General features: G+C 38.1%; 43 protein-coding genes and 2 pseudogenes (1 of these 45 only partly in view). 37 read left to right on the top strand and 8 right to left on the bottom strand.

The window, feature by feature from the left end:
• The first annotated feature begins 228 nt into the window (after nucleotides 1-228).
• The 6 genes from M3600_RS18120 to M3600_RS18095 all read left to right on the top strand — a co-directional run bounded on the left by M3600_RS18120 (nucleotide 229) and on the right by M3600_RS18095 (nucleotide 8,486).
• Nucleotides 229-1,311, top strand: a complete 1,083-nt coding sequence (locus M3600_RS18120; protein WP_251646966.1) for a transposase — start codon at nucleotides 229-231, stop codon at nucleotides 1,309-1,311.
• A 162-nt stretch (nucleotides 1,312-1,473) separates the two neighbouring features.
• Nucleotides 1,474-2,148 (top strand): NAD(P)H-dependent oxidoreductase, encoded by a 675-nt coding sequence (locus M3600_RS18115; RefSeq protein WP_237944212.1) that lies wholly within the window; start codon nucleotides 1,474-1,476, stop codon nucleotides 2,146-2,148.
• Nucleotides 2,149-2,460: 312 nt separating this feature from the next.
• The gene (locus M3600_RS18110; protein ID WP_237943994.1) at nucleotides 2,461-2,964 is read left to right on the top strand and encodes a MarR family winged helix-turn-helix transcriptional regulator; all 504 of its coding nucleotides are present in this window, start codon (nucleotides 2,461-2,463) and stop codon (nucleotides 2,962-2,964) included.
• Between the two features lie 196 nt (nucleotides 2,965-3,160).
• Nucleotides 3,161-4,612, top strand: coding sequence for a cardiolipin synthase (gene cls, locus M3600_RS18105; RefSeq protein WP_237943996.1), 1,452 nt, complete (start codon nucleotides 3,161-3,163; stop codon nucleotides 4,610-4,612).
• Between the two features lie 288 nt (nucleotides 4,613-4,900).
• Nucleotides 4,901-6,658 (top strand): ABC transporter ATP-binding protein, encoded by a 1,758-nt coding sequence (locus tag M3600_RS18100; RefSeq protein ID WP_237943998.1) that lies wholly within the window; start codon nucleotides 4,901-4,903, stop codon nucleotides 6,656-6,658.
• 85 nt (nucleotides 6,659-6,743) lie between these two features.
• Entirely contained in the window at nucleotides 6,744-8,486 is a 1,743-nt protein-coding gene (locus M3600_RS18095; protein WP_396953826.1) for an ABC transporter ATP-binding protein, read from the top strand.
• Between the two features lie 75 nt (nucleotides 8,487-8,561).
• Here the strand turns inward: M3600_RS18095 and M3600_RS18090 are convergent, their stop codons facing one another.
• Complete coding sequence (locus tag M3600_RS18090) at nucleotides 8,562-9,446, bottom strand: hypothetical protein (RefSeq protein ID WP_237944000.1); 885 nt, start codon at nucleotides 9,444-9,446, stop codon at nucleotides 8,562-8,564.
• Nucleotides 9,436-9,903: a flavodoxin domain-containing protein gene (locus M3600_RS18085; protein WP_233315585.1), complete on the bottom strand. Its 468-nt coding sequence runs from the start codon at nucleotides 9,901-9,903 to the stop codon at nucleotides 9,436-9,438. The genes M3600_RS18090 and M3600_RS18085 overlap by 11 nt, the downstream gene beginning before the upstream one ends.
• A gap of 271 nt (nucleotides 9,904-10,174) precedes the next feature.
• On the opposite strand from M3600_RS18085, the gene M3600_RS18080 reads away from it, so the two are divergent.
• From M3600_RS18080 to M3600_RS18055, 6 genes are all read left to right on the top strand, one after another.
• Nucleotides 10,175-10,495 (top strand): PadR family transcriptional regulator, encoded by a 321-nt coding sequence (locus tag M3600_RS18080; RefSeq protein WP_233315584.1) that lies wholly within the window; start codon nucleotides 10,175-10,177, stop codon nucleotides 10,493-10,495.
• Nucleotides 10,488-11,087: a DUF1700 domain-containing protein gene (locus M3600_RS18075; protein ID WP_237944002.1), complete on the top strand. Its 600-nt coding sequence runs from the start codon at nucleotides 10,488-10,490 to the stop codon at nucleotides 11,085-11,087. The genes M3600_RS18080 and M3600_RS18075 overlap by 8 nt, the downstream gene beginning before the upstream one ends.
• Nucleotides 11,088-12,053: a DUF4097 family beta strand repeat-containing protein gene (locus M3600_RS18070; RefSeq protein WP_237944004.1), complete on the top strand. Its 966-nt coding sequence runs from the start codon at nucleotides 11,088-11,090 to the stop codon at nucleotides 12,051-12,053.
• 155 nt (nucleotides 12,054-12,208) lie between these two features.
• Complete coding sequence (locus tag M3600_RS18065) at nucleotides 12,209-12,586, top strand: VOC family protein (protein WP_233315581.1); 378 nt, start codon at nucleotides 12,209-12,211, stop codon at nucleotides 12,584-12,586.
• Nucleotides 12,587-12,661: 75 nt separating this feature from the next.
• Complete coding sequence (locus tag M3600_RS18060; RefSeq protein ID WP_251646965.1) at nucleotides 12,662-13,108, top strand: GNAT family N-acetyltransferase; 447 nt, start codon at nucleotides 12,662-12,664, stop codon at nucleotides 13,106-13,108.
• A gap of 364 nt (nucleotides 13,109-13,472) precedes the next feature.
• Nucleotides 13,473-14,468 carry a glycosyl hydrolase family 18 protein gene (locus tag M3600_RS18055; RefSeq protein ID WP_396953825.1) on the top strand — a complete coding sequence of 332 codons (996 nt, stop codon included), beginning with the start codon at nucleotides 13,473-13,475 and terminating at the stop codon, nucleotides 14,466-14,468.
• Between the two features lie 59 nt (nucleotides 14,469-14,527).
• Here the strand turns inward: M3600_RS18055 and M3600_RS18050 are convergent, their stop codons facing one another.
• Nucleotides 14,528-15,409: a LysR family transcriptional regulator gene (locus tag M3600_RS18050; RefSeq protein ID WP_237944010.1), complete on the bottom strand. Its 882-nt coding sequence runs from the start codon at nucleotides 15,407-15,409 to the stop codon at nucleotides 14,528-14,530.
• Nucleotides 15,410-15,533: 124 nt separating this feature from the next.
• Between M3600_RS18050 and M3600_RS18045 the strand changes: the two genes are divergently transcribed.
• From M3600_RS18045 to M3600_RS17970, 16 genes and pseudogenes are all read left to right on the top strand, one after another.
• Nucleotides 15,534-16,442, top strand: a complete 909-nt coding sequence (locus M3600_RS18045) for a DMT family transporter (RefSeq protein WP_251646963.1) — start codon at nucleotides 15,534-15,536, stop codon at nucleotides 16,440-16,442.
• Nucleotides 16,443-16,541: 99 nt separating this feature from the next.
• Nucleotides 16,542-17,448: pseudogene (locus tag M3600_RS18040) on the top strand (DMT family transporter).
• Between the two features lie 241 nt (nucleotides 17,449-17,689).
• Entirely contained in the window at nucleotides 17,690-17,938 is a 249-nt protein-coding gene (locus tag M3600_RS18035; RefSeq protein WP_233315575.1) for a hypothetical protein, read from the top strand.
• Between the two features lie 14 nt (nucleotides 17,939-17,952).
• The gene (locus M3600_RS18030; protein ID WP_233315574.1) at nucleotides 17,953-18,327 is read left to right on the top strand and encodes a nuclear transport factor 2 family protein; all 375 of its coding nucleotides are present in this window, start codon (nucleotides 17,953-17,955) and stop codon (nucleotides 18,325-18,327) included.
• A gap of 12 nt (nucleotides 18,328-18,339) precedes the next feature.
• Nucleotides 18,340-18,957, top strand: coding sequence for an NUDIX hydrolase (locus M3600_RS18025; RefSeq protein ID WP_237944016.1), 618 nt, complete (start codon nucleotides 18,340-18,342; stop codon nucleotides 18,955-18,957).
• Between the two features lie 231 nt (nucleotides 18,958-19,188).
• Nucleotides 19,189-20,127 carry a ring-cleaving dioxygenase gene (locus tag M3600_RS18020; protein ID WP_233315572.1) on the top strand — a complete coding sequence of 313 codons (939 nt, stop codon included), beginning with the start codon at nucleotides 19,189-19,191 and terminating at the stop codon, nucleotides 20,125-20,127.
• A gap of 90 nt (nucleotides 20,128-20,217) precedes the next feature.
• Nucleotides 20,218-20,607, top strand: coding sequence for a DoxX family protein (locus tag M3600_RS18015; RefSeq protein WP_233315571.1), 390 nt, complete (start codon nucleotides 20,218-20,220; stop codon nucleotides 20,605-20,607).
• Between the two features lie 144 nt (nucleotides 20,608-20,751).
• Complete coding sequence (locus tag M3600_RS18010; protein WP_233315570.1) at nucleotides 20,752-21,735, top strand: ring-cleaving dioxygenase; 984 nt, start codon at nucleotides 20,752-20,754, stop codon at nucleotides 21,733-21,735.
• Between the two features lie 16 nt (nucleotides 21,736-21,751).
• Nucleotides 21,752-22,348, top strand: coding sequence for an NADPH-dependent FMN reductase (locus tag M3600_RS18005; RefSeq protein WP_251646961.1), 597 nt, complete (start codon nucleotides 21,752-21,754; stop codon nucleotides 22,346-22,348).
• Nucleotides 22,349-22,822: 474 nt separating this feature from the next.
• Nucleotides 22,823-23,557 (top strand): polysaccharide deacetylase family protein, encoded by a 735-nt coding sequence (locus tag M3600_RS18000; RefSeq protein WP_233315664.1) that lies wholly within the window; start codon nucleotides 22,823-22,825, stop codon nucleotides 23,555-23,557.
• A 140-nt stretch (nucleotides 23,558-23,697) separates the two neighbouring features.
• Nucleotides 23,698-24,588, top strand: coding sequence for an anti sigma factor C-terminal domain-containing protein (locus tag M3600_RS17995; RefSeq protein WP_251646959.1), 891 nt, complete (start codon nucleotides 23,698-23,700; stop codon nucleotides 24,586-24,588).
• On the top strand, nucleotides 24,585-25,220 hold the full coding sequence (locus M3600_RS17990; protein WP_251646957.1) for a GyrI-like domain-containing protein: 636 nt from the start codon (nucleotides 24,585-24,587) through the stop codon (nucleotides 25,218-25,220). The genes M3600_RS17995 and M3600_RS17990 overlap by 4 nt, the downstream gene beginning before the upstream one ends.
• A gap of 109 nt (nucleotides 25,221-25,329) precedes the next feature.
• Nucleotides 25,330-25,527 carry an acetyltransferase gene (locus M3600_RS17985; protein ID WP_233315566.1) on the top strand — a complete coding sequence of 66 codons (198 nt, stop codon included), beginning with the start codon at nucleotides 25,330-25,332 and terminating at the stop codon, nucleotides 25,525-25,527.
• Between the two features lie 54 nt (nucleotides 25,528-25,581).
• Entirely contained in the window at nucleotides 25,582-26,190 is a 609-nt protein-coding gene (locus M3600_RS17980) for a transglutaminase-like domain-containing protein (protein WP_237944035.1), read from the top strand.
• A 27-nt stretch (nucleotides 26,191-26,217) separates the two neighbouring features.
• On the top strand, nucleotides 26,218-26,763 hold the full coding sequence (locus M3600_RS17975; RefSeq protein WP_233315564.1) for a nucleoside/nucleotide kinase family protein: 546 nt from the start codon (nucleotides 26,218-26,220) through the stop codon (nucleotides 26,761-26,763).
• Nucleotides 26,764-26,765: 2 nt separating this feature from the next.
• Nucleotides 26,766-27,230, top strand: coding sequence for an NUDIX domain-containing protein (locus tag M3600_RS17970; protein ID WP_237944038.1), 465 nt, complete (start codon nucleotides 26,766-26,768; stop codon nucleotides 27,228-27,230).
• A 46-nt stretch (nucleotides 27,231-27,276) separates the two neighbouring features.
• Here the strand turns inward: M3600_RS17970 and M3600_RS17965 are convergent, their stop codons facing one another.
• From M3600_RS17965 to M3600_RS17955, 3 genes and pseudogenes are all read right to left on the bottom strand, one after another.
• Complete coding sequence (locus tag M3600_RS17965; protein WP_233315663.1) at nucleotides 27,277-27,693, bottom strand: DUF1284 domain-containing protein; 417 nt, start codon at nucleotides 27,691-27,693, stop codon at nucleotides 27,277-27,279.
• Between the two features lie 175 nt (nucleotides 27,694-27,868).
• A pseudogene (locus M3600_RS17960) lies at nucleotides 27,869-29,602 on the bottom strand (ABC transporter ATP-binding protein).
• Nucleotides 29,603-29,882: 280 nt separating this feature from the next.
• Nucleotides 29,883-30,170, bottom strand: coding sequence for an HPr family phosphocarrier protein (locus M3600_RS17955; protein ID WP_233315561.1), 288 nt, complete (start codon nucleotides 30,168-30,170; stop codon nucleotides 29,883-29,885).
• A 187-nt stretch (nucleotides 30,171-30,357) separates the two neighbouring features.
• Between M3600_RS17955 and M3600_RS17950 the strand changes: the two genes are divergently transcribed.
• Nucleotides 30,358-31,272, top strand: coding sequence for an AraC family transcriptional regulator (locus tag M3600_RS17950; protein ID WP_251646955.1), 915 nt, complete (start codon nucleotides 30,358-30,360; stop codon nucleotides 31,270-31,272).
• 43 nt (nucleotides 31,273-31,315) lie between these two features.
• Here M3600_RS17950 and M3600_RS17945 read toward each other — a convergent pair whose 3' ends face one another.
• Nucleotides 31,316-31,711 (bottom strand): cupin domain-containing protein, encoded by a 396-nt coding sequence (locus M3600_RS17945; protein WP_233315559.1) that lies wholly within the window; start codon nucleotides 31,709-31,711, stop codon nucleotides 31,316-31,318.
• Between the two features lie 4 nt (nucleotides 31,712-31,715).
• Nucleotides 31,716-32,048 (bottom strand): carboxymuconolactone decarboxylase family protein, encoded by a 333-nt coding sequence (locus M3600_RS17940; protein ID WP_251646954.1) that lies wholly within the window; start codon nucleotides 32,046-32,048, stop codon nucleotides 31,716-31,718.
• 168 nt (nucleotides 32,049-32,216) lie between these two features.
• Here M3600_RS17940 and M3600_RS17935 point away from each other — a divergent pair, with 168 nt between their 5' ends.
• The 8 genes from M3600_RS17935 to M3600_RS17900 all read left to right on the top strand — a co-directional run.
• Nucleotides 32,217-32,618 carry a MerR family transcriptional regulator gene (locus tag M3600_RS17935; RefSeq protein ID WP_237944046.1) on the top strand — a complete coding sequence of 134 codons (402 nt, stop codon included), beginning with the start codon at nucleotides 32,217-32,219 and terminating at the stop codon, nucleotides 32,616-32,618.
• Between the two features lie 197 nt (nucleotides 32,619-32,815).
• Nucleotides 32,816-34,015 (top strand): MFS transporter, encoded by a 1,200-nt coding sequence (locus M3600_RS17930; protein ID WP_233315556.1) that lies wholly within the window; start codon nucleotides 32,816-32,818, stop codon nucleotides 34,013-34,015.
• A gap of 306 nt (nucleotides 34,016-34,321) precedes the next feature.
• Nucleotides 34,322-35,077 (top strand): SDR family oxidoreductase, encoded by a 756-nt coding sequence (locus tag M3600_RS17925; RefSeq protein ID WP_233315555.1) that lies wholly within the window; start codon nucleotides 34,322-34,324, stop codon nucleotides 35,075-35,077.
• 259 nt (nucleotides 35,078-35,336) lie between these two features.
• Complete coding sequence (locus tag M3600_RS17920) at nucleotides 35,337-38,039, top strand: alpha-mannosidase (protein WP_251646951.1); 2,703 nt, start codon at nucleotides 35,337-35,339, stop codon at nucleotides 38,037-38,039.
• Nucleotides 38,036-39,361: a glycoside hydrolase family 125 protein gene (locus M3600_RS17915; protein ID WP_233315553.1), complete on the top strand. Its 1,326-nt coding sequence runs from the start codon at nucleotides 38,036-38,038 to the stop codon at nucleotides 39,359-39,361. The genes M3600_RS17920 and M3600_RS17915 overlap by 4 nt, the downstream gene beginning before the upstream one ends.
• A gap of 15 nt (nucleotides 39,362-39,376) precedes the next feature.
• Nucleotides 39,377-40,000, top strand: a complete 624-nt coding sequence (locus tag M3600_RS17910) for a YesL family protein (RefSeq protein ID WP_233315552.1) — start codon at nucleotides 39,377-39,379, stop codon at nucleotides 39,998-40,000.
• Nucleotides 40,001-40,019: 19 nt separating this feature from the next.
• Nucleotides 40,020-41,900, top strand: coding sequence for a beta-N-acetylhexosaminidase (locus M3600_RS17905; RefSeq protein ID WP_251646948.1), 1,881 nt, complete (start codon nucleotides 40,020-40,022; stop codon nucleotides 41,898-41,900).
• A 17-nt stretch (nucleotides 41,901-41,917) separates the two neighbouring features.
• A protein-coding gene (locus M3600_RS17900; protein WP_251646946.1) for an alpha-mannosidase crosses the window boundary here: on the top strand, nucleotides 41,918-44,063 show its 5' portion. It continues 965 nt past the right edge of the window; only the first 2,146 of its 3,111 coding nucleotides appear in the window; it begins with the start codon at nucleotides 41,918-41,920; its stop codon lies beyond the right edge, outside the window.

Here is a 44,063-nt window from a genome sequence, read left to right as displayed (position 1 = left end):
CTGTGAAAATCTTTTTACTCATTATTTTCTCCGTCTCCATGTTTCTCTAGTTGTGTTACATAATTATACAAAAAAATACCCTATAGGTAGACTTTTTTTAAGTGTCTACTCTATAGGGTACATTTTAGAAAGTGAATGGTTTTTTATTTCTTAGAGTAATCCACTAGGCATTTGAATCTCTTGTTGTTATAATATACGAAACGTACGTTCGATGGGTGGTGAACAAACTTGGAAACAATTTCTTTGAAACTAGAATTATTAAATCCTACTAAAGCTAAAAAAGAGATGTACAAAGAAATGACAAATATCAATACATCTTTTGCGAACTGGTTATTGGAATATCAAGGTCTAAAGGATGCAACATCGAAAGTTTATAAGTTGTTTTCTGATGGGAAATTCCCCTCGGCTATTGTGAACCAAACCATTCGAGAGGTTAAATCTAAGAAAAATAATCAAAAAGCGAAGGTTTTTCGCCGTTTTTGGTGTGGCTTCAACAACCAAAATTTGAAAGTAGAGAAAGAAAACAACCTCTATAAAGTTTCATTTCCTACTCTTGAGAAACGTGTTGGTGTACCAGTTGTAATAGAAACATACCAAACACATTGGTTAGATAAAGTTTTGGAAGGGAAAGCAAAACAAGGAGCAGCGGAGTTGTATGAGAAAAAGGGGCGTTGGTATGTTTCCATTTCTATCTCTTTTGAACCAAAAATACCGAAATTTGAATCTATTAAACCTCCAATAATGGGCATTGATGTAGGGTTAAACTATCTTGCTGTTGCTATGGTTGGAACAACTTCGTTGTTTTTTAAAGGAAATGAGGCAGCATTTATTCGCAGGAAATATGCTTCGAAAAGACGAGTCCTTGGACAGAACAAAAAGTTGGATGCGATTCGCAAATCTAAAAACAAAGAATCGCAATGGATGAAGGAATTAAATCATGTCATAAGCCGAAAAATCGTAAACTTCGCATTAGAGAACGGTGTTCGTCTAATACGAATGGAAGATTTAACAGGCATTAGAAAAACAGCAAAATCAAAGAAAGAAGCAGGTCGAAATCTACATTCTTGGGCACAATATCAACTTCAAACTTTCATTGAATACAAAGCAAAGATGGAAGGCATGGAAGTTCAATATGTAAATCCTTATAACACATCGCAGATGTGTAAATGTGGTTATGTTGATAAAAATAATAGAAACCGTCATCTATTTCAGTGCGGAAAATGTGGATATAAAAGCCATGCAGATGTGAATGCTGGACTTAATATATCAAAATGTGTAAGTGGTATTTCTAAAAAGAAAAAAGCATCCTAACTAGTGTTGTGGTAAAAGCAACACCGCCTGTTTAGGTACATATACACCAAAGGTGTATAGAACGTAACAGGATGGGGTAATGACATACCCCTTAACTAAAGGCTAGTTCAAAGCAGAAATGAATTGCGAACGCAATAGCACTTTAGAATCCCATTGCTTTAGCTGTGGGAGTGTCAAGAAACAAAAAAGCAGGAAATCTTAGATGCATTTAACTTTCGTCATGCTACAAAGGTATTTGACCCTACGAAGAAAATTTCTAAAGAGGACTTTTCATTTATCCTAGAAACTGGTCGTTTATCTCCAAGCTCTGTTGGTTATGAACCATGGAAATTTCTTATCGTGCAAAATAAGGAGTTTCATGAGCGATTGAAGGAGGTTGCATGGGGAGCACAAGGTCAGCTTCCGACTGCTAGTCATTTCGTTATCATTCTTGCACGGACAGATGCAAGATACGATTCTGAGTATGTATGGCAACTGCAAAAAAACGTGAAGCACATACCGGAAGATAAAATTGAAAAGATGAAGTCTGCGTACAAAAGTTTTCAAGAGGGTATGAAGCTGTTGGAAAGCGATAGAGCATTGTTTGACTGGGCTAGCAAGCAAACATATATCGCCCTTGGCAATATGATGACAGCAGCGGCACAAATCGGAATTGATTCTTGTCCAATTGAAGGCTTTAGTCCTGAAAAAGTGAATCAGCTTTTGGAGGAAAAAGGTTTGTTGGAGAATGGCAAGCTTGCGGTATCTGCTATGGTTGCTTTTGGCTATCGCGCAGAAAATCCAGACCGTCCGAAAACACGCCGAGCTATGGAAGATGTAGTACAGTGGATAGACTAATGGATAAACGACTACTAAGAAGTCTGTGCAGCGATTGTTTGGGCTGCATGGACTTGTTTTTTGCATATACACAAAAATAAGGGGGAAATATGAGATAAAACTTGGGGAAACGCTGAAGAGTAAATTAAACAAATAGTAGTAGTAAATTTGGCTATATTTCTCATTATAAAAAAAACAAGTAATACTATGTGCTTAAAAGAGTTATACCATAGATAGGCAATTGACATTAATAAATCCATCATGTAAGATGTATTTTAATAAATATATCTAACACGATGTATCGTAACTGATGTTAATGAGAGGATTGAAAAAATGTTAGAAAGAGCTGATTATCTTCGAGAGTCGATCGATTTTTTACAGCGGTTTATAGCAAAAAGTATGCAGAAGGAAGCTGAGGGCTATGGATTTACAGTGCCGCAGATTAGGGTTATTGCGGAAGTAATGACAAATAAAACTTCAAGTATTAAGCAATTAACTCATAATTTAAAAATGACCCAAAGTTCTGTTTCTGATATAGTGGAAAGACTTATCGGAAAAGGCATACTTGAGAAAACTCCCAATCCTAAAGATAAACGCTCAGTGGTTATCACATTAACGAAGGGTGCAGAAGATGGAATAAACAAAAAGGATTACACCCATTTAAATGAAATGATAACCGGTGCGCTGAGTCAGCTTAATGCCGAAGAACAAGAAATCGTTATGAAGGGAATGCAGCTGCTTGTCGGAGCCGTAAAAGAAAAAATGACATCAGAAGGAATGAACTATAATGAGTCCTTTGATGTAATGCTATTTCCTACTCATGAAAATAAACAATAATTTTCTATTGTAATGTTATTAACAATACTTGTAGTGGGCATTATGAAAGACTTTAGGTGAATTAGCATTCAAGCCTCATACATATAAGTTTACAAGTAGCAATATACTTAAAATAATCGCTTTTCATCATGAATAGCGTTTTTTTGTATGGATAACTTTTAATGATTATTGCAGGAGAAAGGATAATACTGAATATATGGAAACAAGCAACATAATAACGCTGTTAATTTCGTTAATTTCTTTTATAAATATAGCGCTTGGTATTGCTGTTATCTTTTTCGAAAGAAGGGATGTTGGCTATACATGGGCTTGGTTATTAATACTGTTTACTGTTCCGGTCGTAGGTTTTCTTATTTATATTTTCTTAGGCCGCCAAGTGAGAAAAGAGAATTTTTATAAGTTAACTGATTTTGAAAAAAGTGATTTTGAGATGGCTGTTAATAGGGAGCTAGAAGCGGTAAAAGAACATTATTCGCATAATGAAATGCTGGATCAATATTCGGATTTAATTAATATGAATTTAAACTCTTCTAATGCATTCTTAACTACTGATAATGAAATTAATATCTTTACCACTGGGCAGGAAAAATTTGCTTCGCTTTTTGAGGATATTAAGAAGGCAAAAGAAGAAGTGAATATACAATACTATATTATTCAACCTGATAATCTTGGTAAACAACTAAGAGATTTATTAGTTCAAAAAGCGAAGGAAGGAGTTAAAGTGCGTTTGCTTTTTGATGCGATTGGTTCGAAGAAAATATCACCCTCTTTTTATCAAGAGATTATTAAGAATGGCGGAGAGGTCGAAGTTTTTTTTCCTTCTTTTCTAAGATTAATTAACTTTCGTATTAACAATCGCAACCATCGAAAGCTTTGTATTATTGACGGAAATATTGCTTATATAGGCGGATTTAATGTTGGTGATGAGTATATGGGCATGAAAAAAAAGTTTGGGTATTGGCGTGACACTCACTTAAAAATTACGGGTAATGCGGTTAATCACGTGCAGGCGAGATTTATCTTGGATTGGGTTTATTCAAGTAAAGCTGAGCAAGTAGCTGGAGAGGATTTCTCCTTTACAAAAGGGGAGCATAACGGAAACAGTCCTGTTCAAATTGTTTCAAGCGGCCCAAACTCAAAAACAGAGCATTTAAAAAATATGTATGTAAGACTTATTATGTCTGCGAAGAAAAGTATCTATATCCAGACACCGTATTTTATTCCAGATGCGAGTTTTATGGACGCATGTAAAATGGCCCTTTTATCTGGCGTGGATTTGCGTATTATGATTCCGAATAAGCCTGATCATCCCTTTGTGTATTGGGCCACATGGGCATTTGCAGGTGAACTGTTATCATATGGAGCTAAAATCTATTTGTATGAGAAAGGCTTCTTGCATGCTAAGACAATTGTAGTCGATCAAAAGACATCGTCTGTTGGAACGACCAATATAGATAATAGAAGCTTTAAGTTGAATTTCGAAGTTAATGCAACTGTATATGACAAAGCTATTGCAGACGAGCTTGCACATATCTTTCATGAGGATATAAAAAACTGCTCCCACTTAACAATAGAAAGATATGAGGAAAGACCACTAAGCATAAAATTTAAAGAAGCTATATCAAGGCTTTTAGCGCCTATTTTATAAGATGGAAACGGAAACGGAAGAGTTTCCGTTTTTTTAATGAAAATACATCCTTTTATTAAAAATTGACAATCGAAATTATATCGTATAAGATGCATATTATACGATATATCCTGTGCGATGTAGTTTGCAAATTGTTACTACTGTAAAAAATTTACTTGTGTTTTGGCTGGTGAATAAGCACATTATGTTGAAGCATTAAAAGGTTCGGAATCAGAAATGAACTAACACCTAACAAGACTTTGAAATGGACAAAAGGAGCAGGTTTTATGCAAAGGGAGGATTTCAGCAATGTTAAAAATATTTAGCCACTTTCAAAGAAAAGATTGGCTGTTAATTACATGTGCGTTAGTATTCATTGTTATGCAAGTCTGGCTTGATCTGAAGCTTCCGGATTATATGTCGGAAATTACTAGGCTTGTTCAAACAGAGGGAAGTGAAATTAGTGATGTTCTTTCCCAAGGCGGATTTATGCTGCTGTGTGCGGTGGGAAGTATGGCCGCTTCCATCATCACTGTGTATTTTGCCGCAAAAGTAGCAGCGAGATTTTCAAACAGATTAAGGGGAATGGTGTTTGATAAAACCTTATCCTTCTCGATGCAGGAGCTTTCTAGTTTTTCTACGGCAAGTTTAATTACTCGTTCCACAAATGATATTATGCAGGTTCAAATGCTCATCATACTTGGGTTGCAAGTTGTTTTGAAAGCCCCGATACTTGCGGTTTGGGCTATTTTAAAGATTATGGGGAAATCTTGGCAGTGGACTGCCGCGACTGGAGTCGCTGTGTTCGTACTATTGGTGTTAATTGCTATCATAGTTTTAATCGCATTACCTAAATTCAAAGTTATTCAAACATTAACAGATAATTTAAACATGGTTACAAGAGAAAATTTAACGGGAATACGTGTTGTTCATGCCTACAATTCTACTAAGTTCCATCAAAGTAAATTTGAAAAAGCGAACAACGATTTAACAGACACAAACCTGTTTACAACGAGAACGATGGCCATATTAATGCCGACAATTTCGCTTATTATGTCCGGAATCAGTCTTGCGATTTATTGGATTGGCGCCGTATTAATAAATGATGCGCCAATGACAAATAAACTGACGATATTCTCTGATATGGTCGTATTTTCTTCTTATGCGATGCAGATAATTATGGCATTTATGATGGTTTCCATTACTTTTGTTTTGCTGCCTCGTGCAGCTGTTTCTGCAAAGAGGATAAATGAAGTTCTCGATACGGAAGTCAGCATTAAGGATGGAACAGCAACAGAAGGAACTACAGAAGCAGAAATTGAATTTCGAAATGTCAGCTTTAAATACCCTGGGGCATCTGAATATGTTTTACAGAATGTAAGTTTCAAAGCGTCTAAGGGAGAAACGCTTGCTATTATCGGTTCTACAGGCAGCGGAAAGAGTACCCTTGTTAACTTGATTCCTCGTTTTATGGAAGCAACAGAAGGCGAAATTCTTGTGGATGGTCTTAATGTAAAAGAATATAATTTAGAATCGTTAAGAGATAAATTAGGCTATGTATCCCAAAAGGCGGTTATGTTCAGCGGGTCCGTTTCTTCCAATATTGCTTTTGGTGAAGCAGACAAAAGCACAAAAGCTGAAAGCGAAATAAAGAGAGCCGTAGAGATAGCGCAAGGAAAAGACTTTATTGAAAAAATGGATCAGCAATACGAGGCAGCTATTTCACAAGGTGGTACCAATCTCTCAGGTGGTCAGAAGCAAAGACTATCCATTGCACGTGCCATCTATAAATTGCCTGAAATTTATCTATTCGATGATTCCTTTTCTGCTTTAGATTATAAAACAGACCGTGTCCTCCGTTCTAAGTTAAAGCAGGAAATTAAGGATGCTACTTCCATTATTATTGCGCAGAGAATCGGTACAATCAAAGACGCGGATCGCATTCTTGTCCTAGATGAAGGCAAAATAGTAGGAATTGGCAGACACGATGAATTAATGCAGACATGTGATGTATACCAAGAAATTGCTTATTCACAATTGTCAAAGGAGGAGCTTGAAATTGGATGAAAAAAGTCAAGCTGGTCAAGAGCATACAAACATGGAACCAGATAAACAACCAAAAGATGCTAACATTCAGAGCACGCAAAAAGGCATGAATATAAAAAGCCTAAATGAGCTTGCCTCGTATTCGAAGGCTTACTTCCCAGCAATAATTATTGCCTTAATTCTTGCTATGGCGGCTGCCATCTTTAGTATCGTTGGCCCTAATCAGCTAAGCAAGATGACAGATCTTATCACAGAAGGTTTAGTGGGCAGTATTGATATGGACGCTGTTTTCGATGTTGCTATTTTACTTGTGTTTTTGTATGGCGTAGGATTCATTTTCAACTATATCCAAGGCTATATTATGGCGACTGTTACACAAAGAGTTTCTAAGCAATTAAGACATGATATTTCCGAGAAAATAAATCGTCTTCCCTTGAAGTATTTTGATTCGACTACAACAGGAGATGTGTTAAGCAGAGTAACTAATGATGTAGATATGGTCGGTCAAACGATGAACCAAAGCATCAGTGGTTTAATTACAGCCATTACTATGTTTGTAGGATCATTAATTATGATGTTTTACACAAACTGGATTATGGCAATTTCAGCTGTGCTTTCAACCGTAGTTGGGTTTGTATTGATGGTCTTTATCATATCAAAATCTCAAACCTACTTTGCACAGCAGCAAGCAGACCTAGGTAAGCTCAATGGTCATATTGAGGAGACTTATTCAGGGCATAATGTGGTAAAGGCATATAATGGCGAAAAACAAGCGCAGAATGATTTTTCTGTCATTAACACAAGATTATATGATAGTGCATGGAAATCTCAATTCATGTCAGGTCTTATGATGCCACTCATGATGTTCATCGGAAACTTTGGATATGTAGTCGTTTGTATTGTTGGGGCTGCCCTTGCAGTAAATGGCACGATCTCCTTTGGTGTAATTGTTGCGTTTATGCTTTATATTCGGCTATTTACACAACCGCTTCAACAGCTGGCCCAAGCAGCCACTAATTTACAGTCTACTGCGGCAGCGAGTGGACGAGTCTTTGAATTTTTAGGAGAGGAAGAGCTTGCGAAAGAAAGCAACAAATTAGAAAAGTTAGAAAATGTTAATGGAAATGTGGAATTTAAGCATGTGCAATTTGGTTATGACGAAGATAAGTTAATTATTAAGGATTTTTCTGTAAAGGTGGCAGCAGGGCAAAAAGTTGCTATTGTAGGGCCAACAGGTGCGGGAAAAACAACGCTAATCAACTTACTGATGCGATTTTATGAATTAAATGGCGGAGAAATCACGATTGACGGCATTTCGACTAATCAAATGACAAGAGAGTGTTTGCATGATCTGTTCTGTATGGTGCTTCAAGATACATGGGTGTTTGAGGGGTCTATTCGCGATAATATTGTTTATTCAAGGGATGATGTATCAAATCAAGAGGTAGAAGCAGCCTGCAAAGCAGTAGGGCTAGATCACTTTATTAAAACATTGCCTGATAAATATGATACGATTTTAAATGACAAGTCAAGTTTATCTGCAGGACAAAAGCAGCTGATTACCATTGCCCGGGCTATGGTGAAAATGGCGCCATTACTTATTCTCGATGAAGCAACAAGCTCAGTCGATACGCGCACAGAGGTGCTTATCCAGCAAGCAATGGATAAACTAACGGAAGGAAAAACATCCTTTGTTATCGCGCACAGATTGTCTACGATAAAAAATGCCGATTTGATTTTAGTAATGAAAGATGGCGATATTATCGAAGCTGGTAACCATCAAGAATTAATCAGCCAAGACGGCTTCTATGCAGAACTATATAATAGCCAATTTGAAGAGGCATCTTAAAAAGATTACAAAAATATTAATTAGTAAAAGTCTATAGATATATATTCTATAGACTTTTTTGTCTTTAACTCCAAATTAATGAAGTACCTTCTTTGCCTTGAAGCTTTCTTGTATCCACTTGCACTCCTCTCCACCAGCTAAAAATAAGTCTCCTGCACTTACAGCTGCCGAAAAACAATGACCTTTTATCGTTTCAACTGGCACTAAACTCATGTGCGAAAAATCGTATTGATAGATTCGGGAATAGCCATATTCGTCCTTGCTGGAACAAACATACATATTATCATCAGCATGAACCATATGTAAAAAAGCACGCTCTTCTATTTGAGAAGTAAGAGAATGCCAGATGGTTTCCCCATGTTTTCGAAAAGAGATGGTACCTTTATTTGTCTGGCATGCGCCAGTTGTCATCCATAGGTAAGTGGGATCTACGTGAATGGATGACACCATTTTTTCTTGTTCATAAAGTAAAGCTTCTAGCACCTTGGTAGATAACGAATATTTCCACAGACCGCCATTTTGTTTATGTATTTGTGTTCCAATGTATATTTCATCAGCAAATAATGTTAAGGAGCGAATAACTGGTCTAACGGATAGTTCTTTAAAAAGCGAAATCACATTCCATTTTTGTCCGAAATCATAGGATACTAGTAATTGTGTGCCAGCATGTGTAATAACTAAGCCGCTGTCATTGCCGACGATATTCCACAGGCGTTGACTAGTTGGGAAGGAAGAGGTGCGCCATCTTCCGGTTTTCAAATGAAGCTTAATATATCTGCCTTTGTCACCAACTCCCATAATATACTCACCAATTCTTTTCAGCTGGTAAATGGATTCTTGTAATGGAATCATTAGCTTCGATTTATTATGTTTATACGAGAAGATTCCATGCCCCTTAATGGAGACTAAAAATTCATGTGGGGCAGGGGAGACAACAGCGGTCGCTCCATTAGCGTGCATGACTAGTGTCCTTTTCCTTTACCCATTCATATGCACCAAGAGCAAATTGCTCACATTCCTGTATTTCCTCCTCACTATCAGGACTAAATTCGATTTTTAATCTAGTGGTAAATACTTCTCCGCCTCTTTCTTTAACTTTGTCTGCCAAAGTATCTACAGCTTGACAGAAGGCAGGATAAAAAGTATCTCCAGAGCCAAAAATACCGAAGGACATTCCATGTAAATCCATTTCACATAGCTCATCATACATATCCTCCAGTTCGTATGGTAAATCCCCATCTCCCCAAGTATAGCTTCCGAAAAGAACGAGATCATATGATGATAAATTTTCAAGAGGAATTAAATCTAATTCCTCTACGTCTATGTCACAATTTAAAGATTCTAATTTATTTTTAATAACAGTAGTTATATCCTCTGTATTGCTCGTCAAACTTACATATCCAATTAATACTTTCATTCTGTCCACCTCTTAAATGAGAATAATTTTCATTTGTTATTAACTATAAGTGATAATGATTATCATTGTCAACATAATAAATAATTCATTTTATGACAAGAGGGGAATGAATTTTACAATTGTGGCAGAAAGGAAACGATTGATTACTATTTATCCAGAAAAATCCAGAAATGGTTCTTGACGTTCTTATACTATACGCCGTATAATATGATTATCCTAATACTATACGCCGTATAATATTATAAACGAACATGGGAGGTGTTCCATTTAAATGTCTTTTCAGCTTGGTTCCTCGTTACTTGATGCCTGTGTTCTTGCAGTCTTGGCTAAGAGTGATGCATATGGTTATTCCCTTACACAGCAAGTGCGTGAGATTATGGATATTTCCGAATCAACACTTTATCCTGTACTGCGCAGGCTTCAAAAGAAAGATTACTTAACAACATATGATCAACCATATCAAGGCAGAAATCGGCGATATTACCGAATTACAGATAGTGGGATTGAAAAGTACCAAGAACTTATTCAAGAATGGTTGGAGCATAAGCAAAAAATTGATTCTGTCCTATTAGGAGGTATAAAAGATGACTAAAGAAGAGTATTTAAAAAAGCTCCGATTGAAGATTAAGAAATTGCCAGATGAGGAGGTAAATGAGGCAATAGAATATTATCATCAATATTTTGAGGAGGCTGGCGCAGAAAATTCCCAAGCAGTGATTGCTAGCTTAGGTTCTCCAGCATTTGTTGCATCCCAAATTCTTGCAGATTATGCCACTAAGGACTTGGATACTCATAAAAACACTACCAAGAAGAATTTCTCCGCCATTTGGTTTATCATCCTGGCTACTGTAGCTTCTCCCATAGCTTTGCCATTGGCACTATTCATCATTTGCTTAGCAGTAACATTAATTTTAGTATGCGGTGTTACCATTCTTACTTTTTTCATTTTTATCATAGGCTTACCTATTTGTGGCCTATTCAGCATTATTTCTGGCGCTGCAGTTATTCTGCAAGATTGGCAAACAGCTATTTTCTTTATAGGAATAGGCATTATTGCATTGGGAATTGGCTTACTCTTATTTTCACCATTTGTCCAATTCTCCAAAAAGGTAAGCGCGAGTATTGTTAAATTACTAAAAAAACTGCTCGATACATTTAGCATGAAACGCAAGGAGGAAATATAAATGAAACAACCTGTAAGACGGATTACGATAATTGCCAGCGGATTAATTGTGCTCGGCATCCTTCTTGCTGCTATTGGCTTTTTCTCTGGTGCAAAATTATCGATTATAAAAACAGAAACTGGCTTAAAAGCAGTTGGACTAGAAGATAGAAAGCATGAGGAATGGGTATTAAATGAATTTAAAAATCTTGAAGTTGATCTGGCTGATGCTGATATTGAGATAATTCCTTCTAATGAGTACAAACTGGAAATAGACAGAATGGAAGGCAGTGAAATAACCCATCAAATTAAAAATAACACACTAATTATTAACGATAAAACAGCTTTTCCAGCAATTACATTTAGTATGAATTTTTCTGGGGCCATCCAACAAACGAAGATCAAAGTTTATATTCCTGAAAGTACAGAGTTTGACGACGTTTATATTGTTAGTAAATTTGGAGATACAAACATTAATGGAGTGACTACAAATAATTTTAAGATTGCATCTAATGATAGTGATGTCGTAATAAAGAATGTTAAATCAAATAAATTAGCGATTGAAAACAAATTTGGCGATATTACCGCTTCGAATATTGAAGCAGCCCAATTAGCTATCCAAATAAATGATGGAGATGCCGAGTTGAGTAAAATTGATATTACAGAAAATGCAAGTGTGATTAACCAGTTTGGCGATACTAACTTAAGCGATTTTACAAGTCATGACATTAAGCTCGAAAGTAAAGACGGCGATATCAACATAAAAGGTAAATTATTAGGTCAATCAATCATAGATTCTAAATTTGGCGATATTAACTTGGCATTAGCAAACAAGGAATCAGAATTGAGTTATGATATCGACAATGATTTTGGTGATATTACTATTAATGGAACAGAAATAGTCTCCAAAGCGTCTAAATCCGTAAATGGAGAGGATACGCTAACCGTTCAATCAAATGATGGAGATGTTGAGATTACTTTGGAATAAAGAAAGGGTAACATCAAATAAATTTATACGGTAACGTATTGGGGCTTTCCAGAGTTGGGAAGCCTTTTTATCAGGAAAGGTTAATGAAGGATTTTTACTCTATAAAAAAGAATATTAGTTTATAAACACAGTCTTTTAAAAGGAGTGAAAGGTAAATGTTTAGTAGAGTCGGTCAAATTATGTTATATGTTCATAACCAAGATGAGGCAGTGAACTTCTGGACAGAAAAATTAGGGTTTGCTGTAATCTCTGAAGAAAACAACAATCAAGGAATGAGATGGATTGAAATTGCTCCAAAAGAAGGAGCGGAAACGAGCATCATTTTGCATAATAAAGAATTCGTTGCTAAAATGTCGCCAGGATTAAATCTTGCTACACCATCTTTAATGTTTTTCACAGACAATCTTGATCAATTATACAGTGAGTTAGTAAACAAAAAAATAACAGTTGGCGAGATTGTAAATATGCCATCTGGCCGAGTATTTAACTTTGCAGATAATGAAGAAAACTATTTTGCAGTAATGGAAAAATAACTCGTTAAAATAAGTATCTCCTCAAAAAACAATATGGGAAGAGGAAATAGAAACGGAGAGAAGAGGTATCGTAGTATGGCCCGACACAACTACATCATAAGCCCTTACCATCCTATGTATACTGACCAGACGGTCAAGATGTGGAGAGACAGCAAGGAAAAAGCTATTGGTCAAAAAGAAGTTCATAGTATGGAAAACCAGATTACCTTTTTAAATGATATATTGCCTGACAAATATAAAATAGAATTGGCGATAGCCGATAACAAAATCGTTGGAATGATTGCCTATAATGATAGGGAAATAAGCCAGCTTTATATCCATCTGGACTATCAAGGAATCGGGATAGGTCAAACATTATTAGACAAGGCAAAAGAACAATCCAGTGGGAAATTATCATTATATACATTTGAAGTTAATGTAAACGCACAACGTTTTTATGAGAAGAATGGTTTTAGGATCATTGGCAGAGGACATGAAAATGAAGAGAATCTACCTGATATTCAATATGAATGGACAGTTTAACAGCTAATATTTTCTATAGTAATCCGACTAGCTGAAATGATTGATCTGTGTATTACCAAGTATTTTCCATGGATGCTGTCGCTCTAGCGAATATGCTGACAATTCTTCCTTTACTAGGAGATAATAATAAAACTGAAAAACCGTGCTATAATTGGATATTTTAATAGTTAAAGGTCATCAGAATTCCCTGATGACCTTTAACTATTAGGATATGTAAATGGATAAAACCTCTTTTTTTACTTTCATATAAGCCCCAACCTAACATCTTACGGTAAAATATTACTATTCGGATAATGTAAGCAGTAATGGAGGAAAAAACTTGAAAAAAACGTGGATATTTATAATTATTTTCGCTGTTTCAGCAATGGTGGCTAGTGCCTATATTTATAATAATGCTAAAGCTAAAGGAGATAAGGAAATGATCCTTGGCTATACAACTGGAGATAATGATTCTTATAAATCACTGACATCCTTTCATAAATATATAAACACGATAGCGACAGATACTTTTTCATTTAATGAAAATGGCTATATAGTAGGAGCGACACCAGAAAATGAACTGGGGTATGCAAAAAAGAAGCAGATAAAAACATATGCAGTTATTTCTAACTTTGGGGAAACTGATTTTGATGCAGAGTTAGCACATATAGTTATGACGGATAAGGAAGCAAAGAATAGATTTATAAAACAACTGATAAGCTTATCGAAGGAAAATGGATATAGCGGAGTTAATATCGATTTTGAAGCAATTAACCCAATTGATCGTTCAAACTATTCTAATCTTATTAAAGCAGCCTCCTCCGCTCTGCATAAAGAAAAAGTGAAAACAATGGTATCTGTGCCGGCAAAATCATCCGATGATAAGAAGAATGATTGGACTTGGCCGTATGATTACAAACAAATTGGCAAATATGCCGATTATGTTCAAGTGATGACGTATGATGAACATGGTTCTTGGGGAGATTCTGGCTCTATAGCAAGTAGAGATTGGTTACAGGATACATTGGACTATTCAATAAAAAATATAAAATCAAAGAAAATACTTATGGGGATTCCAGCGTATGGATATGATTGGAATCTGGATGACTCTGCACAAAATAAACTAGTGCAGTGGGATTATATTCAGGAGCTTTTGAAAAAACATAAAGTAAAACCTACATATGATAAAGTGACAGCGTCTGTATTTTTTACTTATAATGATAATCAGAAGCAAAAGCATGTTGTCTGGTATGAAAATGTATTAACCATTGAGAAGAAAACAAAACTCGTAAAAAAATATAAACTTGGCGGTGTATCAGTCTATGCACTTGGCCATGAATCAACAAGCTTTTGGAAAGCGATTCAGCAAGGGATTAAATAAGTTTACTATTCTATGAACTAAAACAGAGACAATTCTTCAAATTGTCTCTGTTTTTAATTCTATTTTTTAATGACTTTAGGCTCCCGATATCTCTCTAATACAAAATCAATAAAATGCCTGCAGGCAATCGGCAGTACTCGTTTGTCTTTGTATGCAAGGCTGATGGTGCGTACAACAGAAGGGATGAGTGGTTTTGTGCTGATGCGGTAAGGGCATCTTTGGAGCACAAGACCAGGCAAAATAGAAATGCCAAGTCCCTGTTCTATCATGGACATAATCGTATAGTCATCATGTACGTGGTAGTGAATATTTGGTTCAAAACGGTGTTGCTCAAAAGTAGTCAAAGCTTCACTGACTTCACCTTCCTCTAACAGAATGAAGGGATCTTCGGTCAAGCTGTGGAGGGGAATACGATCAAGGCTTGCCAATGGATGATCTACTGGCAAGACAGCAAGCATATCATCAGCTTGTAATCTGATTATTGTCAGATTTGTTATTCCATATGGATTTACAAAGCCAAAATCGACACTTCCTTCTTTAATCCAATTGGCGATGTCCGTATAATCTCCTTGATGCAGTTCAAAATGAACAGCTGGATAATTCTCTTTAAAATCCTTCATTAGTCTTGGTAGCCACTGGCTGGAGACACTCGAAAAGGTGCCAATCCGTATAAGCCCGCTTTCAAGACCTTCCATTTCTTTTCGTCTCTCAATCAGCTCTCGATGAGAATTATATATTTTCCTGATGAATGGGAGAAGTTCTTCTCCGTCAGGGGTCAGTGTTATCCCTGTTCGAGATCGTATGATTAATGTAGATGAAAGCTCTTTTTCAAGTGTATGTATCATTTGACTGACGGCTGATTGCGTATAGCCAAGCTGTTCGGCAGCTTTCGTAAAACTGCCTGTTTCAATCGCTTTGATAAAGGCGTAATATGGATTCATTTCCATCCCTCCTAAAGCATTAGGGTTTCTAATGGTTAAATTATAAATATTCGTTTTACTAATGTAAATACAGTTGCTAATATAAATCCAGAAGAATATAAGTAGAGGGAAGGGCTTAGGCACTATGACACAAAAAAAGGCAAATTTGATTTTAGCTACTGTCTCGATGGGATGGGGAACTTCATATATTTTTATGAAGCTTTTGGCTGATACCGTATCACCTATGACAATGGTGTCCCTGCGATTTGGGATTGCATTTATCGTAATGGCTTTATTGTTTTCAAAACGGATTTTTCCAATAGATAGGAAGACATTGAAAAATAGTATGATTACAGGATTGCTTTTATTAGGAATTTTTATGTTTCTTTCAATTGGAATGAAAAGCACCACCGCATCCACTGCAGGTTTCCTGACTAGCACAACAGTGATTTTAGTTCCTGTTTTGCAAGCAATTATTAATCGGAAATGGCCAAGTACAAAGATTACTTTAGGAGTTATCATTGTGTCTATCGGACTTTCGCTTCTGTCATTAGGCGATGACTTTGCCTTGTCAGCTGGAGCTCTCTACTGTTTAGCTGGAGCACTTTTTTATGCAGTGCATATTATCGTGACAAACCGCTTTATAAAGGTAGCAGATCCATTAAAGCTCGGTGTGTATCAGCTTGGTTTTGCGGCCATTTATGCTGCGATTAGCGGGATATTCCTATTTGATAATCTCACGCTGCCTCAAGCGGGGATGGATTGGTTGGCAATTCTCGGTTTAGCGCTGATTTGTTCTGCATATGGTTTTGTAATGCAGCCGATTGCGCAAAAGCATACTACACCTGAAATGACAGGTTTTTTATTTGCGCTGGAGCCGATTTTTGCAGCCGTGTTTGCCTTTGTTTTTCTCCAGGAAAATATCGGCCTGCAAGGATATGTAGGGGCATTACTTGTGCTTTGTGGCGTGTTGACCGCAAGTATGAACACAGATAAGATAGGAAAAGCAAAAAGGAAGCAGCAAGTTGAACTAAAGACAAAACAGCCTGTGTAAAAATCACAATAGAGCGTATTATTTGTAGTCTGAACACGTTTGAGATACTCTTTTCATGGGAGAAATACTGCTTTTAAACATAGGGGAGAGGTTAAACCGATGAATAAAATATCTCGAACAAGAACAGTATTGCTTCTGACTTTTCTCGTTATTGTCTGGGGAGTCAACTGGCCGTTATCTAAAATGGCGCTTAGCTACACACCTCCATTGCTGTTTGCAGGAATTAGAACAGTACTTGGAGGATTGATATTGCTTGTGTTTGCATTGCCAAGAATAAAGCAATTAAGATTTAAAGAAACATGGCACTTATACGTAATTTCTGCAATATTAAACATCATCATATTTTACGGATTTCAAACAGTAGGCTTAGGCTATATGCCAGCTGGATTATTTTCAAGCATCGTCTTTATTGAACCAGTTCTGCTGGGAATATTCTCATGGATTTGGCTTGGAGAGTCTATGTACGGGTGGAAAATCATCGGCTTGATACTTGGCTTTGCTGGTGTTGCCATTATCAGTACTGGCGGGTTAACAGGTGATATCTCTATGCTTGGTATTCTACTTGCGCTTGGTTCAGCAATTGGCTGGGGATTAGGAACTGTATTTGTTAAGAAGACAGGTAGTTCTGTTGATTCTATTTGGATGGTCACAATGCAGCTCCTCATTGGAGGGCTTTTCCTGTTAGGTGTAGGTTCAAGCATAGAAAGCTGGTCAAGTATTGAGTGGCAAATGCCGTTTATTGCTAATTTGCTGTTCATTTCCATCTTTGTCATCGCCTTTGGGTGGCTTGCTTACTTACTTCACCCTAGTAGGCTCTGGAGAAGCAAGCAAAGTAGGTTCCTACACCTTTCTCATCCCGCTGATTGCGATTTTTTGCAGCTCTATCGTTTTAAATGAATCGATTACTTTCAAGCTTGTGCTTGGACTTATCTGTATCATCATCAGTATCTGTTTTGTGAATATTAAGCTGAAACCAAGACGAGTGAAAACTCAAATAGAAGGATAAATTTATCTCCATGAAAAGAGCCTTTTGTGTGTAAAAGGCTCTTTGATTTTTTGCCGGCAAACTATAAATTTTATTAAAATCTATCAAAAAATACAAAATGTGGAATATTACATAAGCTGCGAAGGATTAAAACCAAGAAATTTGTTATTTTTGCTTGCATCCCGCGCCTGAACATAATAATGTGGATATAGCCTTTTTATAAAATGAACATATAGGAGTAATTTCAATCAGGGGGTAACAAATGTCACAAGCACGTCATCATGAGCTGACCATAATAGACTTTGAAAAGACAGGTCAGCAAACTATATTTGTAAAGTTAGCAGGTTTTGATGCTAACTTAGAGAAAAACTTTGCCGGCGAGGTGAAATTTGTCGGAGCTATGCCGTACGGAGATCTTATACATGCCAAAAGATCATTTTTGTCTGCTGAATGCAGAGAATATATTCAGTCATTGTTGGTGGATAAGTATAGTTCTGGGGCATTTAATTAATAAGGGGGGGTAGCATGAAAGTAGTGAGTGCAAAAGATTGTGGGAACTCCCCTAAGAAGCTTTTTATCCAAAATCATCTTATAGCTTCCGCAAAAAAAGACATTTTTGAGCTGGAAGCAACTTTCGCTGCTGATATTATTTGGACAATAGCAGGGAGTGACAGAATTTGTGGAAAAAAAGAAGTATTAGATAGCTTCAATAAAAATTGCACTGATAACATAGTGGAAGTCGGAATCCATCATATTATTACACATGGCAGTACGGCCGCCGCTAACGGCAGCTATAAAACAGCTAATAACAGCCAAATTTCCTTCTGTCATGTTTACAGCTTCGTTAGTGCTGGTAAAAATATCATTAAGGAAATGACTACATATTTAATAAGAGTATAAGGGGGTAAGTAAATGGAACCTAAATGGCTGGAATGGTCGAAGCAACTACAAGCGATTTCCCAAGCAGGCTTATCGTATTCAAAGGATGTATATGATATAGAAAGGTTCGAAGCAATCCGTAAAATAAGTGTAGAGATAATGGCTATGCATACAGAGGTGGATTCCACTATTATTAAAGACTTGTTTGCCAATGAAACAGGGTATGCCACCCCAAAGGTAGATATTAGAGCAGCTGTGTTTAAAAATAACAGAATCTTATTGGTGAAAGAAAAGACTGACGGTAAATGGGCGCTACCTGGCGGCTGGGGAGATATTGGACTGTCACCAAGTGAAGTGGCTGTTAAAGAAGTGAAAGAGGAATCGGGGTTTGATGTGAAAGCAACAAAATTAATGGCTGTGTTTGATAAGAAATTTCATGGCCATCCACCGTCTCCTTCACATGTATATAAGATACTAATAAACTGTAAAATTATTGGCGGAAATGCTGAGGTTGGAATAGAAACAAGTGAAGTTCAATTTTTTGCGGAGGATGCGTTGCCGCCTTTATCTCTGCCAAGAAATACAGAAGCACAAATCCAGATAGCTTTTAAACATCATTATAACGCTAATGAGCCAGTTTATTTTGATTAATCCTTAAAAAAGTTTTTTTTTGTATTGACACTTACTAATATTTGTTTTATTATTATCTCATATTCAAGATATCTTAAATCAAGATAAACAAAAAAGTTTTTGCTTTTATTTTTGTTAAATATCTCGAATTCGAAATAAATTCACTTAACAGTGGATGCAATTACAAGTGTAAGTAAACAATGAAATGGAAAATGCTAAAGATTATGAATTAATGAAGCGGAGGAAGAAATAATGAGCAAAAAAACAATGGGAATTCACCACATTACAGCAATTGTCGGCCATCCACAAGAAAATGTAGACTTTTATGCAGGGGTTCTAGGCTTAAGATTAGTAAAGCAAACAGTCAACTTCGATGATCCAGGAACATATCATCTATACTTTGGTAATGAAGGAGGAAAACCTGGTACCATCATCACCTTCTTTCCATGGGCCGGAGCAAAACAAGGAGTAATCGGAGATGGGCAAGTTGGTGTTACTGCGTATGCAGTGCCAGCAGGAGCAATGGCATTCTGGGAAAAAAGGCTGGAGAGTTTCCAAATACCATTTACTAAAATGGAGAGATTTGGAGAACAGTATCTTGAATTCGATGACCCACATGGTCTTCATCTAGAAATAGTCGAAAGAGCAGACGGAGAAACAAACACATGGACTTTTGGTGGCGTGACTCCAGAAGTCGCAATAAAAGGTTTTGCTGGAGCTACTTTATTATCCGCACAGCCAGAAAAAACGGCTGACTTGCTGGAAAATGTGATGGGTCTTGAATTAGTCGGCAAAGAAGGAGATTTTGCCCGCTACCGTGCAACAGCTGATATTGGTAATATCATCGATCTGAAATTAACATCTATTGGCCGCGGTCAGATGGGAGTCGGAACAGTCCACCATATTGCATGGCGTGCTATTGATGACGCAGACCACTTAGATTGGCAGGAATATATTGCAGACAATGGTTATGGAGTAACAGCTGTTCGTGACAGAAACTACTTTAATGCCATTTACTTTAAAGAACACGGAGAAATTTTATTCGAGATTGCAACAGATCCTCCAGGATTTGCGCATGATGAATCTCAACAAACAATGGGAGAGAGTTTAAAGCTGCCAGCTCAATACGAGCAGCATAGAGCACAGCTTGAAAAAGTGCTTATTCCGATAGAAGTAAGACCACTTGATTAACAGGGCAGAAGCCATTTTCAATGGCTTCACCCGCCAGGTTTTTAGATAGCATTCGTAAAATAAAATGGAATAAAAAAGGAGAAGATAGTAATGGAAGATGTAGGTTTGCTTATAATTAGAATAATGGTTGGAATTGTGTTTTTATATTATGGATCTCAGAAGCTGTTTGGCTTATTTGGAGGACATGGTATTAAAGGAACAGGCGGATGGTTTGAGTCAATCGGTGTAAAGCCAGGTATTCCGGCAGCGTTTTTAAGCGGTCTGGGCGAATTTGTAAGTGGGATTTTAATGATTCTCGGTTTGTTTTTACCTGTAGCAGCAGTTATTATAACCATTATTATGGCAGGAGCAATTGTAAAGGTGCATGGTTCTAAAGGCTTCGCTGCTGGTGGTGGCGGGTTTGAATATAACCTAATGCTAATAGTTGTGGCAATAGGACTTGCATTAATTGGTCCAGGAGCATTTGCATTAAGTTTATAATGAAAATTTAGAGGTACACTAGTATTGACCGTAATAAAAGTTAATGTTATAATTATCACGAATTAGAGATATTTTAATTAAAGGTATTTATATTTTTTTCGCTCATATCTCGAAATCGAGATAAAAAATAGGAGGATAACTTACATGAATGAGTTAAAAGGACTTCATCACATTACCGCTATAACTAGCAGCGCTGAAAAAATTTATGAATTTTTCACATACGTTTTAGGATTGCGTCTCGTGAAAAAAACAGTCAATCAAGATGACATTCAAACATATCATTTATACTTTACTGATGATGTTGGAAGTCCTGGGACAGATATGACATTCTTTGATTTCCCTGGTATTCCAAAGGGAGTGCATGGCACAAACGAGATTTCCAAAACCTCCTTCCGCGTGCCGACAGATGCAGCTCTTGAGTATTGGGTGAAACGTTTTGACAAATACGATGTGAAGCATAAAGGTATTCAAGAACAATTTGGGAAAAAGATACTTTCATTTGCTGATTTTGATGACCAGCAATATCAGTTGATTTCAGATGAACAGAATGAAGGGGTTGCAGCAGGTACACCTTGGCAAAATGGTCCAGTTCCATTGGAAAATGCTATTACTGGACTTGGCCCAATCTTTGTTCGCACCTCTTACTTTGATTATTTCAAAGAAGTGTTAGAAAAAGTATTTTTAATGAGAGAAGCAGCTCAGGAAGGCTCCTTCCATCTGTTTGAAATGGGAGAAGGCGGCAACGGAGCACAAGTTATTGTGGAATTCAATAATACCCTTCCACAAGCAAGACAAGGCTTCGGTACTGTTCACCATGCTGCCTTCCGCGTTGCCGATCGCAAAGAATTAGATCAGTGGCAAAGCCGTTTAGCAAGCTTTAAGTTGCCAAACTCCGGGTTTGTAGAGCGTTACTACTTCGGATCACTGTACTCTAATGTTGCACCACAAATATTATTCGAACTAGCAACAGATGGGCCTGGGTTTATGGGGGATGAGCCATATGAAACACTAGGCGAAAAATTATCACTGCCACCATTTTTTGAATCAAAACGGGAAGAGATTGAGAAGCTTGTCCGCCCGATTAACACTGTTCGCAGCAATTTAGAAATAGACAAAGAATACTTGTAATAAAAGGGGAATGAACATGGGTTTTTTCAATAAATTATTTGGAACAAAACAAGAGGAGGTAGTAAAAATGGAAAAATTAAATATTGGAATCGTATTAGGATCAACTCGTGAGGGACGTGTAAGTCCACAAGTAGGAGCATGGGTAAAAGAACTAGCAGACAAACGCGGTGACGCAAACTACACAATCATTGATATTGCAGATTATAAATTGCCATTCCTTGGTGAGCCAGGAGCAGACGCATCAGGTGCAGCAGCATGGTCAGAAATTATTGCTAAACAAGATGGATTCGTGTTTATTGTGCAGGAATACAACCACTCCATTACAGGTGCTTTAAAAAATGCTTTAGACTTCCTGCGTGATGAATGGAATAACAAAGCAGCAGGAATTATATCGTACGGCTCAGTCGGAGGAGCACGCGCTGCAGAACATTTACGCGGCATTTTAGGTGAGCTGCTAGTTGCAGATGTTCGTGTTCATCCAGCATTGTCCTTGTTCACTGATTTTGAAAACGGCACAGAATTTAAACCGAAAGAAGTGCAAGCAGATTCTGTTAACCAAATGCTAGACCAAGTAATTCCATGGTCTACTGCTCTAAAAACAATCCGTAAATAAATTAGTTAGTAAAAAAAGCTTGTGCTTCAGTGCACAGGCTTTTTTTTGGAAGAATGCTGATTGAATCCTTTTCTATAGTTTCTTACCCACTGATTATTGAGGTAATATATCTATTTTTTTTCACAAGTAACTGGAGACCAGAAACTATCCTTCTTAATTACTACCGACTCAACCTTCTCGAAATGATCAAAACATTTCTCAATAATAAGGTTATTTTCCTGATGATTTTTAACAATCAAGTTAATAGCTAATACACCAATGATGAGAATAAAAATGCTTGTAATTATTATTGTATTAAGTTTGTGTTTGTACAAATAGGAAACGCTCCTTCCTTATACAAAATATTAACATTAATAACAGATTTAACCTACTGAAATTTTCTCTTTGACCATTACCTTATCTAGTAAGGCTAAACATAATTAGCCACTAATAGCGAGAAACTACAGAAAAAGAAAATAAGGTGAGGTTGTATTGATGAAAATGCTTAGAATATTTCTTTTCCTTTTTACCATCCTTGTTATACCACCTTCTGTTTCCGCTCAACAAAAAGTGCCAATCTTAATTTATCATTCAATTGACGAATTTTCCGGACAAGGCTCCAAAGAGTTGTATGTTACTCCTGAAAACTTTGAAAAGCAAATTGAATATTTACGAAAAGCTGGCTTCACTTTATTAACATTTGAGCGCTGGCAGGACATTTCAAAGGTTAACAAGCCGATTTTTCTTACATTTGATGATGGATACAAAAATAACTGGGAAGTATATAAGATTTTTCGGAAATTGAAAACAGAGCAATTCCAACCGACTGCAACATTTTTTGTTATCGCAGATTTTATTGGTCGCTCTAATCGGTTATCGAATGCAGAACTAAAAGAACTTGCTGATTCCGGGATTATCTCCATCCAGTCTCATACAGCAACACACCCTGATTTAACAAAAATAACAAACTATCGAGCAGAACTAAAAGGATCGCGAGACACTATTCAAACGATTACTGGCAAACCAGTGATAGCAGTTGCCTATCCGTATGGGAGCTTTAACAGTAGCGTTATGGAGCAAGCAAAGAGGTACTATAAATTTGGACTTACTACAACTCCTGCCTATTACGCTAACGAAGGCTTGAAAGATGGGGAGTATCTGCTGCCTCGTATTTATATTAAGTACACAACCTCATTGGATGAATTTACAAAAATAGTGGAAGGAAATTAGGGTGGAATGGTGTGTACTCTTTGCCAAGCTGGCGAAAAATATGAATATTATATGGCATTTTTTGCTAAAGTGAAGACGCTTACCATCAGATAAGATATGATAGAAAAAAGCAGCTTAATTAAAGGGGGGGATGTAAAGGAATGACTTTAACGAAACTTTCTATTAGTAAAAATAGACAGCTATTAATAGGTGGTATCGCATTATGTATTATCATAGGTTGTATTTACACAGCAGCAATACTTAATCTAAAAAGGCAAGTGGAACAGGAAAATATGGTCTTAAATGAAGTGAAGGGTGCAAATACAGAATGGAAGAGTAATGGAAAGGAGTATCATTTATTAAGTGCAGTTGCGTATTTTCAAATGGAAAAAAAGGTTGGAAATCAGATTATTTTGTCTGGTTCAATGGAGCAAAAGGTAAACGTTCTTGGGAGTGAGGAATTGATAAGTTCCGCAGAGATGAAGGTTGAGGGCGAAGAAAGTAATGAACTGCTTTTTTTTGATCCGAAAGTAGAGTATGCTACACTTCCTCAAGAACTGAACAAAGCAGTTACAGAAGATACAAACACATTGATGGAGGCCGCAATTTCCTTTGATAAGCCTTATTCATTAACAGAGCTGGAAGATATTTTAGGCACCAAGCATGTTAATTGGCTATGGGTCGAATTGGATTCAGCGGTTGATAAAAAATTAAAAGAAGAGGAAGGACAATCAGAAGATTACACCACATATGTGGAAGGGCATTCGGCTATCGGTTTTCCAGTAAATGGGCCTGGATTCGAAATAAAAGGGCAGCTTTTTCTTAATAAGCTAGCAAAACAAATGCAGGAAGAGACATATCGCAAGGAAGCTCAGCTTATTTTAACAGCGCTTAACAAAACCTCTGCCCCATCTGTTACGGATATTAAGGCAAGAGGTACCGTTGTTTCTGGAACACCGGAACAGCTGCAGACTCTAGCGAAATTAAAGATAATCAGAGCATCTACAATTGGCGCTAAAATTACTCAACAAAAGGAGGATCAGGCACTTTGAAGCATGAATGGCGAAAACATGAAAAGGGGTTGTACTTGCCAAAAGCAAAACCAGAGCTTGTGACTGTTCCAGAGCAAAAGTTTTTTATGATAGATGGACAAGGAAATCCGAATGGAGAAGAATTTGCAGAAAAGATTAAGGTCTTATATTCCCTTGCATATGCAATTCGGATGATGCCAAAAGGCGGCTATACACCTCAAGGGTATTTCGAATATACTGTTTATCCTTTAGAAGGGATATGGAGCTTAACAGAAAAAGGCAGGCAGCTGCAGGAATTAAATAAAGATGAATTTTTATACACGATTATGATCAGGCAGCCGGACTTTGTATCAGAAGAATTAGCCCAATTAGTAATGGAACAAGTAAAGAAAAAGAAGCCTCATCCTTATCTGGAGGATGCATATTTCCAAACAGCAGAACAAGAAGAATGTGTGCAGATGCTCCATGTAGGTCCATATGATAATGAACCCGAAACCTTCGCGATAATGCATGAGTTTACTAAGAATAATAACTTAGAGAGAATATCCCTTGAACACCGGGAAATATATTTATCTGATGCGAGAAAGGCAGCTTCAGCGAAATTAAAAACAGTATTAAGATATAAGATTAGTCATATGCAAACAGAAATATAAGGGGGAAAAGGGAACTTAGTCAGTTCCCTTTTTATATGGTTGACTAAAACCTACCAATATTTGTATGATTATTGCAAGGAAGCAAGTAACCTCGATTGGAGTGGGGAATATGAATCAATCAAGCTGTCCGAATTGCAACGGAAGTGACATCAAGAAGGGGATTATCGCATCAGGTGTTAATGCTTTGCATATGTACGCTTACGAAAATAGAAGAAGCGAGCCTTCGCCAATCCTGTCATACTATTGTGCAGATTGCGGGTATATTATTGGTTCGTTTGTGGAAAATCCCAGCAAAATAAAAGAATGAATATTTTTATAGTAAGTTAATGTAATTGTTCCTAAATACATCTGGAGGATAGTTATGAATCTCATTCTGGAATCTAGTAATCTTCAAGATTATTTAAAAGAACAAGTTGAAGTTGATTTTTCTCACCCTCTCATTCAAGCTGCCTCAGAGGAGCTGTTTGTTAATACATATACAGACTTGGAGAAGGTTAAAAAGGCTTTTGAGTTTGTTCGTGATGAAATTTATCATTCGTGGGATATACAAGGAAAGCTCGTAACTTGTGCTGCTTCAGATGTGTTGGCAAATAAACAAGGCATATGTTATGCTAAGTCGCATTTGCTAGCAGCAATTCTGCGGTCACAAGGAATTCCAACAGGCTTTTGTTACCAGAGGCTGCTGCTGTTTCAAACTCCTGAAGAAGGATACTGTGTGCACGCATTAAACGCTGTGTATATAAAATCCCTTTCAAAATGGATTAGATTGGATGCCAGAGGCAATAAAAAAGGGGTTAATGCTCAGTTTTCCATTGAAAAGGAAAAACTAGCTTTTACTATCAACGAGGAGCTTGGTGAAGTGGACTATCCTGTCATATACGTTCATCCACATCCGAAGGTACTTGCTGTCCTTAAGGAAAATAAGGATGCGATTACCATGTATAAAGAGCGTTTGCCAGAAGCGCTTTGAGTTTAATAGAGCGGTGGAGGAAAACTTATGAAACATAAACCTTACGTTATTTCTATTGCTGCTGTGTCTGGCGGCGGCAAAACGGCAGTAGCAAAGCACTTAGCAGCTAAGTGGAATAAAGGAGTGCAACTTATTCATTTTGATGACTATGAGTTAAAAGGACCGCATCACTTTGGGGAATGGGCCAAGAAAAGTGGAGATTATAATGATTGGGATGTTCTACCTATTGTTGTCGATATTTGCTCATCACTTGAAAATCCAGCGGTTGAAATTATTATTTTAGATTATCCGTTCTCCACTCTTAATACCCAGTTGCAGCATTTGATAGATTTATCTATTTACATAGACACTCCGTTAGATATTGCGATGGCCCGAAGGATAGTTCGTGATGAGTTTAGCTCTATTACTGAAATACGAACAAATTGTCAAAGTTACTTGAATGAAGGCAGACGCGCATATCAAGTCATGGTTGAAAAAGTAAAGCCAAGCGCTGATATAGTAATCGATGGTACATTACAGCTGGAAGAAATAACAGCTAGGATATTTACTAACATAAAACAGGAGCGGAAGTAGTAATGAATATAAGGATTTCAGCTAAAGCAATAATCATAGATAATGACAAGTTATTGTTAACGAAGAATCAAGACGACGAAGGGTATTTTTATTTATTCCCAGGCGGCGGGCAGGAGCACGGTGAAACATTGGAACAGGCCGTTAGAAGAGAGTGCCTGGAAGAAGTCGGGGAACAAGTGGAAGTCGGTTCATTGGTTTTTATTCGCGAATATATCGGCAAAAACCATGAGCATGCTTCGTTTGATTATGACTTCCATCAAGTTGAGCATTATTTTATTTGTAATATAGAAAATGGTCAAAGTGAAAAAACAAAACCAGCAAATCCTGACACTAATCAAGTCGGTCTTGAATGGCTGCCTATCGATAAGTTACTTGACTACAGGATATATCCGAAAGAACTGCTTCAACAAATTATTAACTATACACAAAATATCACCACACCTGTATATTTAGGAGACATTAATTAATATACGCTTTTGAAACCAAAAAGGAGGAAAGATACTGCAGCATTGATTAGTTTATTTCCCGCAGTCTCTTCCCATCATGCATCTCTTGAATGCCTTCCTCACAGACCCCGTATGAACGCCAAGAGCATGTTTCACATACTACTTGAATATCGGCAGGCACAGTTCGATTTCGAACAGCTGCTTCAATATTCCGCCACTGCAGTATCTCGCCAATTTGAAGGCCTAACTTTTTGAGAATGGCAGCATCTCTTTCATATATATGTGGATCCTGACAGTGATACTTCCCTGAGTTTGGGTATTTTTCGCATAAATGATCAGGTTCATTTACGATTTGAATATATGTATGAGGATTATTTCTCAATGTTTGATGCAGTTTTGTCATGTTTTTTACATATTCCTCTGAATATCCCATGCCTCTGTATCCTAATAGACAAAAAAGATGATGACCTCGCAATTTATACATCATTCTAATCCTCCGTAAAAATAATAAGTTAACCATAAAGAATATATGGTTAACTTATTATTAATATAACATTTAATGATGTTATCGTAAATATAGATGGTTTTTACATGTTTAAATAAAATCAATTTAATGAGAAATCAGCTGCCAATATTATGGAAGCTGATTTTTTTTGCAGCTAATTCAAATCGAATTGTCGCGAGTAAAGCTGGGCATATGTTCCATAGTTTCGAATTAACTTATCATGTGAGCCTTCCTCTAAAATACCATCTTTATTTAAAATGATGATTCGGTCTGCATTGCGAATGCTTGACAGGCGGTGTGCGATTACAATCGTAGTCCTATTCTTTGTTAACGCTTCCAACGATTTCTTGACAACTGCTTCGCTTGCGTTATCCAAGGCACTTGTCGCTTCGTCAAAAATAAGAATGGACGGGTTTTTCAGAAAAACTCGGGCAATGCTGAGGCGCTGCTTTTGGCCACCAGACAGCTTAATGCCTCGTTGACCTATTTCAGAGTGGTAGCCGTTCGGTAAGTTCATAATAAAATCATGGGCATCAGCATGCTTTGCGGCTGTGATTATTTCATCTATCGTTGCAGCAGGCTTGCCATAGCGAATATTATCTAGAATGGTGCCTGTAAATAGATAAACATCTTGCTGGACAATGCCAATTGATCTTCTTAAATAATCGAGTTTATAATCTCAGACATCCATATTATCTACGAGCACTTTGCCTTCTGACACATCATAAAAGCGGGGGATGAGGGAACATAATGATGTCTTTCCGATTCCTGACATCCCAACTAAAGCGACATACTCACCTGGCTGTATACACAAAGACAAATTCTCGAAAACATTATGCAAACGGTCTTCATAGCGGAAGGAAATATGGCGAAACTCCACTTTTCCAGCTATGACAGCTCTGGGTAAGCTTTGTGTTTCTGCTTCAGGTTTGGTTTTCATAATTTCCATAAATCGCTGAAAGCCTGTAATCCCTTCTTGTAGCTGTGTGCTCATATGTGCAAGATGAGAAACAGGTTCAATCATAAAGTTGATATACAGCAAAAAAGTCAGCAAATCAGCTAAGTCTAATGTTTCGTTGGTAATTTTGGCACTGCCGATGACGACTACTGTTACAGTGATTAGTTGGAGCAATACTTGAAAAATATTATAGAAAGTTGCTTCTGCTTTATATGTGTTTTTACGCCTTTCAAAAAAAGAGCTGTTCTTTTGGTTGAATTTTAGTATTTCTTCTTGTTCGTTAACAAAGGATTTCACTGTTCTTATACCGGCTAAACTGTCCTCAACCTGAGCATTAACCTCGGCAATCCGTTCTTTGTTGTTACGTAACGCTTTATTAACCACCTTATTAAACAAGAAGGCACATATAGCCAAAACTGGGGTAAAACAAAATACAACAATAGTTAAAGCTGCATTGATATGAAACAGAATAACGAAAGCGCCGAAAAAGCGGACGCTGTATTTCAGATAATCTTCCGGTCCATGATGGTACAGCTCTGAGAGGAGCAGCAAATCATTGGTAATTCTGGACATTAGCTGACCCGTTTTTTCTTTATCAAAAAAGCTGAAAGGCAGACTTTGCATATGCGCAAACAGCTCACTTCGCATGTCTGTTTCCATGCGAGCACCAAGCTCATGCCCTTTATAATCAACATAAAAATAGATAAGATTTTGCACGATAACCAATGCAAGCATTAACCCGCCGACCCAATATATCTGATCCAATCCGGCCGAATAACTTCCAGCTAGAAAATCCTTTGTAATATAGCGCACAAGCAATGGAAAAGCCAATGCTAGAGTTGATGCGAGCAAAGCACAAGCTAGAATGGAAAAAAACTGCTTTAAATATGGCTGATAATAGGAAAGAAATTTCTTTATAGGAAAATCCATGTTTTAACCCCTTAAATGTATTATTTAAATAATTCATATAAGGGGATACACATCTGAAAAATTATGAATCAGTGCGCCCCTTATAGTTTTCTGCGCATAAAATCATGTTTTTGTTTTTCATCTGAATTCCTCCTTAGCTTAGATAGATTCATTATATACTGCAGTCAGAATGTTTAGAATACAGGTATGTAAGTTAATTGTGCCTAAATAATTACATTTTGCGCTCTATAGATGAAAGCAAGCACCAAACTTAAGAGCGCTTGCTTTTTTATGTATAAAATTAGACTTCATTAGGGAGAAGCCCCCATGCTTCTGTTAAGGCTTTGGCGATTGCTTGCAGTGCCTTCTGTTCGTCTGCACCATCTGCCCACACCTTGAAATATGCTCCCGGTTTTATTTCCAATGACATAACCTCCATTATGGCACAGGGAGAGTTTTGTAGATTTACTGAACGGTTATTATATTCGAGGAAAATTCGCGATTGAAACATAGAGGCACTGCTTACTAACAAACATGCCGGGCGGGCAAATCCTGTTATGGCAATAATGTTAAAATGCATTTCTGTCATTTTTTGAAACTACTCCTTTCATCCAAGGTAAAATATGGATGTCTGTATCTTTATTATGGTATAAAAAAACAGTGTACCGGTAACCTAATCATCGCAAAAGATTGCCTAATACTCTCACAGCACTTACTAAAATTACAGGAATTGGTTTATAATCACTAATAGTGAGTGAGGTTTTAAGGAGGCAGTTATGACAGAACTATCAACAAATCAATTGAATGAGCTGAGCAAGCTTATAAACCGTTTTACAAATAGTGAAGGTTCAAATAAAACAGCTATTCCGTCATTATTTTTTATCCGGGAATCTGATATTACTGAACCAATTCATGCCGTATTTAAACCGTCGTTTTGCATCATTCTTCAAGGAGAAAAAGAAGTGCTACTTGCTAGTGACCGCTTCCGGTACGGTCCTCAAGACTATATTGTTTCATCTGTTCACTTGCCGGTAACCGGACAGGTAATTAAAGCTTCTAAAGATATACCTTACTTGGCATTTAAGCTTGAATTTACACCGAGTGAAATTTTATCGCTTTTAGATGAAGCTAGAAATGAAAGAGCAAACCAGAAGATGAACAGAGCAATGTTCATAGACAAGGCAGAACCAGTTTTGTTGGATGCAGTAACTCGCCTTGCCCGTTTATTAGATAGACCACAGGATATACCTGTACTGGCTCCACTTTATAAGAAAGAAATTTTGTATTTAGTTTTGCAAGGGCCACATGGAAACATATTAGAGCAAATGGCGTTAGAAGGAAGCCAAGTCTATCGAATTAGGGAAGTAATTGAGTATATTAAACGTCACTACGTCGAAGCTTTTCGGATAGAAGAGCTTGCGGAAAAGGTAAATATGAGTGTGGCGACACTGCATCGGTACTTCAAACAAGTTACAGCAATGAGCCCGATACAATTCCAAAAGAACTTAAGGCTGCAGGAAGCAAGGAGGCGTTTATTGGCAGAAGCAACAGACGCAGCAGAAGTTGCCTTCCAGGTCGGCTATGAAAGTCCGTCCCAGTTCAGCCGAGAGTATTCCCGAATGTTTGGGCTACCGCCTAAAGAAGACATTAAACAGCTTAGGGAAAATCAAGTACACAGCAAAAATGCCTAATAGTAAAAAGCGGACCGAATTCATGAGTTCGGTCCGCTTTTTCTTATAAAGAATTATACGTGCTATCACTTACAGGCTCCAGCCACTCTGTTTCTCCCGGTGTCAAAGCAAGATGGACAAACCAGCTGTCCTTGGTTGCCCCATGCCAATGTTTTGTATTAGCTGGTATATTGACTACGTCTCCAGCTTTAAGAAGCTGAGCCGTTTTCCCTTCTTCTTGGTACCAGCCTTCGCCGCCAGTAACTAACAATACTTGCCCGACTTTATGTGAATGCCAGTTATTGCGCGCACCTGGAGCAAATGTAACATTACCGATGGAAGTATTAAGGGGGCTTGGGTCTGTGAAAACCATCTGTAAATAGGCATCCCCGCTAAAATTTGCTGTTACTTTTTCTCCTCGTGGAAAAATGATGCTGTTATTCAACTGTTCGTTTTCCATATTATTACCTGCCTTCTTCTGATTCGTAGATTGATTTCGCGATGTTGAATGCTGACCAGGCTTTTGGCCAACCAGCATAAAATGCAAGATGTGTAATTATTTCGGCGATTTCTTCCTTTGTTATTCCATTAGCCTTTGCCTTATGCAAATGGGGTGTTAACTGTTCAAAGTTGCCGCCTGCTAATAATGCGGAAACTGTTATCATGCTGCGGTCCCGGGGTGAGAGCTCTTTTTCTCTTGACCAAACCTCTCCGAATAGCACATCATCATTTAACTCAGCAAATTTTGGAGCAAAATCTCCTAATAAATCTCGTTCAGCTGTTTGTTTTTCCGCCATTTAGCTCATTCCTTTCTTAAACTATCGCTTTACAAGATGAAGTATAGACCTTAAAGTGTACTTTAAGGCAAGGGAATGGATGATAGTTTTTAAGAAAATCGTTTATTTTCTTAAGCATTTACATAAGTCAATGCTGTTAAAAGCAATATACAAATAGAGGTGGACCATTTGACTTATTCTATTGGAGAGTTTGCTAAGATTATCGGTGTAACATCAAGCATGCTCAGATACTACGAAAAAGAAGGGCTATTAACTCCCGGACGAGATGAAAATAATCTGCGGGAATATACAGAACAGGATATTGGCTGGGTTCAATTCTTGCTGCATTTAAAGAGTTCCGGCATGTCGATTACAGAGCTGAAACAATATACAAATTGGCGTGCAATAGGCGAATCGACAATTTTAGAAAGAAAAGATCTTCTCGAAAAACGGAAAAGTCTTCTAGCAAAGCAAATACAAGAGCTGCAGGAAAGTATGAATATCTTAACCAGTAAAATTGAATTTTATCAAGATCAGCTAGACGGTAACAAATACGATTTTGTTCTTTATCATCATGAAAAGTCAAAATAAGGCTAATGGGCATAAACCCATTAGCCTTATAATTTCTTCTATATGTAGCATCCTAAAGAGGCTGTTTTAAAAAAAATTGTTGTAAAAAAATAAGAGTAATTGCTGAAAGTGCTTTTATTTGGTATGATAACTAACGACCGTTCGTTAGAATGGTTTCGCAAATAAAAGATTACATCTTACTAGGGAAGTGAGTGCATATGCAAAAACCAATCAAAGAACAAAAAATGGTTTTAGTTATTTTATTAAGCAATCTTTTTATCGTATTTTTAGGAATAGGCTTGATTATTCCTGTCATGCCTTCCTTCATGAACATGATGCATATAACAGGAAGCACAATGGGCTATCTTGTTGCTGTGTTTGCTTTCTCGCAGCTTGTTGTGTCACCTTTTGCAGGAAGATGGGTAGACCGGTTTGGCAGAAAAAAGATGATTGTTATCGGTCTTGTAATATTTGGAGTGTCTGAATTGATTTTCGGATTGGGAACCAATGTTGCTGTATTATATATATCGAGAATATTGGGTGGTGTCAGCGCTGCGTTTATTATGCCAGCTGTAACGGCATATGTTGCAGATATTACAACCATTCAGGAAAGATCAAAGGCGATGGGCTATGTTTCTGCTGCAATCAGCACAGGCTTTATTATTGGCCCGGGAGCAGGGGGCTTTATCGCTGACTTTGGCATTCGAATGCCGTTTTTCTTTGCTGCTGCGATTGCATTCCTGGCAGCATTCACATCTGTCTTTATTTTGAAAGAGCCGTTGTCTAAGAGTGAGCTTGCTGAGCTTGCTGAAAATAGTCAGAAAACTAACTTCTTGAAAGACTTGAAACAATCACTACATCCGATTTATCTGATTGCCTTTATCATTGTGTTTGTTCTTGCCTTTGGTTTATCTGCTTATGAAACGGTGTTCAGCCTGTTCTCTGATCATAAGTTTGGCTTCACACCGAAGGATATTGCCACAATTATTACGATTAGTTCCATTTTCGCTGTTATTGTTCAAATTGCATGGTTCGGTAAATTAGTAAATAAGCTTGGTGAAAAAAGGGTTATCCAGCTTTGTTTAATTGTTGGTGCAGTATTAGCCTTCGTTTCGACATTTATGTCAGGATTTATCGTTGTCTTGCTTGTTACATGCTTTATTTTCTTAGCATTCGATCTGCTGCGCCCAGCATTGACAACTTTTTTGTCCAAAGCGGCTGGCAAACAGCAAGGTTTTGTTGCTGGAATGAACTCAACCTACACAAGCTTAGGAAATATTTTTGGTCCTGCCCTAGGCGGAATTTTATTTGATCTAAATATTAATTTCCCATTCCTTTTTGCAGGCGTTGTTATGATAGTAGGCTTATGCCTTACTGTCGTGTGGAAAGAAAAAGCGTTAAATGAAGTATCATACTAAACAAAAGGCCTTCACTTACGGTGGAGGTTCTTTTTTGTGGAAATGTTCTAAAAATAATTGTCTCCAATGTTCCAAGAAAATATAATAAAAGCAGAGATGGAAGAAAGGGGAATTAATATTTCATATGTGGCTAACTCTTTAATGACTATCGAATCGAAACAAATCCTGATAGGGAAGTTGTATGTTGCGGTATTTAAATATCATTAAAGGGATGCGGGGTATGGAATTATTTATTTCCGCTGCTAAGCAGAGTCCAATTGGATCTGTTTTCTATATCGGTGTGTCCCTTGAATAGGGGAGATATTAATGACTCAATTAAAAAATAAAACAGCAATTATAACAGGTGCAAGCAGCCCACGAGACATTGGAACAGCCATTTGCAGAAAATTAGCATCACAAGGGATAAATATCTTCTTTACGTATTGGAAAGCTGAAAATGATTGGGTAGAGGAGTTTCAGCAAGAAATGGTTAATGTAGGAGTCCGTTGTGAAAGCTTAGAAATTGATTTAGCTAATGCAAATGCTGCATATGTCTTATTTGATACAGCGGAAACCAAACTTGGTTTTCCTTCTATTCTAGTAAACAACGCAGCTCATTCAAAGAATGATGGATACAAATTACTTGATGCTAAAACGCTTGATGAACATTATGCAGTTAATATGAGAACCACTCTTCTGCTTTGTGTCGAGTTTGTCCGCCGTTTTCCAAAGTCTGGTTTCACAGCAGGCAGAATTATTAATATGACATCAGGACAAGATATCGGACCAATGCCGGGAGAGCTTGCATATGCTGCAACGAAAGGTGCTATTTCCGCATTCACAAAGTCACTGTCACAAGAGGTTGCATCATTAGGAATTACAGTTAATGCCGTAAACCCAGGACCTACTGATTCCACGTGGATGAACGATGAAATAAGAGAGCATCTGCTGCCTAAATTTCCGATGGGGCGCATTGGGCTGCCAGAAGATGTTGCATCCACCATTGCTTTTCTTGCAAGTGAGGAAGCAAAGTGGATAACTGGACAGATCATCCATTCAGAAGGTGGATTTATTAGAGGTTAAATAAGTGATTAACAAAGCTGTTCCAAGATTCATTGGCACAGCTTTTTTGATTTTTATTTATTGGAAAAGGCAAAAAAGGGGACAAACCTGATGGCATGAATCATTTTCATGGACTAATATTAGATACACTGTAAAATCTATAGAACTTCCCCCCAATCTATTGCTCTGTCATGCAGGATGATTAAAATGAAAGAAAAGCAATAATTCTAAAATGATAGCGTTTTCTTAAAGCTGGCATAAAGAAAGGCGGGTAAAATCAATGAAAAAAACGGCACATATTATCTCCCACACTCATTGGGACAGGGAATGGTATCTGTCCTTTGAACAGCACCGTTACTATTTTCTAAAACTGATGAATGAATTGTTAGACCAGTTTCAAGCAGAAGGAAATGCTTTTCAATCCTTCCATCTGGATGGTCAAACTGTACTGTTAGAGGACTACTTTGCTGTTCATCCGGAGAAACGGGAGGCAGTCAAGCAATTAATAGAAAACAAAAAGCTTCATATTGGACCATGGTATGTGCTGCAGGATGCTTTTTTAACAAGTTCGGAAGCCAATGTACGGAACTTGCAAATAGGTTTGCATGATGCAAAAGACTATGGGCATGTATCAAAGCTTGGGTATTTTCCTGATACTTTTGGCATTTACGGGCAGGCACCACAGCTGTTAAAGCAAGCTGGCATTGATACAGCTGCTTTTGGAAGAGGCGTAAAACCTACTGGCTTTAATAATATGGTGTCAGATTCTCCTAATTTCGAATCACCTTTTTCTGAGATGATTTGGAAGGCGCCAGACGGCTCTGAAGTACTAGGAATTCTTTTTGCTAATTGGTATTCAAACGGTAATGAAATACCAGTTGATGAAGCGGAAGCGAAAATATTTTGGGACCGCAAACTGCAGGATGCGGAAAAATATGCGTCTACAAATCAGTTATTGTTTATGAACGGATGTGATCATCAGCCGCTCCAAAAAACAATTCCAAAGGCCATTGAAACCGCAACGCGCCTCTACCCTGGCTATTCTTTTAAGCATTCCAGCTTCGCTGATTATACAGAAGCGTTAAAAGCAAATCTGCCTGACGAACTCCAAGTTATTGAAGGAGAATTGCGCAATCAACGAACAGATGGCTGGTCGACGCTTGTAAATACAGCATCCAGCCGCATTTACTTAAAGCAGTGGAACAATCATTGTCAAACTCTTATGGAAAAGATTGCAGAACCGCTCGCAACTTTTGGCTATTTAGCAGGAGGAAAGTATCCAAGAGAATATTTGCGCTTCATGTGGAAATCATTAATGAAAAATCATCCTCATGACAGTATTTGCGGCTGCAGTGTTGATGAAGTTCATCGCGAAATGGTGACCCGTTTTGAAACAGTTATGCAAATGGGTAAAGTATTCGTCCGTGAGCACGGTGCGGAGCTTGCAGGTAAAATTGATACCTCTAACACACCAAAGGGGGCAGTTCCGCTCGTAGTCTTAAATACAACAGGATGGGATAAAAATGAAGTTGTTGAAAAAACAGTCGATTTAGAAAAAGTGTATTTCTCAGAGATGCATTTTGAACAAATACCAGCTTATTTACAGGAAAAAGCCATGCCTGCATACAGATTAGTTGATCAAGACGGAAAGAGCATCAACTGTTTTGTGGAAGAGCCAGTGATTGAGTTTGACTATGATTTGCCTAGTGATAAATTTCGCCAGCCGTTTTTTGCGAAGCGGGCTAAGCTGTCTTTTTTTGCTGAAGGAATCCCAGCATTCGGCTATAAAAGCTTCTATCTTATCCCACAGGAGCAGTTTGCTGAAGAGATTCAGGAACACACAGCTGACAAAGCCATGGAAATGGAAAATGAATATGTTCACGTCCTCTTTCATGATGATGGTACATATAATTTAACAGATAAAGCAACAGGCAAGACCTTGAATCACCTCGGTATTTACGAGGACACAGGGGATGTTGGAAATGAATATATGTTCAAGGAAGCAAAGGGGCAGCGTATAACTACAAAGAATGTTCCAGCTGTATTTCGTCTAGTAAAAAGAACATCCCTTCGAACAGAGCTTGAATTCACACACACTTTAACTATTCCTGCTTCAGCAGACAATCAGCTTGCCATGGAACGAAACAGCTTAATTTGGCATAAAGACAGGCAAGCAGGCAGATCATGCGATACGAAAAAGATTATATTGCGCACAACAGCCATTCTCGAAAAGGGGATGAAGGGACCAGCCTTCAAGCTGACAATGGATAATCAAGCAACAGATCATCGCCTGCGCGTCCTGTTTCCAACAAAAATGGAAACGGATACACATCGTGCGGACAGTATTTTTGAGATTGTGACTCGTCCCAATATTCCGGAACAAGAGTGGGAAAACCCTAGCTTTTGTCATCATCTGCAGCGTTTTGCCAGCATTGCTGATGAAAAAAAGGGCTTCACTGTAGTGACGGATGGCCTTCAAGAATATGAAATTCTGCCAGAAGACGGAACGATTGCCATCACCGTACTTCGTTCTGTAGCTGAGCTTGGTGACTGGGGATATTTCCCGACACCTGAAGCACAATGCTTAGGGACTCAAACAGCTGAGTGGCAAGTTTTTATCCATGAGAAAGATGTTATTGCATCAAAGGCATATGTGGACGCTTATCAATATAAAGTTCCTCTTCAGGTTATACAAACCAGTGCACATAAGGGGGAATTGCCTGCTGAACACAGATTTGTGAAGTGGGAGTCAGAAGGGCTAGCGTGGACATCTATGAAACTGGCAGAGGATTGTGATGACATAATGATTCGTTGGTTTAACCCTAGCCCAGAAAGCGGCAATCTAAAGGCTTCTATAGGGACAGATTTTGCAGCCTATAAGAGTACGATACTTGAAGAAAGAAGCAATGAATCTAGTAATCACTACAATGCAGCAGGTCATGAAATTATAACTATCGGTTTTCAAAAAGGAGAGCGACTATGACAACAGCAATTCCAAAATCATTGCAAAAATTAATTCAACATGTAAAGGATTTTTTTCCTGAGGATGAAAAGCTGCAGCAAATGTTTGAACAATGCTTCGTTAATACGTATACAACAACAATGAAAAAGCTGGCAGACGGAAAAACCTTTGTTGTAACTGGAGATATTCCGGCGATGTGGTTAAGAGATTCAGCTGCCCAAGTGCGCCCGTATTTACTTGCTGCAGAGGAGGATGAAGAGCTTGCTGATTTACTTGAAGGAGTCATTCGTCAGCAATTTGCTTTCATTATGCATGATCCATATGCAAACGCATTTAACGAAACAGAAAACGGCAGAGGGCACCAAACCGATTGTACCGATATGACTCCGCATATTTGGGAACGGAAATACGAAATTGATTCGTTATGCTATCCCATTCAGCTTGCTTATTTATTTTGGAAGTCAACTGGACGGACTAAGTATATACAGGAAACATTTAAAGAGGTGTGTGAGACGGTTATTGAAGTTTGGAGAACAGAGCAAGATCACGAAAACAAGTCATCATACCGGTTTGAGCGGGCAGATGTGCGCCAATCAGATACATTAATCCGCCAAGGAAAAGGCGGCCGGGTGATCCCTACTGGCATGACCTGGAGCGCCTTCCGCCCAAGCGATGATGCCTGCACCTACGGTTATCTTGTTCCGGCTAATATGTTTGCGGTAGTCGTGTTAGGATATGCTGCAGAAATAAGTGGTGAGGTATTAAATGATGCTTCCTTAAAGGAAGAATGCTTAAGGCTTCAGAAGGAAATCAAGCAAGGCATAGAGCAGTATGCGAAATTAGAGCATCCGATTTACGGCGAGATGTACGTTTATGAAACGGACGGAGAAGGTCGTGTGCATTTAATGGATGATGCCAATGTTCCAAGCTTGCTGGCAGCTCCGTATTTAGGGTACCAACATTTTGATGATACAACCTATCTCAACACACGGAATTTTCTTTTAAGCAGGGATAATCCTTATTATTACGAAGGCAAATTCGCAAATGGGATTGGCAGCCCGCATACTCCAGACCACTATATTTGGCATATTGCCTTAGCTATTCAAGGGATGACAGCAGCAAGTGCAGAGGAAAAACAACAGATTTTAGCTTCATTCAAAAACACAGATGGCGGCACAAATTTTATGCACGAAGGCTTTAACGCAGATTGTCCTGAGGAATTTACAAGAGATTGGTTTGCGTGGGCTAATACAATGTTCAGCGAATTTGTACTCAGTTTAACAGGTAAAGCAGTTAAAGGGAGTCCTCTGTATCATCAATTGCAGAAACACATTACCAAATAGAAAGGGTGGCCAAAATTGAAGAAAGGTTCATCGATTATTGTTGTGTGTGAATGGATATGGCGAGGAATCTTCGTAAACTTATGCTGGATTGCCTTTATCGTCTTAGGACTAGGGATTTTTGGTTTTTTTCCAGCGACTGTCGCCCTGTTTACAATTGTGCGTAAATGGCTGCGGAAGGATACAGATTTCCCAATATGGAAAACCTTTAAGCAAGTGTATTTAAAAGAATGGAAGAGAAGCAATCAAATAGGCCTTGTTTTTTACAGCATAGGCCTGTTTCTTTATCTTGATATCCGATTGACAGAAACCTTTATGTCAGGTGTTTTGGCCAGCTTCCTGTCTATCATTTTTTCCATTATGCTGCTGATTCTGTTATTAGTAGTAAGCTATTTCTTTGCTGTTTATGTTCATTACGAGTTGTCGAATAAGGAATATATTAAACAATCATTTCTGATCACTTTAACGAGCTTACCATCAACGATAGGAATTGGTGCCGGCTTTTTTGTGATTGGGAGCCTGATTAATCAGATGCCCGGTCTCATCCCCTTCATTTCTGCGGTGGCTCCTGCTTTTTGGATGATGAAGGTTTGTCTGAGCAGATTTGCATTTTTAGAGAGTAGAGTACAGCAGCAATATTAACTAACATAGGGGGAAACAAATGGAACTGTTTTTAAAGGGAGACACAGCGAATGTGGCAGCGGGTCTTGAATTTATTACACAGAAATTAAAGATAAAGCTGACAAGTGATGGTTACCCTATTCAAGTTAAACAAGTTCAGGGGCCGTTGCGCATTACTAGTAGCAGCGGCAAAGGAGAAATATCGTTTGCAAAGCCAATTCATTTCTTCCGAGCACTTGGATTATGGCTGGAAAATTATCGAAAGAATCATGAATTCGATATAACAGAGACACCACAATTTACGATGAGCGGTGTCATGCTGGATGCATCGCGAAATGCTGTACCAACTGTTCATGAAGTGAAAAAGCTGCTCGAGCATATGGCGCTGCTAGGATTAGATACTTTGATGCTATATACAGAGGATACGTATGAGGTGAAGGATTACCCTTATTTCGGATATATGCGTGGGAAATATACTATCAAGGAGCTCAAGACCTGCGATGAATATGCGGAGACACTTGGGATAGACATAATCCCATGCATCCAAACCTTGGGGCATTTACGAGAAGCTCTTAAGTGGAATTATGCTTCTAGTTTTAAAGATACAGATGATATTTTACTAGTCGACAAAACGGAGACATATGAGTTTTTAGAAAGTTGCTTAAAGGCAGCTTCTGAGCCGTTTCGTACAAACAGGATTCATATTGGCATGGATGAGACATTCCAGCTTGGCTTAGGAAAATATTTGGAAGAGCACGGGTATGAGCATCATATTGACATTATGAATCGTCATCTTCAAAAGCTTGTCTCTATAACCGATAAGCTTGGATTACAACCAATGATTTGGAGTGATATGTATTATCCATTGTTTGCCGAAAACAGCCCGTATAAGGATGAAACGGGAAACATCCGAGCAGATATTATGAATGGAATTCCTCCTATTGAGTATGTGTACTGGAATTATTACCGCAACGAACAAGAAGTGTATGAACAAGATATCCAAAAGCATAAGTTGCTTGGCGGGAAGCCAATTTTTGCTGGTGGTGCTTGGACTTGGAATGGACTGGCGCCGAACTACGGCAAGGCAATTAGTACCACAAGAGCAGCTCTTTCTGCCTGTAAAAAAACAGGGGTAGAGCAAATCTTTGTAACACTATGGGGAGATAACGGAGCAGAAACGCCGTTTGTTGCTGCTTACCCAATATTGCAATTATTTGCCGAGCACTCCTACCAGCAGGAAGTTACGTTAGAGAAGGTATCTGAGCGGTTTGCATTTTGCAGCGACGGCACTTTTGCCGATTTTATGAATTTGCGTTTATTGGATGAAACTCCCAGTGTTATGAAGGATAACATGAACAGCTCGATGACGTCTAAAGTCCTGCTTTACCAAGATATTTTAATAGGTTTATATGATGAGAATGTCCGCGGTCTATCGCTAGGAGAGCATTATCAGCGCTTGGCAGCAGTGCTCGCAATCAGTAAAAAGAACAATCCAGCCTGGGAAGCTTTGTTTGGTTTATATGAACAGCTCGCAACAGTTTTAGCAGACAAAGCGGAAATCGGGATAAAGCTAAAAAGCGCATACGAAAATAAGGACTTTGAACAACTGAAAGCACTTCTAACCGTTTTGGATAGCATCAAAGCAAATGTAGATCTGTTAAGACAAAAACACCGCAGTCTCTGGTTTGCAGCATACAAGCCCTTTGGCTGGGAAGTAATGGATATACGTTACGGTGGTGTTATCACAAGGATTGATTCGGTCAAGTACCGGATTCAGGAGTGGATGGAAGGAAGAATATCCGAAATAGAGGAGTTAGCAGAAAACCGGCTGTACCATGATGGACCTTGGGAAATGGCTGATGGGCTGGTAGGCGGCAATGTCTATCATCGTATCGTCACTGCCGGCAGCTTTTCATTATAATCTACGAGGTGAAAATAATGTTTTTAACAGATAGAAAATTTGAAGAGCGTATTAAGGAATTGGCAGGTTACCGGTACCGGGATCTTGTGGAAATCTCACAGTTTAATATACAAGAAGATGATGGGGAAATTGGAACATATCCTCCATCTGTCTATGATGAACAGCATAAAATGAGAATAGGTGATTACTGGAAAGGGAGAGACCGTTATATTTGGCTTCATACAGAGGTTGATACGCATTTGCATCATACCAATCAGCAAATTGTCGGTCTCTTTTCATTCGGCAAGACAGGAGGAGGTAATAACTCCGGCTTTGAATCCTTACTTTTTGTGAATGGAAACCCTTATCAAGGTGTCGATTCTAACCATGAGGAAGTTCTTTTTGATACAGCAACAGCCAAAGGGCCGATTCATTTGGATTTCAGACTTTGGTCAGGATTCGAAGGGGGAGGCATTCCTGTTCAGAATGAGCTGAAGCTTGAAATGGCGGCAATCGGTTGGCTTGATAAGCAGGTAGATAATCTGTATTACACGCTTTTAGCGGCTTTTGAGGTATTGTCAGAAATCAGTGAGTCTGATTCTGCCTACAGTATTTTAAAAAGACTGATTTCGGACGCTCTAAAGCGGATTAATTGGACCGAGCCTGGCAGCCCTGTATTTTACGAATCTTGTTATGCAGCGGAAGTAAACCTTACAGAATCCATTCAAGCTGTTACTAAATCATCTGATATTACAATTCATACAGTCGGGCATACCCATATTGATGTAGCTTGGCTTTGGCGTTTAAAAAATACAAGAGAGAAAGCAGCTCGTTCCTTTTCAACCGTCTTACATTTAATGAAGCAATATCCTGACTATGTATTTCTGCAAACACAGCCGCAGCTCTATGATTATCTTAAAACAGATTATCCTGATATTTACGCCCAAATTAAGGAAAGAGCTGCAGAAGGCAAATGGGAAGCCGGCGGGGCAATGTGGCTCGAGTCTGACTGTAATATACCAAGCGGAGAATCACTTGTCCGCCAAATTCTGCATGGTAAACATTTTTTTAAAGAGGAATTTGGAGTGGACTGTGACTATTTATGGCTGCCTGATGTGTTCGGTTACAGCTGGGCGTTGCCGCAAATCTTAAAAAAATCTGGCATTAAAACGATGATGACAACAAAGATTAGCTGGAATCAGTATAACCGGATGCCACACGATACATTTTACTGGAAAGGAATCGATGGATCAGAAATTTTAACGCATTTTATAACAACACCTGAACCATGGAATTCTCCTGACTCTTGGTTCTATACGTATAATGGCTTTATTACGGCTAAAACAGTCAATGGATCATGGAAAGGCTATCGTGATAAAGATTTATCTAAAGATTTGCTTCTTTCCTATGGCTATGGAGATGGCGGCGGTGGTGTGAACCGGCATATGCTTGAAATGCGCCGACGCTTTGATTCGCTGCCAGGCATGCCGAACGTCAAAACATCTACAGCAGGGGAATTCTTTAAAAAACTCCATCAAAATGTTTCAGAGGCGGATGGCTATATCCATAAATGGGATGGAGAGCTGTACTTGGAGTATCATCGCGGCACTTATACAAGCCAAGCGTTTATGAAGCAGACTAATCGTAAATTGGAGCTATTATACAGACGGGCTGAGTTTCTAACAGCTTGGCTTTCTGAATTTGGACAGCAGCTTGCAAACGAGGAGCTGAAAAAAGGCTGGAAGATTATTTTACGGAATCAATTTCATGATATTATTCCTGGCTCCTCCATTCATGAAGTCTATGAGGATGCTAGAGAAGAATATAAGGAAGCACTTCAGTTAGTGGAAAGCTTGGAATCTCGTATACTTCAGCAGAATATGAACAAGGATGACCAGTCTGTTGTGTTAGTGAACGCAACAGGCTACAAAGGGAAGAGGAATGTTGCTGTGCCTTCATTTGATGATATGACTGAAGGTGTCTGGAAGAACAGTAAAGGAGATATCTTGCCACAGCAAAAGCGGAATAATAGCTGGCTTGTTGAGGCGGATACCCTCCCAGCTTTTGGTGCAGCATCATTATATTTTGACCATTCAGCAGCCGTTCCAAAGGCAGAATCTAATTTTCTCTATCAAAATCGGAAACTTGAAACAAAATATTATACAGTTGAATGGAACGAATATG

Source organism: Niallia sp. MER 6 (assembly GCF_023714395.1).
GTDB lineage: Bacteria > Bacillota > Bacilli > Bacillales > Cytobacillaceae > Niallia.
Note: the sequence above shows the minus strand (reverse complement) of the source record. Positions and strands in the feature narration are given on the sequence as shown.

Excerpts from the sequence above, each read along its gene's own strand:
- M3600_RS18110 (WP_237943994.1), top strand. The coding sequence starts at position 2,461 with ATGTTAGAAAGAGCTGATTATCTTCGAGAGTCGATCGATTTTTTACAG.
- cls (WP_237943996.1), top strand. The coding sequence starts at position 3,161 with ATGGAAACAAGCAACATAATAACGCTGTTAATTTCGTTAATTTCTTTT.
- M3600_RS18100 (WP_237943998.1), top strand. The coding sequence starts at position 4,901 with ATGTTAAAAATATTTAGCCACTTTCAAAGAAAAGATTGGCTGTTAATT.
- M3600_RS18095 (WP_396953826.1), top strand. The coding sequence starts at position 6,744 with ATGAATATAAAAAGCCTAAATGAGCTTGCCTCGTATTCGAAGGCTTAC.
- M3600_RS18090 (WP_237944000.1), bottom strand. The coding sequence starts at position 9,446 with ATGCACGCTAATGGAGCGACCGCTGTTGTCTCCCCTGCCCCACATGAA.
- M3600_RS18085 (WP_233315585.1), bottom strand. The coding sequence starts at position 9,903 with ATGAAAGTATTAATTGGATATGTAAGTTTGACGAGCAATACAGAGGAT.
- M3600_RS18080 (WP_233315584.1), top strand. The coding sequence starts at position 10,175 with ATGTCTTTTCAGCTTGGTTCCTCGTTACTTGATGCCTGTGTTCTTGCA.
- M3600_RS18075 (WP_237944002.1), top strand. The coding sequence starts at position 10,488 with ATGACTAAAGAAGAGTATTTAAAAAAGCTCCGATTGAAGATTAAGAAA.
- M3600_RS18070 (WP_237944004.1), top strand. The coding sequence starts at position 11,088 with ATGAAACAACCTGTAAGACGGATTACGATAATTGCCAGCGGATTAATT.
- M3600_RS18065 (WP_233315581.1), top strand. The coding sequence starts at position 12,209 with ATGTTTAGTAGAGTCGGTCAAATTATGTTATATGTTCATAACCAAGAT.
- M3600_RS18060 (WP_251646965.1), top strand. The coding sequence starts at position 12,662 with ATGGCCCGACACAACTACATCATAAGCCCTTACCATCCTATGTATACT.
- M3600_RS18055 (WP_396953825.1), top strand. The coding sequence starts at position 13,473 with ATGGTGGCTAGTGCCTATATTTATAATAATGCTAAAGCTAAAGGAGAT.
- M3600_RS18050 (WP_237944010.1), bottom strand. The coding sequence starts at position 15,409 with ATGAATCCATATTACGCCTTTATCAAAGCGATTGAAACAGGCAGTTTT.
- M3600_RS18045 (WP_251646963.1), top strand. The coding sequence starts at position 15,534 with ATGACACAAAAAAAGGCAAATTTGATTTTAGCTACTGTCTCGATGGGA.
- M3600_RS18035 (WP_233315575.1), top strand. The coding sequence starts at position 17,690 with ATGTCACAAGCACGTCATCATGAGCTGACCATAATAGACTTTGAAAAG.
- M3600_RS18030 (WP_233315574.1), top strand. The coding sequence starts at position 17,953 with ATGAAAGTAGTGAGTGCAAAAGATTGTGGGAACTCCCCTAAGAAGCTT.
- M3600_RS18025 (WP_237944016.1), top strand. The coding sequence starts at position 18,340 with ATGGAACCTAAATGGCTGGAATGGTCGAAGCAACTACAAGCGATTTCC.
- M3600_RS18020 (WP_233315572.1), top strand. The coding sequence starts at position 19,189 with ATGAGCAAAAAAACAATGGGAATTCACCACATTACAGCAATTGTCGGC.
- M3600_RS18015 (WP_233315571.1), top strand. The coding sequence starts at position 20,218 with ATGGAAGATGTAGGTTTGCTTATAATTAGAATAATGGTTGGAATTGTG.
- M3600_RS18010 (WP_233315570.1), top strand. The coding sequence starts at position 20,752 with ATGAATGAGTTAAAAGGACTTCATCACATTACCGCTATAACTAGCAGC.
- M3600_RS18005 (WP_251646961.1), top strand. The coding sequence starts at position 21,752 with ATGGGTTTTTTCAATAAATTATTTGGAACAAAACAAGAGGAGGTAGTA.
- M3600_RS18000 (WP_233315664.1), top strand. The coding sequence starts at position 22,823 with ATGAAAATGCTTAGAATATTTCTTTTCCTTTTTACCATCCTTGTTATA.
- M3600_RS17995 (WP_251646959.1), top strand. The coding sequence starts at position 23,698 with ATGACTTTAACGAAACTTTCTATTAGTAAAAATAGACAGCTATTAATA.
- M3600_RS17985 (WP_233315566.1), top strand. The coding sequence starts at position 25,330 with ATGAATCAATCAAGCTGTCCGAATTGCAACGGAAGTGACATCAAGAAG.
- M3600_RS17980 (WP_237944035.1), top strand. The coding sequence starts at position 25,582 with ATGAATCTCATTCTGGAATCTAGTAATCTTCAAGATTATTTAAAAGAA.
- M3600_RS17975 (WP_233315564.1), top strand. The coding sequence starts at position 26,218 with ATGAAACATAAACCTTACGTTATTTCTATTGCTGCTGTGTCTGGCGGC.
- M3600_RS17970 (WP_237944038.1), top strand. The coding sequence starts at position 26,766 with ATGAATATAAGGATTTCAGCTAAAGCAATAATCATAGATAATGACAAG.
- M3600_RS17965 (WP_233315663.1), bottom strand. The coding sequence starts at position 27,693 with ATGTATAAATTGCGAGGTCATCATCTTTTTTGTCTATTAGGATACAGA.
- M3600_RS17955 (WP_233315561.1), bottom strand. The coding sequence starts at position 30,170 with ATGACAGAAATGCATTTTAACATTATTGCCATAACAGGATTTGCCCGC.
- M3600_RS17950 (WP_251646955.1), top strand. The coding sequence starts at position 30,358 with ATGACAGAACTATCAACAAATCAATTGAATGAGCTGAGCAAGCTTATA.
- M3600_RS17945 (WP_233315559.1), bottom strand. The coding sequence starts at position 31,711 with ATGGAAAACGAACAGTTGAATAACAGCATCATTTTTCCACGAGGAGAA.
- M3600_RS17940 (WP_251646954.1), bottom strand. The coding sequence starts at position 32,048 with ATGGCGGAAAAACAAACAGCTGAACGAGATTTATTAGGAGATTTTGCT.
- M3600_RS17930 (WP_233315556.1), top strand. The coding sequence starts at position 32,816 with ATGCAAAAACCAATCAAAGAACAAAAAATGGTTTTAGTTATTTTATTA.
- M3600_RS17925 (WP_233315555.1), top strand. The coding sequence starts at position 34,322 with ATGACTCAATTAAAAAATAAAACAGCAATTATAACAGGTGCAAGCAGC.
- M3600_RS17920 (WP_251646951.1), top strand. The coding sequence starts at position 35,337 with ATGAAAAAAACGGCACATATTATCTCCCACACTCATTGGGACAGGGAA.
- M3600_RS17915 (WP_233315553.1), top strand. The coding sequence starts at position 38,036 with ATGACAACAGCAATTCCAAAATCATTGCAAAAATTAATTCAACATGTA.
- M3600_RS17905 (WP_251646948.1), top strand. The coding sequence starts at position 40,020 with ATGGAACTGTTTTTAAAGGGAGACACAGCGAATGTGGCAGCGGGTCTT.